This is a genomic window from Chelativorans petroleitrophicus, assembly GCF_025398195.1.
Taxonomy (GTDB): domain Bacteria; phylum Pseudomonadota; class Alphaproteobacteria; order Rhizobiales; family Rhizobiaceae; genus Chelativorans; species Chelativorans petroleitrophicus.
The window spans coordinates 1-57671 of sequence record NZ_JAODNV010000010.1; the positions used below are offsets into that span (position 1 = coordinate 1).

Here is a 57671-nt window from a genome sequence, read left to right on the forward strand (position 1 = left end):
GGTATTGCCGTTCCGTTTCGTCATGATGGCTCCTTAATCTCAAGAGGGGGAGCCTCCGGCAATCCCGGCGCGGTTCACTATCGCCTGGCATCGCATGTTCCTCCCGTGGGTGCGAGTGAGGGCAACTGTCGCGGCAGCGAAGGTGCGCCTCGCAGAGCAGGATGCCGTCGAGCCAATGGCGAGTAAGGGGGAGTGTTGGAGGACTTCGCGCTTGCGCGTAGGCCCACAACACATATCTTGCCGTCAAAGCTCACTGCGAACTTATGCGATCTTTCGCGATCGGCGCGCGAATCTACGATCAATCGCACGTCTTCGCGCATCATCGCGTTTCGTCGCGTACGTTCGCGCTTCGTCGCATTGAATCGCACATATTCGCGCAACATGGCCTGCGCGCGGTCGCGATGGGCACCAAAAGGAAAGGGGCCGTTCGGCAGATTCCAGCGGCCCCTCGATTCACAGACAAAACATGCATCTGCCACGCCGCCCAAGGGCCGGACAGTCAACGGCGACACGGGTGTTGAGCCGCCCCTCGGGGGAGGTGCTAACAGATTACACGTGCCCTTCCCGGCCCTTGTATCTTTTGGTGTCCTGAAGGAAGGCAAGGCCTCGGCCGCGCAGCGGCCAGGGGCCGCGCCTAGTGGATTATCTCTTGGATAATCTTGGAAAGCATTTCCAGATCTCTCATAAAACATTGTATTTATTGAATTTTTTTGCATCATCGGGGTGGCGTTAAAGTGGGGATTGGGTGACGTTAAAGTGGGGTTGGGTGGCGTTAAAGTGGGCCCCACGCAGGCTCACCGCCCCAGCCGGGGTTCGGTAAGCTTGGGCCTGGAGATTTCCCATTTGCCCTTGGTGTAGCTCTCCACTCTCCAGCCCAGCGCGTCCAGCTCAGCCAGGGCACGGCGGACTGTCTGACGCCGGGTCTTGACCGTGTTGGCATTCACCGCTGCGTCGGGCCAAACGTACCCGCACAGAGTGTCGATGTCCGCACGGCCCGACTTGCCTGGGTCAATCCAGGCGCACAGGCGCTGGTGGATGAGGCGCGCAGCATCGGTTCGTAGAGCCCGCACCTCGCCCATACTGATCCGCACGTGCTGACCGCCCATCACGGCACGGGCCAGAAGGGGGTTAAGCGCCACGTAGAGCTTTCCGTCGTGCTCGTCGCTGGCGTACTCCGAAAGAAGCCTGAAGCCTTGGCGCCGCTTCCCATCCTGCACGATGACCGAGACCTTCCAGAGACGCTCGATGCAGTCTCGGATCGGCTTGGCGTTATCCACATTGGCGTAGCCGACTTCACGTGCCAGTGCCCTGTAGCTTCCCCTGACAACCATCGCATCCTGCCGGATCGCATCCCATTTGGGCTCAAGGAACAGCCGGAGCTGCCGGCCCGCATCCGTTTGCGGCTTGGGTGAAAGCACCAGCCCAGCCGGCCCCGCCATGGCCACCAGGCCCTGCAAGATGCGCAGGTCGTCCGCGCCCAGCGGTTCGGGACCGCTGAACTCCACCCGCCTGCCGTCGCCGAAGTCATAGACGACATCCAGCTTGGCACGCTTGCGCTCGCCCTTCTGGAGACTCCGGAACAGGCCCGGTGCCAGGCAATGGATTGGGTCGTGGCGCGCGTGCGTCAGCTCAAGCTTGTGCACGATGCGCCCCCTTTCTGCGGCCGGTCAGCTCCGAAGCCGACAACGCTGCCGGCAGGAGCACGCCATGGCCGTCCCGCGAATACCAGCGGTCCGGCGGCGCGCTTCCGTAGTTCTGCTTGGAGACCCCAAAGCGGACGAAATGCCTGCGGCGCGCCTCGCCGATAGGTGGCACACCCTTGGGTTCTTCCCCAAGGCGTGCGGCCTCCTCCGAAGTCATGGGTGCAACGAACCCGCACCACCGGGCATTGTCGACAAGCGCCGACGCACCTCGCGCGGCTCCCTGGTGATCGGTAGCCCCCTCTCGTGCGCTGCCCTTGCTGACGTGGTGCAGGAACAAGACGGACGCTCCCGTTTCCAGTGCAAGGCGCTCCAGACAGGTCACCACCGCCGCCATGTCCCCGTTGCTGTTTTCGTCAAGACGATGCATGCGGCTCAACGTATCCAGCACAACGAGGCGCGCCCCCGAGCACCTCTCCACCAACTGGTGCAGCGTGTGCCTGTCTGTGACACTCATGGAGCTGCCTGCGACCGGCTCGACGGTCATCCGGCCCGCAATGGCCGAGCGCGCTGTGTCGCTCAGATGTCTGCCAATGGCATGGATGCGGCAATCAAGGATCGGGGCCGGATCCTCGCCGGCAAAGTAGACCACCTGCCCGGCGCGTGACGGCTCAAGCCCGAGCAGATCACTGCCGGGAGCATCCCCGCCTGCAACAGCCATTGCCGCCTCCAGCGCCCAGAAGCTCTTGCCCGCGCCACCGGGAGCCACCAGCGCCCCGACCGTACCGGCGAGAAAGCCGGGCCAGACGAAGTCGAGCGCAGGCGGATCGTTTTCGAACGCGGCCTGCACGTTGACCGTCATCGTCACTGCCCGCCTCCAGGACGGTCCGCCTGCTGGCAGGACGCTTTCCTCGCCTCGATCCAGGCTTCGACCTCAGCCAGATCCCACGCAACGTTGCGTCGGGTCAACGCGATGCGCCTGGGGAACTCCCCCCGCTGCTCCATGTTGAAGATGGTCCGCTCACTGAGTGGGATCATCGAGTGGAGCTTCTTCCGGTTGATCAACACTTTCTGCCTTGGCTCCATGCAGCAACCTCCAAGTCAATGCGAAGCATTGCGTGATGGTGCCCGGCAGTGCAAAATCGATACAGTCAAAGATTTGTCGAATTGGTTGACATGCCGCACTTTCCCGTCATCCCTGTCTGGGAGAACTGTGATCCAGGCATTGGTGCTGCAGTCCGCAAGTTGCAGGAGGAGTGGCGGCCGTACTCGATGGCGTCGCGCAGCAAGCGCATCGACCGGCTCATCCAGCAGGTCATCGATCCGGCCGTAGCAGCCTATGCAGCCACGCTGCCGCCCGATCTGCTCCACTTTCTGCCCGGTGCAGGCTCAGGCCTCTCGTTCAGCGACATTTGCCGGCTGGTTGGCCTGAACGACGCTGCACGCCTTCAGCGCCAGTTGCTTCGCCAGTTCGTTTCGAGCCACGGCGTAAAGACTGACCAGGGCCGACGGTTCGTGGCCACACTGGAAACCCTTCTCGCACTCACGCGAGCGTGCGCGCGCAAGCCACCGCTTACCTCGCGTGCGAATGGAAAGCAGGTGGACAGGGATCGCATCCAGGACTTCTGCCGCTACTGCGGCTCCCCAACGGAACTGGCGGCCTACGCCAACGGCCGCCTGGAAAGTGACCCTGACGAGACGCTGCAATTCAGCAGCCTGTACTGTTCACGGCACCGTCCAAAGTTGCCGGATGGTGGGTGGAATCCTGAGCACCAAAGGGCCAGGCGTTCGGCCGCTCAGTTCGACGCGGAGCTGGAGCGTCTCACCCGTCAGGCAGGTAACTGGCGCGAACCGTGCGCCGGGTCAGGCGACTGGCTGGTCGACTGCTACCTTCACCACTACGTGCTCAAGCATCGCCTCCGGTATGGCGATACGTCCGAACTGCGCGATCACGCCAGGCGGATGACAGACGCCCGGCTGACCGACCGAAAGAAGCAAATCGTCATGCTGCTGCGGTACGGCATGAGCCAATCCGATGCCGCCAGCGTCCTTGGCATTCAGCGGCAAGCCGTCTCCAAGGCCAGCGCCAGTATCCCCAGTGTGTTCTGGCAACTTCCCAGCCTTCCCGAATACAGCACCGAGTTCCTGCTGTCAGGCGTGGCACGAAAACCCGCAGCGCCGCGTTGAGCGCCGCCACGGTTACGGCTTTGGTGCCTTCGTCCACTGGTCGATCATGTCCGCCCAGTCCTGCAACATCTGCCGCCGCTGCTCCCGGTATTCGGCCTTGTTGTAGATGGCCCTGACGCCGCGCTGTTCGTGGGCGAGGCACTTTTCGATCCAGTCGCTGTTGTATCCGGCTTCGTGCAGCAGGGTGCTGGCCGTGCGGCGCAGGTCGTGCGGCCCGAACTTGCCCAGCGGCTTGCCGTCCTTCTGCGCCAGTTGATAGGTCAGCTTCATCACCTGGTTGAGCGTGGCGCTGCTCATGGGCGCACTGGGGTCATAGCGTGACGGCAGGACGTATTCCGAACCACCGGCAAAGGTTTTCAGCGCGACCAGCAGGTCCATCGCCTGCCGCGACAGGAACACCAGGTGCGGGTTGCGCCGCTTCATCCTTTCCTTCGGGATGGTCCACAGGGCCTCGCTGAAGTTGATCTCGCTCCACCTGGCGTTGGTCAGCTCGCTCTTGCGCACCATCGTCAGCAGGAGCAGCTTCACGGCGGCGCGGATCGACGGCGACGTGCCGACGCGCTCCAGGTACTGGTACATGAGGCCGATCTCTTCCGGCGTCAGGGCGCGGTCGCGCGGCGCGAACTTCGCGATGCTGGCCGGGCGGACCAGCTCGGCGGGATTCTCCACCTTCTGGCCGCGCTCGATGGCCCACCGGTAGACCTGGTACACGATCTCGCGCGCATGGACGGCGGTGGCCGGCGCGCCCCGCTCGACGATGGCGTCGGTCAGGGCCCGCAGGTCTTCGTGGGTGATCTCGGTCAGCTTGAGGTTGCCGAACTTGGCCTTCAGGTCGCGCTCATAGACCGAGCGCCGCATGTCGCGGGTGGACTCGGCCATCTGGTAGCTGCGAAGCCACTTTTCCGCCCAGGCACCGAACGTCTCGGCGTCGCGCACACGGGCCTTCTCCCTGGCTTTCTCCCGGGCCGGAGACTTTCCCGCCGCGATCATCTTCTTGGCTTCGGCCAAGCGTTCCCGGGCCTCGGCCAGCGTGATCCCGCCCGGCCCGTACCGGCCGAAGGTGATGGTCTCCTGGCGCCCGTTGAGGGCGTAGTTGTAGCGGAACGAAATGGTCCCGGAGGGTGTGACGGCCACATACAGGCCGTCCCTGTCCGCCACCTTGTACAGCTTGCCCGTCGGCTTGAGGTTCCGCAGCTTGGTATCGGTCAACATGGCACACACGCTCCCTTGCAACACCATGCGTCGTGCGCCCTGCTTGGACGAGAGGGAATCCCCTTATAAGTCAACAACTTACAGAGGCGAACCCATGGCACAGCCATCGTGACGCACACGCTTCACCGGCCATCAATACCATGCCTGGAAAACCCCACTCGGAACGGAAAAAATTCGTTTTACAGCAACTACTTACACGATTCCGATACCATGACCACCCGGGAACGAGGCGCATGGCATCGGCGGCGAGGCATGGCACAGGGCCGGTTTCGTGCCATCGACTATGCCATGAAAAATTCGTGCTTGGCCATACCCCAGGCTGCCAGTCCGTGCCAGGTGGAAAACACAAAAAAGCCCGCAGTGACGCGGGCTTAAGTGTGTCTGGTGCCGGATCCTGCCGGCCGCTGCCGGACGCGGAATCATTCCCACTCGATCGTCCCGGGGGGCTTGGAGGTGACGTCGTAGACCACGCGGTTGATGCCGCGCACCTCGTTGATGATGCGAGTGGCGGCGCGGCCGAGGAATTCCATGTCGAACTGGTAGAAGTCGGCCGTCATGCCGTCCACGGAGGTGACGGCCCTAAGCGCGCACACATATTCGTAGGTGCGGCCGTCGCCCATCACGCCCACGGTCTGGACCGGCAAGAGCACCGCGAAGGCTTGCCAGATCGCGTCGTAGAGGCCGGCCTTGCGGATCTCGTCGAGATAGATGGCATCCGCCGCGCGCAGGATGTCGAGCTTCTCGCGCGTGACGCTGCCAGGGCAGCGGATGGCAAGGCCCGGCCCGGGGAAGGGATGGCGGCCGATGAAATGCTCGGGCAGGCCAAGCTCGCGCCCGAGCGCGCGCACCTCGTCCTTGAAGAGCTCGCGCAGCGGTTCTACGAGCTTCATATTTATGCGCTCGGGCAGGCCGCCCACATTGTGGTGGGACTTGATGGTGACCGAGGGGCCGCCGGTGAAGGAGACGCTTTCGATCACGTCGGGATAAAGCGTGCCCTGGACGAGGAAATCGGCGCCGCCGAGCTTCTTCGCCTCCTCCTCGAAGACCTCGATGAAGAGATGGCCGATGGTCTTGCGTTTCTTTTCGGGGTCCGTCTCGCCTTCGAGCGCTTTCAGGAAGCGGTCGGACGCGTCGATCAGGATCAGCGGCACATTGTAGTGCTCGCGGAACATCTGAACGACCTCGGCCGCTTCGTTCTTCCGCATCAGGCCGTGGTCGACGAGGATGCAGGTAAGCTGTTCGCCCACCGCCTCGTGCGTCAGCAGCGCGGCGACGGAGGAATCGACGCCGCCCGAGAGCGCGCAGATGACCTTGCCGGAGCCGACCTGCTTGCGGATGGCTTCGACGGCCTGATCGCGGTAAGCGGCCATGGTCCAGTCGCCCTTGAGACCCGCGATTTCGTGCACGAAATTGGCGATGAGCTTCGCGCCGTCGGGCGTGTGCGCCACTTCCGGGTGGAACTGCACGCCGTAATATTTGCGGCCGTCGTCCGCGATCGCCGCGAAGGGCGCACCGGAGGAGGTGCCGACGACCTTGAAGCCGGGCGGCAGCGCCGTCACGCGGTCGCCATGGCTCATCCAGACTTGGTGGCGCGTGCCCGGCGCCCAGATGTCCTTGAAGAGGGCGCAGTCGTCCTCAATCTCGAGAAACGCGCGGCCGAATTCGCGGTGGTCGCTTTCCTCGACGCGCCCGCCGAGCTGCGCGCACATGGCCTGTTCGCCATAGCAGATGCCGAGGAGCGGCACGCCCGATTCGAAGATGATGTCCGGCACGCGCGGACTGCCGAGCTCGGCCGCCGAGGCCGGGCCGCCGGAGAGGATCACCGCTTTCGGCTTCAGTCGCCGGAAGGCCTCGTCGGCGGATTGGAAGGGCGCGATCTCGGAATAGACCCCGGCTTCGCGCACGCGCCGCGCGATCAGCTGGGTGACCTGGCTGCCGAAATCGACAATGAGGACGGTGTTTGGATGGCTCATGGTGCTCATGAAAGGCCTTTAAAGAAGGACGGGCACCGACGCAACGGGTTGGTGAGAAGTTGGCCCTTGTCCTCTGTGTGTTCCGAACGCCCGGAAATCCGGTACATGCTTGCCGGGCATCCGGTTCTCATTCCGCGCCGCGCTCGAAGCAGGCGAAATAGAACCCATCCGTGCCGGTCATGGCCGGGGAGAGCACGATGCCGCCATCGATGCGCACGGCACCCGCATGGGCGGGAAAACGTTTGCGCCACTGCGCATCGTGATCAGCAAGGCGGAAGGCGGGATTGCGCGCAAGGAAGGCTTCCGCCTGCGCGGCGTTTTCCTCTGGGAAGATGGAGCAGGTGACGTAGGCAAGCCGCCCACCCGGCCGCACATAGCGGCTGGCCGCGTCGAGTATGGCCGACTGCTCGGCGAGCCGCGCCTCCATCTGCTGGCGGGTCAGGCGCCATTTTGCATCCGGGCGCCTGCGCCATGTGCCGGAGCCCGTGCAAGGCGCATCCACCAGCACGAGGTCCATGCGACCGAGCAGGGGTGCCAGCCGCTCCTCGTCGGCAACCACCTGGACGTTGCGGCAGCCTGCCCGCTTCAGCCGCTCGAAAATGGGCGCGAGCCTCTGTCTGTCGGCATCATAGGCGTGGATCTGGCCGCGATTATCCATCATGGCGGACATGGCAAGTGTCTTGCCACCGGCGCCGGCGCAGAAATCGAGAACCTGTTCGCCGGGGGCGGCCCCGGCAAGCTCGGTGACGATCTGGGAGCCCTCGTCCTGCACCTCGAACCAGCCTTTGCGGAAGGCGGGTTCGGCCTGGACGTTCGGATGCCGCCCATCGCCCGCAACCGGCGCGATGCGCATTCCGGCGGAGGCGATGCGCGAGGCCGCGGCACCGCACCGGGCAAGTGCCGCCAGAACCTTTTCCCGCGAGGCCTTCAGCGTATTGGCGCGCATGTCGAGCGGTGGGCGCCCGGAAAGCGCGGCGGCCTCCGCGATCCAGTCCGCGCCGAACGCCGCTCTCATCAGCGGCTCGCACCATTCCGGCACGTTGGCGCGCGCGCCTTCGGGAAGGTCTTCGCCAAGGCGTGCGCGAAGGAGGTTCAGCTCCGTCTCGCTCAGGGGAGGGGGCGCGAAACGGTCGTTCGCAAAGGACGCGTTCAACGTCTCCGGCGCTGTCCCGCTTTCCATAAGAAGGCCGCCGAAGGCCAGAGCGCGGGGCGTGTCGGAATCGAAGAGCCAGGCCGCGGCGCGCCTGCGGCGCAGCGCGTCATAGACGATATTGCCGATGGCCGCGCGGTCCCCCGCGCCCGCGAAGCGGTGCGACAGGCCCCAATCGCGCAGGGCGTCCGCCGCTGGGCGGTGGCGCGTTTCAATGTCGTGAAGGATTTCGATGGCTGCCGAGAGCCTGCCGCCGAGACGCATGTCCGCCTTTCCGGTTGCCCGTTTGTGCCACTGGCTAACGCGGGGCGGCGCGGGAGGCAAGGCGGAACGGCGGAGGCCGGGAATTGTTCGCAAGTGTCTGAAGGAACTCTGGCTGGCTGAACGGCAGTTAAGGGGGATTGGTTCGCTAGAAATGATCAAAAATGATCATTTCTAGACCTTCTGGTGAACTGAATTGACAAGTATCCAGCTTCGCTGATAATCATCTTCCACAAAGTTGAAAGAAAGCGATCAGAATTGATCAAAACTGCCAGAGACTTGCGAATTCTTGATCTCCTCGACCAGCGGGGCGTCGTCTCCGTGCGGGAACTGGTGAGCCAGTTTCCGGAGGTTTCGGCGGTCACGATAAGGCGGGATCTGGTCCGGCTGGAACGCGAGGGCAAACTCCGGCGCACCCGCGGCGGGGCCGTCCGGATTTCGGCCGCAACCCAGGGGGAGGCCGGGAAGGACAAGCCCGGCGCGCAGGAGCACGACAGCTTCGATGTTCTCGTTCTGCCGCCGGTCAAGGGCGAGTGGGCCCATACGCTCCGGCAGCAGGCGATCCGGCGCGGCACGCTTCTGATCGCGGAATCGGCGCCCCAACTCGGCGGCGTCTATCTGGGACCGCGCAACCGCGATGCCTCGCGCGAACTGGGCAGGCTTGCGGCGCGCCAGCAGGCCGAGGCGGGCCTGGAGCGCGCGGAGGTTCTGCTGGTTGCCCTGGAGGGGCAGCAGAACACGCGCGAGCGGCTGGACGGCTTCCGCGAGGGCTTCGAGGCGGAATTTCCAGGCAAGCTGCTCTTTCATCGGGTCGACGGGCGCGGGCTTCTGAAGGAAGCCGTTCGCCAGACCGTCATCGCCTTCGAGGCGCATCCTACGATCAACATCGTGTTCGGCGTCAACGATCACACGATCCTGGGCGCCCTCGAAGTGGCCGAGCGCCTTGGCATCGATGTGGCAGGATATTCCGTCGGCGGCGAGGGCGGCGTCTTTTTCGACAAGCTGGTGCCCGGAGGTCAGCTTAAGGCGGTGCTGGCGCTTTTCCCTGAGGTGGTCGGGCGGGCGGCCGTCGATGTGGCCTGCGCCTATCTGGACGGCGGGGAGATCGCTTCCGAAGTGATCACGCCGGCCAAAATCCTGACCGCCGAGAACATCGGCAAATTCTACCACAAGCAGGACGGGCACTGGCGCATCCTGCCCTCCGCGCTCGAGGCCATGGCGGCACCCTTCGCCTATCAGGGCAGGGGGGCGAAGGGGCGATCCATCGGCTTCATCCTGCAATATCCTTCGCACGAATGGTACCGGGGCCTTGCCGCCGCCATGCGGCAGCGCGCGCTGGAAGTGGGGGCCGAGCTCGTCACGCGGAACGCCGAAGACGAGGTGGCCGAGGAGCTGCGCCTGATAAAGCGCCGCATCGGCGAGGGCGCGGCGGAGGTCGTCAATCCGGGCGACGTGCTGCTGATCGACGGCGGGGAGTCCTCGCGCTACTTCGCGGAGGCGCTGCGCCGGCGCGGCTGCCCCGTGAACGTCTACACCAACTCGCTAGACGTGCTCGAGATTCTCTCAGGCGCGCCGGGCGTCTCGGTTTTCCTGACCGGCGGCGAATATCGCCCCTCCACGCGCACGCTTGTGGGACCCAGCGTGGGAACGCTTCTGGAAACGATCCGGGTGGATGCCGCGGTGATCTCGCCGGACGGCGTGGCGCCGAATTTCGGCATCTCCTTCGAGGACGAGCGTTCGGCACTGGTGTGCAAGCGGTTCTGTTCGACCGCGCGTCAGGTCATCGTTCTGGCCGACCACGGCGCGATCGCGCTTGAATCGAGTGTTCAGGCCTGCCGTCTGGCGGCGAACCAGTTCATTTTCACCGATGCGGGGGCGCTCTCCGCCCATCGCCTCGAACTGTCGGCGGCCGGTCCGCAAGTCTTCGTCGTCGATCAGGACGACGATTTCGAAACCGGCCTGCGGCGCGACTCCAGGCAAACGGCAAGTCCAAACCAAGGGAGGTAGTAATGCCCAAACTCAAAACATTGCTGGCGACCAGCGCATTGACGATGGCGGGGGTGCTCGCGGTAGCAAGCGCCGCCAGCGCGCAAACGGTGCTGCGCTTCTGGGACAACCAGCAGACCGAATCCGGTCTGTCGAAGTTCCAGCAGGAAGCGGTGAAGCGCTTCGAGGAAGAGAATCCGGACATCAAGGTTGAGGTGACCACCATACCCTATCCGGAATATCAGCAGCGTCTGCTGACGGCAGTGCAGGCCGGAAACGGCCCAGACGTTTCGACCGTCGACCAGATCTGGAACGCCGCCTTCGCGGAGGCGGGCGCCATCGTGGCTGTCGACGATCTGGTGGCCGGTTCGAGCATTTCGCCGGAGGATTTCTTCCCCGGCGCCTGGGAGTCGGTGACCTATCAGGGCAAGACCTGGGGCGTTCCGTTCAATGTGGACGTCTGGTTCTTCGCCTTTGTGAACAAGGCCCTGTTCGAGGAGGCTGGCATCGATCCCGCTTCCATCACGACGTGGGAAGGACTAGAAGCCGCGGCACCCGCGCTCACCGATCCTGCGAACGGCAGGTTTGCGATCGGACTCACCGGCAACAAGAGCGAGTATCCGGTCGTCATGACCAACTCGATGATCTACTCGAACGGTGGCGTCGTGCTGGACGAAAATGGCAAGTGCGCCCTGACCAGCCCCGAGGCCATCGAGGCGCTCGAATACTACAAGCGCATGACGCAGTATGCTCCCTCCGGCATCCTCAACGCCGCGAACGAGCAGATGCGCGAGCTCTTCCTCAACGGCACGCTTGCCATCGAGCTCTGGCCCGCTCTGGAGCAGCCGGCGCTCGATTCCTCGAACATCGACTGGGATCTCTATGCGGGCTTCGCGCCTGAAGGGAAAACGCCCGTCGGCACCTTCGGCGGCTGGAACCTCGTGGTCTACGAAAGCTCGCCAAACAAGGAGGCGGCCTGGAAGTTCATCGAGTTCATGACGCGGGAAGACGTGAACGGCGATGTGGTCGATCTCATCCCGGCCAACGTCAAGGCGGCGTCGGCCTTCCTCGAGGAGAACCGCCGCAAGCCGGACGTGATCCTGGAGCACCTCAACAACGCCAAGCCGCGCCCGCTGTCGCCGCAGTATCTGCAGGTCTCCGAGATTCAGCAGAACATGGTGCAGCAGATGCTGTCCGGCACGCCCGTGGAGGAAGCTGCCGCGGCCGCCTGCGAGGCGATCGACAATCTCTAACGGGCTGCCGGCCCCGGCCGCGGTGAGCCGCGGCCTCGGTTTCGTGAACGAGAGCCTTGCCCGCGGGCCGATGGCCTGCGGGCGGGCGGAAGAACCGGTTTCTTTCAAGATGTCGCAACGCAAACGCCGAACCAGCGAAATGTGGATGGCCTACGGCTTCATGATGCCGGCGGCGATTCTCGTGGCCGTGCTCATGTACTGGCCCATGATCGCGACGGTTCGTGAAAGCCTGTTCACCACCTCTTTCATCAACCCGAAGCCCCAGTTCGTGGGCCTGAAGGTCTATGCCGACATCTTTTCCGATCCTGTCTTCTGGCAGGTTGTGCGCAATTCCATCGTATGGACCCTGGGTGTCGTTCTGCTGCAGAACGTACTGGGCTTCTTCATCGCGCTTCTGCTCAACCAGCATCTGCCCGGGCAGGGCATTCTCCGGTCGCTGATCCTTCTGCCCTGGGTGCTGCCGGGCGTAGTGGCGGCGATCCTGTGGCGGTTCATGTATGATCCCCAACTGGGGCTCATCAATTCTTTCGTGCTGCGGTTCGGCCTTGCCGACCGGGGCATTGCGTGGCTCGCCGATCCCTCCATCGCCATGGCGGCGGTCATCTTCGTCGCCTTCTGGAAGGGCTTTCCCTTCTCGACCGTGATCTTTCTTGCCGCTCTCCAGAACGTCGATCAGGAGCAGATCGAGGCCGCGAAGGTGGACGGGGCGGGACCCGTCCGGCGTTTGTTCGACGTCATCATCCCGGCGATCATTCCGGTGGCGGTCGTCAATTTCCTGCTGACGACGATCCTCACCTTCAACTATTTCGACATCATCTACGTGCTGACGCGCGGTGGACCGCTCAACAGCACGGCGATCTTCCCCACACAGATCTACGAGATCGGCTTCGGCCAGTTCCGCTTCGGCGAGGCGGCCGCCTACGGAACCCTATCCGTGGTCATCCTGGTGATGATCGTGGCCGTCTTCATGCTGATCCGGCGTCCGCTTCTGTCGCACAGGGAGGTTTGAGCGATGACCAAGCGCATTCGCTATCCGCTGCTTCTGTGCCTGCAGCTTGTGACGGCAACGCTGGTGCTGCTGCCGTTCTTCTGGATGTTCAGCGTCTCCCTGAAGCCGGCGACGGAGCCCTTTGCGATTCCGGCGCAGCTCTGGCCTGACAATCCGACCCTGGAAAACTACATCCTCGCGCTCAGGCCAGAGTTCCAGCGCTATTTCCTCAACAGCGTCATCGTGTGCGGCGCGACGTTGCTGATCACGATTCCGCTGGCGCTTCTTGCGGCCTACAGCCTGTCGCGTTTCCAGTTCCGGCTTCTGTCCGTCTTCCTCGGGGCGGTGGTCCTCGCGCAGTTCTTCCCGGCGGGCGCCATGATCATCCCGCTCTACAAGATCGTGCGGTCGGCCAACCTGCTCAACACCTATCTCGGGCTGATCATCGCCTACATCACCGTGACGCTTCCCGTGGCGATCTGGATGCTGCGCGGCTTCCTGCTCAAGGTGCCCAAGACGCTGGAGGAGGCGGCGGCCGTTGACGGCGCTTCGCCGCTGCGCGCCTTCTTCGACATCGTGGTGCCGCTGGCGAGGCCGGGGATCATCGCCACTTCCGTTTTCGTGCTCATCGTCACCTGGCAGGAATTCCTGTTTGCGCTCTCGTTTACCTCCAGCAAGGAGATGCGCACCCTGCCGGTGGGCATGAACGACTATATCGGCCAGTACGGCATCCGCTACGGCGAGCTGATGGCCTCGTCGGTGATGATCTCCCTGCCGGTGATCGCGATCTTCTTCTTCCTGCAACGGCAATTCGTGGCCGGCCTGACCGCCGGCGCGGTCAAGGGCTGAGGAGAATCTCCATGGCATCGCTCGTACTCCTGGACAGGCCCGAAAGCGGCATCGCGGTGATGACGCTCAACCGGCCGGACAAGCTCAACGCGCTCTCCGAGGACATGCTCGACCAGATCGGCGCGCAGCTCGATACGGTGGAGAACGATCCCTCGATCCGCGTCCTGATCCTCACCGGTGCCGGAGAGAAGGCGTTCGCGGCAGGTGCCGACATCGCCGAATACCAGGGCGGCAGGCACGATGCGTTCAGGGCGTTCCAGCTCAAGGGGCGGCGGGTGAACGATCGCCTGGAAGCCCTGCGCGTGCCAACGATCGCCGCCGTGAACGGCTATGCGCTGGGAGGCGGCTTCGAGATTGCGCTTTGCTGCGATCTGATCGTCGTCTCCACCACCGCCCGGCTCGGCTTGCCCGAGGGGCTGCTCGGTCTTTCGCCGGGCGGAGGTGGCACGCAGCGGCTCTTGCGCTCGCTCGGGCGCCATGCCACGGCCGAACTGCTTCTGACCGCTTGGCGCATGAAGGGTGAAAGGGCCTATGCGCTGGGGCTTGCCGCCGCTCTTTGCGAGCCGGATCAGCTCATGGAGACGGCGCTGGAAAAGGCGCGCGCCATGCTGAAACTCGCGCCGCAGGCGCTCACCGAAATGAAACGGCTGATCAGGGAAGGGGCCGACTGTTCCCTTCCGGCCGCCCTGTCGCTGGAGCAGGAGGCGTTGCTGCGCCTTTACGGCACGCAGGACGGGCAGGAGGGCATCAACGCCTTCCTCGAGAAACGCAGCCCTCAATTCAAGGGAGTCTGAACCGTGGAATTCAAAGACCGAGTGGCGATCGTAACCGGTGGCGCAATGGGCATCGGCCGGGCCTGTGCCGTCAAGTTTGCGCAGGCGGGCGCGCGCGTCGCGATTGCCGATTTCGACAGTGAGGCGGGCGAGAAGACGGCCGCCGAAATACGCGAAAGCGGCGGGGATGTGATCTTTCACAAGACGGACGTGCGCAGCTTCGCCGAGGTGGAGGCCTGCACGGAGGCCGTCATCCAGAAATGGGGCCGGATCGACATCCTGGTGAACAACGCGGCACGCGCGATCGGCGGCGTCGTGGATGAGATCGACGAGGATTCCTGGAACGAGGTGATCTCGAACAATCTCACCTCGGTGTGGCGGTTCATGCGCTGCGTGGTTCCGCATATGCGGCGGGCCGGAAAAGGCAGCATCGTCAACATGAGTTCGGTGCAGTCTCTGAAAGGCTTCCACGGCTGGGCGGCTTATGCCGCGGCCAAGGGAGGCATCAACGCTCTGACGCAACAGACGGCGCTGGAGCTTGCCCCGGCGGGTATCCGCGTGAACGCGGTCGCGCCCGGCACGATCATGACGCCCCTGAACGAGAAGGTTTTCCGTGAGGCGGCCGATCCGGACGATCTGATCCGCCGCTGGAACGAAGCCCATCCCCTTGGCCGGTTCGGCGAGGCGGACGAAGTGGCCGAGGCGGTGCTTTTCCTGGCCAGCGACAGGGCGTCCTTCATCACAGGCGACATTGTTCGGGTCGATGGCGGACTGGTGGTGAAAGGTGACTGAACGTTCGAGACTCGCCGTCGAAGGCATCGCGCTCGACGTCGAGCACCGATGCGGAATTCTGAGCGGCCTCAAGATCCAATACGGCGGAAAGACAATCACGCCGCTGCACCGGGCGCCGTGGGTGGACGCCGATGACGAGACTCCGCCGGATGCCCCGCCGCATCTGAGGCGGCTCGCCGGAGATTTCTTCTGCGCGCCCTTCGGCGCCTCGGACCCAGCGGTTCCGCCGCATGGCTGGGCGGCCAACGGGCTGTGGACGGAGCGCGAGCGGCAGACGCCGAAGGGCGGCGGCCTCAGCGTGACGTTCGAGCTGGACGAGACGATCTCGGGCGCCCGTCTTGAAAAGACCATCGCTCTCCTGCCTGGCCACCCGGTCGTCTATCAGACGCACGTCTTTCGGGGCGGCAGCGGGCAGGTTTCCGTCTCGCATCACGCCATGATCCACGTTCCCGGGGGAGCGCGGCTGTCATTCTCACGAAAGGCGATGGGCGCGACGCCGCCTGAGCCGCTTGACGACGGGGAGGGGGTGGCCAGATCGCTGCTCGCCTATCCGCAGCGTTTCGAAAGCCTCGCTTCGGTCGGCCTTTCCAATGGCGGGAGCGCCGATATCCACACCTATCCCTTCGCTGAGGGGCATGAGGATTTCCTCACCCTCTACGAGGAGGCGGGAGAGGGGCCGGGATGGTCGGCGGCGGTTGCGGCGGCGGACGGCTTCATCTTCTTCGCACTCAAGGACCGCGCCGCGCTGCCGCAGACAGCGTTGTGGATGAGCAATGGTGGGCGGCAGTCCGCGCCCTGGAACGGGCGGCACCGGCACGTGCTGGGCATCGAGGAGGGCTGTTCGGATTTCGCGCTCGACGCCGAGGCGCTCGGCAAGGCCGGGCAGCGCGCCGCCCTTGCTCTCGATCCGGCGAGGCCCACGGTGGTCCGCTACGCTCTCGGGGCCATTCCCATAGTCGAGGGCTTCCGCGAGGTGGCGGCCGTTGAGATGGCCGACGACCGGCTTGAACTTGTGGATGTCGGAGGGCGGCGCGAGGCCGTGCCTTTCGACGGGCGTTTCTTTTTCCGGGAAATGTAAGCCATGGCTCCCGTGACACTGAATTCGATCACCAAGCGCTGGGGCACCTTCGTCGCCGTGGACAGCATTTCGCTGGACATCGCGGATGGCGAATTCCTCGTCCTGCTTGGACCTTCCGGATGCGGCAAGTCGACCACCATGCGCATGGTGGCCGGTCTGGATGAGCCGACGAGCGGCGAAGTGCTGATCGGCGGAAAGGTCGTCAACGACCTGCCGCCCGGCGCGCGCGATCTGGCCATGGTGTTCCAGAACTACGGGCTCTACCCGCACATGACGATCGCGCAGAACATCGGTTATCCGCTCAAGGTGGCGCGCGTGCCGAAGGCGGAGCGGGAACGCCGCGTGCGGGAGGCTGCCGAGCGGGTGGAGCTTGCCGGGCTGCTCGACCGCAAACCGAGCGCGCTTTCGGGCGGGCAGCGCCAGCGCGTGGCCCTTGCACGGGCCATCGTGCGCACGCCGCAGCTCTTTCTCATGGACGAGCCGCTTTCCAATCTGGACGCCAAGCTGAGGGTGTCGATGCGCGCCCAGCTCAAGCACCTGCAGCGAGAGCTCGGGACGACGACGATCTACGTCACCCACGACCAGGTGGAGGCGATGACCATGGCCGACCGGGTGGCGGTGATGCGCGACGGCCGGCTGCAGCAGGTGGGCGCGCCGCTAGAGATCTACAACCGGCCGGCCAATGCGTTCGTCGCCGGATTCCTCGGAAACCCCTCGATGAACCTCATCGAAGTGGACGTGTCGGATGGCCGCGTCCGCCATCCGCGCTTCTCGATCGAGGCGCGGGACGTTCGGCTGTCCGGGCCGGCAATCCTGGGGCAAAGGCCGGAGGACATGTCGGTCGTCAATAGCGGCGAGGGGGATTTCGACGGCGAGGTCTATACGGCCGAGCTTCTCGGCGACAGCGTACTCGTCACGACCAGACTGGGCGACGAGCTCATCGCCGTGAAGGCCGACAAGTCGATTTCCGTGAGCATGGGAGAGAAGGTCGGATTCCGCTTCGGCAGGAGTGCGCTGCATTTCTTCTCCCGCGAGACGGGCGAACGCATCGGCGAATGATTGAGGAAGGCGTCACATGACGAGATCACCCTTTACACATGAGGACCCGGCTGTGCTGCCGCTCGACCGTGTGTCGGTGTTCTTCGACGGCCAGTACTCCGATCCCCGCCTGCATCATCCCGAGGGGGTGGCCGTGGCGGCGGACGGCTCCGTCTGGTGCGGCAATGCGGAAGGGGACATCGTGCGCATCGACCCGCGCACGGGAGCCATAGAGCGCCTGGCGACGACGGGCGGCTTCACGCTCGGGCTGGCCTTCGAGGGCGACGCGAATCTTTACGTCTGTGACCAGAAGAGCGCCGCCGTCTGGCGTCTTCATCTCTCCGACCGCTCGCTGACGCGCTTTACCGCGCCCGGAATACGCATACCGAACTATCCGGTGGTCGATCCGCACCGCAACTGCCTCTACGTTTCCGACAGCTTCGGCGCAGGGGCGGCCGGTCCGGGCGTGTGGCGCTACGACCTTTCGAGCGGGGAGGGCGAGCTCTGGTGGCGCGAGCCGATGCAGTTTGCGAACGGCATGGCGCTCTCGGAGGACGGCAGGACGCTGTATGTGGTCGAAACCTTCGGGCGGAAGGTGAGCCGCATCGAAATCGGGCCGGACGGCCTGCCCGCGGGGATCGGCGTGGCGGCGGAAAACCTACCGGGCCTTCCCGACGGCATCGCGCTCGACGAGCGGGGCGATCTGTTCGTCTCTTGCTACGAGCCGTCCCGCATCCTCCGGATCGATAGGTCGGGCAGGCTGGACGTCTATGTCGAGGACCCGGAGGCACATCTGCTGTGCCATCCGACCAACATCGCCTTCGACGGAAAAACGCTTTACGCGGCCAATCTCGGCCGCTGGCACATCGCCAGCATCGAAACCGATACCAGCGCGCCGCCTCTGGCGGCGATGGTCGGCATCCACATGAAAAAGGGAGCATCGTCTTGACCGTCCGTCTGCGCGGCATCACCTGGGATCACTCGCGCGGCTTCGACCCGCTTGCGCGGAACGTTGCCCGCTTCACCGCCCGTCATCCGCACATCGAGGTCGAATGGAGCCGGCGGAGCCTGCGCGATTTTGGCGTTCAGCCGGTGGAGGAACTGGCGGAGCAGTTCGACCTTCTGGTGATCGATCATCCCTTCACCGGGCGGGCGCATGCGCTCGGTTGCCTGCGCGATCTGAAACCGCTCTTTCCCGCCGCGTTCCATGCCATGCTCAATCGGGAAAGCGTCGGCCCGTCCACGCGCTCCTATGACTACGCGGGCAGCATCTATGCCCTGCCGACGGACGCGGCGGCGCAGGTGGCAAGCTACCGTCCCGACCTGCTCGACCGGCTCGGACGGGAGGCGCCGCCCCGCACCTTCGCGGAGGTTCTGGAGCTCGGACACGCGGCGCGGGCGGCCGGGCTTTGGTTGGCCATGCCCTCCTGCCAAAGCGATGCGGCCTGCCTCGTCGCCACCCTTTCGGCCAATCTCGGACATCCGATCCAGCCTTGGTCGGACCGGCTGCTGGCGCCCCATGTCTTTGACGCGGTGCTCGATTACCTGCGCCAACTCGCGGAGCTCTCGCATCCGCTCTCGCGCGACTGGAACCCGATCGCGACCTATGACGCGATGTCGAGCGGAGACGAGATCGTCTACGTTCCCTTCGCCTTCGGCTATACCAACTACTCGCGGCAGGGCGTGGCAAAGCCTCTGATTTATACGAATATAGCCGGGCCGGGTCCCGACCCCGCGGCCGGCACTATCCTGGGCGGGGCGGGATGCGCGATTTCGGCCCGCTGCCGCGAGGTCGAAGCCGCGGTGGAATATCTGAGCTGGGTGCACCAACCGGAGCACCAGGCGGGGGACTACTATCGCGAAGGCGGTCAGCCCGGACTGCGCAGCGCCTGGCTCGATCCGGAGGCGAACGCCGACTGCCGCAACTTCTTCACCGGCACTCTGGAAAGCATGGACAAGGCCTATCTGCGCCCGCGCTTCGACGGGTTCATCCCGGCTTTCGAGCATATGGGCGAGCTTGTCCATGAATGGCTCAAGAACGGCGGCGACAAGGCGTCGCTTATCCGGGAAGCAAACGACACCTATGCGCGGGCGAGCGAGAAGGCCGCCCGCAGGCTACTTATGGAAAAGGACTGACATGCCCAAGGCACTCGAAGACGTAACCGTTCTGGACTTCAGCCATCTGCTGCAGGGGCCGTTCGCGACCCAGCTTCTTGGCGATATGGGCGCGCGCATCATCAAGGTGGAGCGGCCCGGGCAGGGCGACCTGTTCCGCACCATGACGTTCAAGAACCGCTGGGTGGGCGGGACGGAAAGCCCCAATTTCCTGGCCTGGAACCGCAACAAGCAATCCATAGCCATCGACCTGAAGGCGCCCGAGGCTAAGGAGGTGCTTTTCAAGATCGCGGAGAAGGTGGATGTCGTCATCCAGAATTTCCGCCCCGGCGTGATGGAGCGGCTGGGCTATGGCTATGAGGCTTTCAAGAAGGTCAATCCCCGCATCATTTACTGCTCGGGCTCCGGCTATGGCGAAAGCGGCCCATATGTGACCCGGCCGGGCCAGGACATGCTGCTGCAGGGCCTGACGGGACTGGCCGCCGCGACCGGCAGGCGGGACGGTCCGCCGGTGCCGGTGGGCGCGGGGTTCGCCGATCAGATAGGCGCCATGAACATGGTCTACGGCATTCTGAGCGCGCTCTACTGGCGCGAGCGCTCCGGCAAGGGGCAGGAGATCAAGGTGGATCTTCTCTCCGCCCTGTTGCAGCACCAGAACCAGGAGATGGTCTGGGTCATGAACTTCGGGGAGAATCTGGAGCGCCCCAATTCCTCGATCGGCCATCCCGGCATGGACGCGCCCTTCGGGCTCTATCCCGTCAAGGACGGATGGGTCTCGATCGCGATGAGCCCGTACCGCAAGCTGGTGGATGTGCTGGGAGCGCCCGATCTGCTCGTCTATGACGATCCGGAGACGCTTTATGTGAAGCGCGACGAGATTTGGGAGAAGCTTGCGGAAGAGACGCGCAAGTGGACCAAGGCCGATCTTCTGGAGGCGCTGCTGGCCGCCGACATCTGGTGCGGCGAGATCAAGACACACCTCGACGTCATGGACGATCCGCAGGTGCGCCATATGGGTCTCGTCACGAGCTACGAGCATCCGCGCGCGGGCACGGTCAAGGTGATCGGGCCCGCCGTGAAGATGAGCGAGACGCCGCCCGAGATCGCGCGCCCGGCGCCGATCGTCGGCCAGCACACGGAGGAAATCCTGCGCGACTTCGGCTTCTCCGAGGAAATGATCGCCAGCCTTCGCGAGCGCGGCATCATCGAGCAGGGCGAAGCCTGAATGCCGGGGCCGGTGGCGGCGGGCGGCGCGCACAGGGGCGGGCGCATCTTCTTCTGCGGCTCGGCCACGTGGGACACGATCTACCGCGTCGAGCGGATGCCGGCCGGACCGGGCAAGGTCCTGCCGACGGCCATGGTGGAGATTGCCCACGGCATGGCGGCAAGCGCAGCCGCCACCGCGGCCAGGCTGGGTGGCAGTGCGTCCCTCATCTCGCGCATCGGATCGGATGCGGTGGGCGCCCGGATCATTGCCGATCTGGAACAAGCAGGCGTCGATTGCCGCCACGTGCGGACCTTCGAGGGTGTCGGCTCGCCGCTTTCCACCGTGATCGTAGACGCGGAAGGCGAGCGGCTGGTCGTGCCGTTCTATCCGCCCGGACTGGGCAGGGAGACCGGCTGGCTGCCGCTCGAGGAGATCCGCACGGCGAGTGCCGTGCTCGTGGACATCCGCTGGCCGGAAGGGGCGGCGGCCGTGCTCGATGCCGCGCGGGAGGCGGACATACCGCGCGTTCTCGATGCAGATGTGGGCGAGCCCTCCGTGATCGCTGCGCTTACCGAAAGGGCAAGCCACGCCGTCTTCTCCGAGCCTGCTGCGCTGGCGGTCAGTGGAGCCTCCAACGTGCCCGAGGCGGTTCGGTCACTGGCTTCGCGGTTCTCATGCTTCGTCGCCGTCACGGCGGGCGGCGAAGGGTGTTTCTGGATGGACGAGGCGGGCGAAATCTGCCAGGAGCGGCCGCCTCGGATCAAGGCCGTCGATACGCTTGCGGCGGGTGACGTGTTCCATGGCGCATTCGTCCTCGGTCTTACCGAGGGCATGCCGGTGCGGCAGCTCATCCGTTTCGCCAACGCGGCGGCCGCCCTGAAATGCACGGTATTCGGCGGCCGTGCGGGAACCCCGTCGCGCGATCAGGTGGAGGCGGCACTGGCGGCGGTTTAACACTCGCCGCCTTCAACCGCGCGCCGCAAATCAATCGCGTATCGCCGTTAGTTTCCGCCGTAGATGACGCGATAATCAATCGCGGAACAAATCGGTCCGGCGTCGCTGTTTCCGCTGTGCAAAGCCCGTAAATGCAACGGTTTGCCCGGCGCGATCCTGCGCCAAGTTTACCGGCAGGTTGCTTTCCCTATTCATTTGTAGAACTGTTCCGCCCGCAACAGCACATGCGAGGTGATTCGCGCCATGAAAACTTATCTTGCAGAAGTATTCGGCACGTTCTGTCTTGTGTTTATCGGCTGTGCCACTGTGGTGACCGGTGGTTTCGGCGGTCTCATTCCCACGGGCGGTGCGCTTGCCATAGGCTTCGCTTTCGGGATCACGGTGATCGCCATGGCCTATGCGATCGGCCCCATCTCGGGCGCCCATCTCAATCCGGCCGTCACGCTCGGTGTGTATCTGGCCGGCCGGCTGCCGGCCAAGGACGTGGCCCCCTATATGGCGGCGCAGGTGGTCGGCGGCGTGATCGCTGCCCTTCTTCTCTGGATCATCGCCTCCGGTTCGGCGGACGGCGCACCGGCCAATCTGGCGGCCAACGGGTGGAGCAATTATTCCACTGCCGCGGCCTTTATCGTGGAACTGGTGGCGACCTTCCTGTTCGTGATGGTCATTCTCGGCGTGACGTCGGAGAAGCACAGCACCGCAATGGCAGGTCTCGTCATCGGCCTGACGCTGACGGCCATTCATCTGTTCTCGATCACGATTACCGGTACATCCCTCAATCCGGCGCGTTCGATCGGGCCGGCTCTGTTCTCGGGCGGGGCTGCGATTGCCCAGCTCTGGCTGTTCATCGTCGCGCCGCTTCTGGGCGGTGCCGCCGCCGGCCTTGTCTACAAGGCGCGCATGTTCGAGGCTGCCGAGACCGGGCCCATGAAAAAGGCGCGGGCCTGAAAAAGACCATAGGCGAAAGTCCCGGTCTGTCTTTGCCGGGGCTTTCGCCGCACAATATCAATCGATGGCGTTGAGGGCCTTTCTTACCTGATCGACGATTTCATCGATCTGATCCTTGGTGATGATGAGCGGCGGGGAAAGGGCGATGATGTCGCCCGTCGTGCGCATGAGAAGCCCGTTCTCGAAGGCCTTCAGGAAGGCAGAGAAAGCGCGCTTCGTCGGCTGGCCGGGGATGGGCTCCAGCTCGATGGCGCCAACCAGGCCGATGTTGCGGATATCGATCACGTGCGGCGCATCCTTCAGGGAGTGCAGCGCATTCTCCCAATAGGCCCCGAGTTCCTCACCGCGGTTGAGCAGGCCTTCCTCCTTGTAGGTTTCCAGCGTTGCCAGGCCCGCCGCGCAGGCGATCGGATTTCCCGAATAGGTGTAGCCGTGGAAGAACTCGATCATGTGCTCGGGTCCGGTCATGAAGGCATCGTGTATCTCCTTCCTCACGAACACCGCACCCATGGGGATCACGCCGTTGGTGACGCCCTTGGCGGTGGTCATGATGTCCGGCACGACGCCGAAGTAATCGGCGGCAAAGGGCGTACCCAGCCGGCCAAAACCGGTGATGACCTCGTCAAAGATGAGCAGAATGCCGTGCTTGTCGCAGATTTCGCGCAGGCGCTTGAGATACCCCTTGGGCGGGATGAGCACGCCCGCGGAACCCGCCACCGGCTCAACGATGACGGCGGCAATGGTCGAGGCGTCGTGCAGGGCGACGATGCGCTCCAACTCGTCCGCCAGCTCCACTCCGTGCTCCGGCTCGCCGCGGGAGAAGGCGTTTTTAGTGAGCAGATGGGTGTGCGGCAGGTGGTCCACGCCTGTGAGCAGCGTGCCGAACATCTTCCGGTTGTTGACGATGCCGCCGACGGACGTGCCGCCGAAATTGACCCCGTGGTAGCCGCGCTCGCGGCCGATCAGGCGGGTGCGCGAGCCTTCCCCCTTCACCCGGTGATAGGCAAGCGCGATTTTGAGCGCCGTTTCGACGGATTCGGAGCCGGAATTGGTGAAGAACACATGGTCGAGCCCTTCCGGCGCAACATCGACAAGACGGTTTGCGAACTCGAATGCGATCGGATGGCCCATCTGGAATGCGGGGGCATAGTCGAGCTTACCCGCCTGCTCGCGGATCGCTTCGGTGATCTTCGGCCGGCAGTGGCCGGCGTTTACGCACCACAGGCCCGACGTGCCGTCAAGCACCTTACGCCCGTCATCGGTGGTATAGTGCATGTCCTGAGCGGCAACCAGCATGCGCGGCGCCTGCTTGAACTGCCGGTTCGCCGTGAACGGCATCCAGAATGCGCTAAGGTCGTTCGGCCGTTTGTCGAGCCGTTCCAGCATAGCCAAGCCTCCGTTTTTCTGTCGTAGCGGCCGAGGTTCGCCCGGAAGGCGGTCCCGCATTTCGGCCGACGTTAGCATTGCCGCCGGGGCGGCGGTCAAGAATGTTGCCCGCCATTCTAGGCCGTTGCGCGCCGCCATGCCCGCGCCAGCATCGGGTGTGCAACTGGGCCAGACCGGCGGCATGAAGCCGCAGAGCCGGGGCGGCCCTAGCGGCAGTTAGTCTTCATCGAGCCCCAGCTCGCGGAGAATCTCCCGTGTGTGCTCGCCCAGGCGGGGGCTTGGACGCTGGTAGGAGAGCGGCGTTTGCGACATCACCATCGGCGCGCGGACGGACGGGATGTGGTTTCCGCTGGCGTCCTCCAGATCGAGTCTCATGCCCCGGGCGACGGTCTGGGGATCGGCGAACATCTGGGCGATCGTGTTGATGGGGCTTGCCGGGACGCCTGCTTCCTCGAGCTTTGCGAGCAGGTCGTCGCGCGCGAAGGCTTTCAGCCTCGGCGCGATCTCCGCGCGCAGCTTTTCGCGGTTGGCGACACGCGCGGCGTTGGTCGAAAAGCCGGGATCGGCCGCGAGTTCCTCCCGCTCGATCACGCGGCAGAAGCGTGCGAACTGCCCGTCATTGCCGACCGCCAGGATGAAGTGGCCGTCCTTGACCTCGAACACCTCATAGGGCGCGATATTGGGGTGGGCATTGCCCATGCGCGTCGGGGCCGTGCCCGACACAAGGAAATTCAGGTTCTGGTTGGCAAGCACCGCGATCTGCGTGTCATAGAGCGCCACGTCGATGAACTGGCCTTCGCCGGTCCTTTCCGCATGGCGGAGGGCCGCCTGGATGGCAATAACGGAGTAGAGTCCGGTGAAGATGTCGGTGACGGCCACGCCCACCTTCTGCGGCTCGCCGTCGGCAGAGCCGGTGATCGACATGAGCCCCGACATGCCCTGGATGATGAAATCGTAGCCTGCGCGCGGCGCGTAGGGGCCATTCTGGCCGAAGCCGGTGATGGAGCAGTAGACGAGGCGCGGATTGACCGTCTTCAGGCTCTCGTAATCGAGGCCATATTTCTTCAGGCCGCCGACCTTGAAATTCTCGATGAGGACGTCGGCTGTGGCGATCAGCTTCAAAAGGATTTCGCGATCCCGTTCCTTGCCGAAGTCGAGGGCGATGGAACGCTTGCCGCGATTGCATGCGTGGAAATATGCGGCCGAAAGATTTTCGCCATCGGCGCCGACAACGAAGGGCGGGCCCCAGCGGCGCGTGTCATCGCCGCCCTGCGGATTTTCGACCTTGATCACGTCGGCGCCAAGATCGGCGAGCATCTGGCCGGCCCAGGGGCCGGCGAGGATGCGCGCAAGCTCGATGACGCGAAGTCCCTTCAGCGGAGGCTCAGCCATGGCGGCAGCAGGTTCCTTGGGTGCTGACACGGGAAGCGATTTCCGGGGCAGTGTAGTGAAACATCATGGCCCTAGCCTTGTTTCGTCCGGAAAACAACCGCTCGAAGCAGGAGAACGGGCCATGCAGATACAGGAGATCATGACAAGGTCGGTCGATCTGATCGATCCGGACGCCACCATATGCGAGGCGGCCCGCAAGATGCGTGCGGACAATATCGGCGCGCTGCCGGTGGGCGAGAACGATCGGCTGATCGGGATGGTGACGGACCGCGACATCGCCATGGGCGCCGTGGCCGAGGAGCGCACCGCCGGCAACACGACCGTGCGCGAGGTCATGTCGGAGCGGGTCGCCTACTGCTACGAGGACGACGATGCGAGCCACGTAGCCGAGCTGATGGCGAAGCATCAGGTGCGGCGGCTGCCTGTCATCAACCGGGACAAGCGGCTGGTCGGCATCGTGTCCCTCGGCGATCTCGCGCGCCGCGACGGACATTCCGCAGGATTTGCGCTGGAGGGCGTTTCCGAGCCGAGCGACGAGCAGCGGCGGATGTGAGCTGAGGCGCGCAAGTCGTCAGCGCGGCGGAGGGCTCAGTCCGTTCGCCGCGCGCTCACCCTTTCGGCCCAGGTGGCGAACTCCCCCATGATGAGATTCCGATTCAACTCGTTCAGAGATTCGTGCCGGTTTTCCGCGTAGAGGCTTGTTTCCAGATTCAAAAAGCCCTTTCGGCGCAGGTGCGATTCAAGGCGCAGGACCGCGCGGCCATAGCTGGTGACGGGATCGGCTCCGCCGCCCACGAGCCGGATCGGCAGGTCCTTCCGCAGGGCAGCGAAAGCGCCAGGAGCCGCGATCGCGAGGCTGAAATCGAAAACGGCTTCCCATACCCCAACCGCCGGTGCGAGGCCGCATGAGGGATCGGCCATGAAGGCTCCGACGCTTTCGCGGTCCCGCGAGAGCCAGTCGAACGGCGTGCAGGCATCGGGCACGGCGTCTGCCCAGGCCTGGAAGGTGAAGCGCGGCAGAAGGCGCGAGGGCACATCCGAGCCGAGGCGGAAGCGTTCCCAGGCGAGCACGGCTTTGGCGGCGCGGGCCGCAAACCGGGACGGAAAGGGCATGTTATAGGCGGCAACGCCCGCCACCGACAGGCTCCGGCGGGCGAGAATGGCCAGCACGACCATCGCGCCCATGGACTGTCCGAACAGGAAGACTGGCAAGTCCGGATGGCTCTCCGAAACATGCCTGTGCACGTCCAGGACATCCGCAAGGACATTGCGCGCCGCGGGCCGTGGCCCGAAAGAGCCTCGGGGCGTAGCCGGCGCCGCGGTTGCGCCGTGCCCGCGATGATCATGTGCGTAGACATGGAAGCCGCGGCCGGCGAGAAAGCGGGCGAAGGGGCTGTAGCGGCCCGCATGCTCGCAAAGCCCGTGACTGATCTGTACGACGCCCCTCGGCCTTCCCGCGGCGGGCTCGACATAAAGGCGAAGGGCGGCCCCCGTGGACGTCTCGAGCGTGGTCGCGGTGTGGAATGCCACGTTGCTCCCCGAAGGTGTTTGGCCTACATACGCGGCAATTTGTGAATAGTGAATGGTCAATGGTGAATGGTTTGGCTGGTGCCGAGCGTCGGCGGTTATTCCCATTCACCATTCACCCGACACCATGGAGCAGTTTCGCCCAAATGGCACGACAGTTCATCTACCACATGGCCGGCCTCAGCAAGGCCTACGGAGCCAAGAAGGTTCTCGACAACATCCATCTCTCCTTCTACCCGGACGCCAAGATCGGCATTCTGGGCCCGAACGGCGCCGGCAAGTCCACCGTACTCAGGATCATGGCCGGGATCGACAAGGAGTTCACCGGCGAGGCCTGGCTCGCCGAGGGCGCGACCGTCGGATACTTGCCGCAGGAGCCGCAGCTTGATCCCGCGCTCGACGTGATGGGCAACGTCATGGAAGGCGTGGCGGCGAAGAAGGCCATCCTCGACCGCTACAACGAGCTGATGATGAATTACTCCGACGAGACGGCGGAGGAGGCGGCGAAGCTCCAGGATCAGATCGACAGCCAGAACCTGTGGGACCTCGAATCTCAGGTGGAGATGGCGATGGAGGCGTTGCGCTGCCCGCCGGGTGATGCGGACGTGACGAAGCTTTCGGGTGGTGAGAAGCGCCGCGTCGCGCTCTGCCAGCTTCTCCTGCGCCAGCCGGACCTGCTTCTTCTCGACGAGCCGACCAACCATCTGGACGCCGAGACCACGGCGTGGCTTGAAAAGCATCTGCGCGAATATCCGGGCGCGGTGCTGATCGTCACCCACGACCGCTATTTCCTCGACAACGTCACAGGCTGGATTCTGGAGCTCGACCGGGGGCGCGGCATTCCCTACGAGGGCAACTACTCGGCCTATCTGGAAAAGAAGGCCAAGCGCATGGAACAGGAGGGCCGCGAGGAGGCCGCCCGCCAGAAGGCGCTGGCACGCGAGCGCGAGTGGATTGCCGCAAGCCCGAAGGCGCGGCAGGCCAAGTCCAAGGCCCGTATCCGCGCCTATGAGGAGCTGGTGCAGGCGGCGAACGAGCGGCGGCCGGGCGATGCCCAGATCATCATTCCGGCGGGCGAGCGGCTGGGCAATGTGGTGATCGAGGTCGAGAACCTTTCGAAGGGATATGGCGACCGGCTTCTGATCGACAACCTCTCCTTCAAGCTTCCTCCGGGCGGCATCGTCGGCGTCATCGGCCCGAACGGCGCCGGCAAGACCACGCTCTTCCGCATGATCACCGGGCAGGAGCAGCCCGACAGCGGCACGATCCGCATCGGCGAGACGGTGAAGCTCGGTTATGTGGACCAGAGCCGCGATGCGCTCGATCCGAACAAGACCGTGTGGGAGGAGATTTCGGGCGGCAACGACATCATCAAGCTCGGCAAGCACGAGGTTAACTCCAGAGCCTATTGCTCCGCCTTCAACTTCAAGGGCGGCGACCAGCAGCAGAAGGTAGGCACGCTTTCGGGCGGCCAGCGCAACCGTGTGCACATGGCCAAGCTCTTGAAGGAGGGCGGCAATGTCATCCTGCTCGACGAGCCGACCAACGACCTCGATACGGAGACGCTGGCCGCGCTCGAGGATGCGTTGGAGAACTTCGCCGGCTGTGCCGTCATCATCTCGCACGACCGCATGTTCCTCGACCGGCTGGCGACCCACATCCTCGCCTTCGAGGGCGACAGCCATGTCGAGTGGTTCGAGGGCAACTTTGCGGAGTACGAGGCCGACAAGATCAGGCGGCTTGGGCCGGAGAGCGTCAACCCGAAGCGGGTGACATACAAGCGACTGACGCGGTAAGCGGCCGCGGCGGGTGCGGAAACCGGCGCAACCCCTTGTGAACCAAAGCCGGTTTCGCGCGTTGAGCTTATCCGGGCGCGGCTCTCCGCGCTCGGCTGCCATCGTCTCCGGCCGCGACCGAGGTTCCCATGACCGTTTTTTCCGGCAAGTTGAGTGGCATTCGCGTTCTCGTCGTCGAGGATGAGGCGCTCGTGGCCATGGATCTTGAAATGATCCTGGAGGACCTCGGCTGTGCCGTGGTGGGACCAGTCATGCGCCTGGACCGCGCCGAGGCGCTGGTGAAGGCGGATGTGGAGGCGGATGCGGCCATCCTCGATGTCAATGTGGGCGGGCTGCAGGTCTTTCCGCTGGCCGCGCTGCTGGCGGAGCGGGGCGTGCCGATCGTCTTTGCGACGGGATATGACAGCTCCGGCATGCCCGCGGAATGGAACGGGCGGCCGACGCTCCAGAAACCCTATACGGTTGAGGATGTGGCCAGGCGCCTTCTGCAGGCTATCGCAGGCGCTTAGAGCGGCGTGAGAACAGACGCGGCGGCGGTGCCACTCGTCATTCATCTACGGTCGCGCTTTCCTGCCGCCATCCCGGCCATGTCCCTGTCATCCCGGCGGTGCGAAGCGAGAGCCGGGATCAGGAAGAAGGTGGGGATGGCACTGCTGGGTCCCGGCTAGCCGCTGCGCGGCTTCCGAGATGACCGCAGGCAAGTGCGGTGGCCTCCGAGATGATACTGCGTTGCGTTGCGGCTTCCGGGATCAAAACATCGAAATGCGTCTTCTTCCCTTCGCGTGCGCTCAGCCGTGCCGATTTTCCAGAAGGGAGATGGAGACGCTTGTTTCGTCCTCGTCCGGATCGAGCAAGCGCGTCGCGCGCCATCGCGTCAGCACCGCATTGATTTCATCGACAACGAAGAAGCGAGCGGAATCGCGGTCGTAACCTTCTTCAAGAAGGGTGTCATAGTCGGTGTGCACGTGGCGCACATGGGCGACCGTCGCCAACCAGACGGCCACGGAAGGCGGCAGTGCGCGCAGCTTGCGGTCGTTGGCGAGTGCGCGGATGCGCTCGATATCCGCGTAGGGTGCCTGCGGGAGAAGCACCGTCAGCGCCTTGTTCACGGCACGTTGCCGGAAGGTGGAGGCTGTCATCGCTTTTTTGCCTGCGCTTAGGTGGTTGCAGCCCGTGCCCGGTTTGGGTCCAGGAGAGGAAGAGTGCCATTTCCAGCGCACGATGAAATCATCGGGCATATAAATCAAGCCGTGCTTGCCAAGGAAGCGGGCTTCATATAAAGATATCTTTATATCTTTCTGGAGCATGGCATGCTGAAACGGCCGCGGACGCAAATCCGGCTCGACATGATGGTCGACATTCTCAAGGCAGCGGCCGAGCCCAGCCGCTTGCGTATCCTCCTTCTCCTGTCTCATGCGGATCTGACGGTCTCCGATCTCACGGAAGTTCTCAACCAGTCGCAGCCGCGCGTTTCCCGCCATCTGAAGCTCCTGCTCGATGCGGGCCTCATCGTCCGCTATCAGGAAGGCTCCTGGGCTTTCTTCCGCCTTGCGGAGGAGGTTGCCCAGCGCGAGGTGGTGGACTGGATCGTCGCACGGGTGGACCGGGCGGACCCGCTGGCGGACCGCGACCTGGAGCGGCTGGAGGCCATCAAGCGGCGGCGGCAGGAGAGGGCGGCCGAATATTTTGCCAAGAATGCGGCGAGCTGGGATCAGATCCGCTCACTGCATGTGCCCGACGCGGCTGTGGAGGCGGAGCTGAAGCGGCTCGTTGGCGACAGGCCCTTCGAGTCCATGGTCGATCTCGGCACGGGCACGGGCCGCCTGCTGGAGCTGTTCGCCCCGCTTTACCGGCGCGGCGTGGGGATCGATCTTTCGCGCGAAATGCTGGCCGTGGCGCGCGCCAATCTGGAGCGCGCAGGCGTGATGAACGCGCTGGTGCGTCTTGGCGATATCTATGCGCCGCCCGTGGAGCGGGACGCGCACGATCTCGTGACCATCCATCAGGTGCTGCACTATCTCGAGGACCCGGGAGCCGCGATCCGCGAGGCGGCGCGCCTTTTACGCCCCGGCGGGAAGCTGGTGATCGTGGATTTCGCGCCGCACGCGCACGAGTTCCTGCGCGAGGAGCATGCGCATCTGCGGCTGGGCTTCTCCGACCGGCAGATCGGCGAATGGCTTGCCGAGGCGGAACTGGACCTCGAGGAAACCCTCGCCTTCGCCCCGGAAGGCGAGGCGGCGGAAGGGCTTACGGTCAAGCTGTGGCTTGCGCGGGACACGCGGGTTGCGGTCGCGGCGGACAATGCTTCCGAGCGCAGGGAGACGGTGTAATGCCTTACCGGTTTGCGCGGCGCCAGCAGGCGGGCGAAAAGATCCGCGTCTCGTTCGAATTCTTTCCCCCCAAGAGCGACGATATGGCGCTGAAGCTGTGGGAGACGGTCGAGCGTCTCGCACCGCTCAGGCCAAGCTTCGTCTCCGTCACCTACGGGGCGGGCGGCTCCACGCGCGAGCGCACCGCACACACGGTGCTGCGGATTCTGAACGCAACCGATCTGACGCCCGCCGCGCATCTGACCTGCGTGGACGCCACCCGGGAGGAGGTGGATGCGGTCATCCGCGACTTTGCGGCAATGGGCGTGAAGCGCTTCGTTGCGCTGCGCGGGGACCCGAGCGAAGGGGTGGGCGCCGCATATCGGCCGCATCCCCATGGCTACTCGAACGGGGCCGAGCTGGTGGCGGCGCTTTCCCGTCACGGCGATTTCGACATTTCCGTTTCGGCCTATCCGGAGAAGCACCCCGAAAGTCCCGATTTCGCGACCGACATCGAGATGCTGAAGCGCAAGGTGGACAACGGCGCCACCCGGGCCATCACGCAGTTCTTCTTCGATAATGATGTCTACGAGCGGTACGTCGAGCGCGTGCGCCGGGCGGGCATCTATGTGCCCATCGTGCCCGGCATCCTGCCCGTCCACAATTTCACGCAGGTGGTGCGGTTTGCCGGCCGCTGCGGCGCCCATGTGCCTTCCTGGCTGGCAGAGCGCTTCTACGGCCTGGAGAACGATCCGGTCACGCATCAGCTGGTGTCGGCGGCCGTGGCGGCGGAGCAGGTGCTCGACCTCATCGAACGCGGTGTGGAGGACTTCCACTTCTACACGATGAACAGGGCGGATCTTGCGTTCGCGATCTGCCACATGATCGGCATTCGCCCGGCAGCGGAGCCGGAAACAGCCGCAAAGGCCGCCTGAGACTGAAAAAGGCCGGGTTCTGCCCGGCCTTAAATGTCTCTGACTTGTCTGATTCAATGGCTGCTTACGGTAAGACACCCATGATGAGGGCGCCTATGAACGCGAATGCTGCACAGAGCACGAGCGCGTTAAGTGGCCGTGTCAGTCCCATAAGCAAAAGTCTCCTCTGCAGACTGAAGCCCGGATTCTACGATTTGATGACAGATTGCCAAGGTTTTTGTCTGTTGCACCGCGGCGGTCCTGTGAAACCCGATGCTCCGCAGAGCCGTTTTGTCGTTGAAATTTCACCACAAATGCGGGGGATTCACATTGTGTTAAAAGAAGGCAATCGGCTGGGAGCAGGCCTGCCCTAGCGCCGGAGATGAATGTGCGGGCGCCCGTTTCCGCATCCCCTCCGCCGGATTATCATCATCTCAACGGAGCGCAAAAGATGCAGCGATTCGAAACGGCCAGGGATGCGGCGCTGACGTTGCGTCCCGACGAGTCGGTCTATTGCTTCCGGCCGGAGGTGCTGAAGGCGGACGCCCGGCGGTTCATGGAATTGTTCCCCGGCAAGACGGCCTATGCCGTTAAGACGAACGGGGAAAAGATCGTGCTGAAAACGCTGGCCGAAGCAGGGGTGAACGCGTTCGACGTCGCCTCGCCGGCCGAGTTTTCCGCCGTGCGCGCCGTCGCGCCGGACGCCGAGATGCTCTACATGCACCCGGTCAAGGCGCAGTCGGATATCCGGCTGGCGCTGGAGGGCTACGGGATCCGGTCCATCGCAGCGGATCACGAGGACGAGGTGACGAAGCTGGTGCGCGTCGTACGCGCGCTCGACATCGATCCCGGCACGATCACCGTCTTCGTGCGTATCCAGACCAAGGGGCATGCGGCCTACGAGCTTTCGAAGAAGTTCGGAGCCGGGCCGGCCAATGCGGTGGAACTCCTGCAGCGGCTTCACCGGAACGGCTACCGCGTCGGCATCTGCTTCCATGTGGGCAGCCAGATCGAGGACCCCATCGTCTATGAGCGCGCCCTTGCTTCGGCCGACTGGGTGCGCGGCAGGGCCGGCGTGCCTCTTGCCGCGCTCGACATCGGCGGCGGCTTTCCGGCCGACTACGGTCATGACCCCAGGCGCAAGCCGCGCGAGATGCCATCACTCGAGCAGATCATGGCGCGGCTGCGCGCCGACATAACCGAATGGGGCTTCGAGGCCACGCCCCTTGTGGCCGAGCCCGGCCGGGTGATCGTGGCGCGTGCCTTTTCCCTCATCGTGCGGGTCCTCCTGCGCAAGGGAAGGCGCCTCTACATCAATGACGGCATCTGGGCTTCGCTGTCGGATTCCTGGACCGGCAAGATCACGCTGCCTGCCCGCTTCATACCCGATCCGGCCATCCGCCACCGCAACGGCAACCCGCAGAACATCGTGCCTTTCCGCGTTTGCGGCGCCACATGCGATTCCGTCGACATCCTCTCGCGGCCTTTCTGGTTGCCGGAGACGGTGGACACCGGCGACTGGATCGAGATCGGCCATATCGGCGCCTATTCCATGGCGCTCAGGACGCGCTTCAACGGCTTTTATCCGGATACGTTCGTGGAGGTGGCGACACCCTTCGATGCGGGTGCGGCGCCGGAGGGGCTGGCGAGCTTGGAAACCATGGCGGATTAGGAGGGCAGCGGACCGGGGAACTTGCGAAACCGCAGCACAGCGCAAATTTCAACCGGACTGACAATCCGAACCACGACCGGGCCGCCAGGATGAACGTATGAAGAAGCGATTTGAACCGTTCCGGTAAAAGGGGCTGGGCGACGCGCGATGCGGCTACGGTCCGATGATCTGGTCGTGGGCGTAGCCGCCGGACAGATCGGCTTCGGCGATCTGGTCTGCTGGTTCAAAGCCAGGCTTCAAAGACAATAGCCGTTGGGGTTTACAACCCCGTCAGCAGCGCCGGCGTCGGCCAGCCATCCGCGGGAAGCCCGAGGCGAAGCTGTTCCTTGCGCACAGCTTCGCGCGTGTTGAAGCCAAGGATGCCGTCTATTCCGCCCACGTCGTGACCGCGGTCGGCAAGCTTCTGCTGCAGAAGCTTGATGGTTTCTGCCTCAAGCCCGGGCTCGGGAGAGCGCGGATCGAACGGCGGTGCGCCGTCGAGGCGGGCTGCCAGATGCGCGGCGGTCAGCGTGTAGACCAGCGACTGGTTCCAATCCAGATAGATGTCGAAATTGGGATAGGCGAGGAAGGCCGGCCCCTTGTGGCCCATCGGCAGCACGAGGCCCGCGGGAAGATCGTCCGCGGGCAGGGGGCTGCCGTCACGGCGGGTCACGCCGAGGCTGGCCCATTCGGCCCTCGAAAGCTTGTTGACGCGGCCGGTTTTGTCCCATGGCAGGCTGTCGGGGATACGCACTTCTTCGAGCCACGGCTCGCCCCTGCGCCAGCCGAGGGAGCTGATCTTGTTCGCGGCGGTGAGAATCGCGTCCGGTGCGCTGGCCTTGAGATCGACGCGGCCGTCCCCGTCGCCGTCCACGCCCAGATTGAGATAGTCGGAGGGCAGCATCTGCAGCTGTCCGATCTCGCCCGCCCAGGCGCCGGTGACATTGGCCGGAACGGCGCCCTGGTCGATGAGTTTCAGAAGAGCGATCAGTTCAGGGCGGAACAACTCGGGCCGGCGGCAATCATAAGCGAGTGTGGCCAATGCGTTGAGCGTGGAGAAATCGCCCTGAACGGCACCGAAATCCGTCTCCAGCGCCCAAAAGGCCGTGATCACCGGCCCGGGCACGCCAAATTCACGTTCGGCGCGGGCGAAGGTATCGGCGTAGCGTTCGAGGTTCCGCCGTCCGTTAGAAAGCCGGTAGTCGTTGATCATCCGGTTCGCGAACTCGCGGAAGGTCTGGGTGAAGACGCCCTGGGCGCGGTCGCGGTTGACGATGCGCTGGTCGAAGGAAGCGTTACGAAGCGCGGCAAGGCCGTTTGCCCCTACGCCCTGAGCGGCCGCCTCGGCTTCCACGCCCGCCCGCCAGGCGGAGAAATCGCCGCCGCATTCCTGGGCAAGTGCCGCGCAAGGAATGGACAATGCAAGCAATGCTCCAAACAGGGTCTTTGGCAGGTGCATTCGATCTCTCCTGAACTGTCGGTGCGCCCCGTGGCGGTCAGCCGCTGTTGGCCTCGAGCCATTCCAGCCATTGTCCGGCGTCACCCCGAAAGACGTTGATATCGGCGTTTCCGGCGATACCGGGCAGGATGCCGGTTCCGGTGTACTGCCAGAATACCCAAGGATGATCACCATATTTTTCATCCGGATGACCAGCCACCGAGCGCAGCCAGAACGGGTAGTCCTTGAACTCTCCCAGGCCATTACGGTCGAAGAAATCGATAGTTGTGTAAATAATAGGGCGCTTGCCGTAATGACGTTCGACAGCGTCGAGAAAAATCCGCATTTCCGCGCGCACGGCCTGCGGCTCGGGCCTGATGCGGCAAGTGGGCGAGCGGTGGTTCCACTCCATGTCGAGCACCGGAGGAAGGGCTGCGCGTTCACGCGGCACATGGCGGATGAACCATCGCGCCTGCTCTATGGCCGGGCGGCAGAAGTAGAAGAAATGGTAGGCCCCGCGCGGGATTCCGGCCGCCCTTGCGGCGTACCAGTTCCGGTGAAAGTACTCGTCCAGACGGTCGCCTCCCTCCGTGGCCTTGATGAAGGCGAAGGCGATGCCCGCTTCCGCAAGCGCCTCCCAGTTCACCACACCCTGATATTTCGACACATCCGTACCGTGGATGGGGTAGGTCCAGGGTGCGCGGCTTTCCCACTCATGCGGATTGCTGTCCTGAAAGCGGGGGCCCTGAGAGGTTGTGCCCGGCGAAGGGACGAGGTCCGCCAGATCGAGCGCGCCTCCCGCGCACGCGGCCAGCGGCAGCATCAGCACGAGAATCGTCAGGATATGCATGTTTGGGCGAGCCCCCGCTGATACGAATCAGTATCGTGCATTGACTGTCCGGGGATAAGCCATGCGGATTGCCGTTTCTATCGCCAAAAGCCTTGCCGGCCTGTTTGCGCTGGCGATGCTCGCCGGCCTGGCGTGGCTGTGGATTTCGCCGCCCGATCTGATCCGCCTCGGCTCCAGCTATGCGGCCAAGATCATATGCTCGAATGCCCTCCTGGCCGGCCGCGACCCTGACGAGGTGCTTACGCTCGATGTGCAGGCGCCGGGGCATCCCCTGTTCAAGCTCATGCAGGCCGAGGTGGAAGAGGACGAGGCACGGGTGCGGGCGGCCCTGCTCGGCGTTTTTGGTAGCGGCTATGCCGTGTTTCGGGAGGGCATGGGCTGCGCCAGCATTCCCGAGGAGGACTTCGAGCTTGCAGGCCAACGGGCGGTGAACCGGCCGCCGGGCATCGCCAACCCAAGCCTCTGGCCGGTGGGCGACCGGGTGGAGCCCGCGCCGGGCGCGGCGGTCGCTTCCGTGGTCAATGATCCCTTGCTCACGGGACCTGGAATGCGGGCCGTGGTGATCGTCAGGAACGGCCGCATCATCGCCGAAAGTTACGGCCCCGGATTTACCCATGACATGCCGCTTCTCGGATGGTCCATGACCAAGGCCGTGAACGCGGCGATCGCCGGCACCGTCGCGGCAGACGGCCGGCTTTCGGTTGACGATGGAAACCTCTTTCCCGCCTGGTCGGAGGACGGGCGCGCCGACATCACGCTCGGTCACCTTCTCGGGATGGAGAGCGGGCTCGCCTTCAACGAGTATTATGGCGGCGTCACCGACGTGACACGCATGCTCTATCTTGAGCCAGACATGGCCGCCTTTGCGGCCGACAAGCCGCTGCTTCACCCGCCGGGAATGCACTTTGCCTACTCCAGCGGGTCAAGCATTCTTGCCGCGCGGGTCTGGCAGAACGCGATAGGTGACGCGGAAGCGGCGCTCGAATGGCCGTACAGGATGCTGTTTGCGCCCTTGGGAATGGATACCGCGGTGCTGGAGACGGACGCGCACGGCACTTTCGCAGGCTCCTCCTACCTCTATGCCTCCGCGCGGGACTGGGCACGGTTCGGCCTGCTTCTCTTGCGCGAAGGCGTCTGGCAGGGAAGGCGGATTCTGCCCGAGGGCTGGGTCGAATGGATGCGCACGCCCACGGAGGCTTCCGGCGGAGAATATGGCCGCGGCATCTGGCTGCACGGACCGCGCATCAACGAGCCGCCCGACTCCGATCCTGACGCGGGGTTCGAGCTGCCGGAGGATGCCTACTGGCTCATCGGGCATGACGGGCAGACGATGACAATCGTTCCGTCACTCCGGCTGATCGTGCTGCGCATGGGGCTTACGCCCACGAGGCTTGGCTACAAGCCGCAGGCGCTGGTGGAGGCTGTGGTGAAGGCGCTCGACGTGAGTGAAGGCGGCGGAACCGTCACCGGTCCGTGAGAAGCATGGCGGAAACGCGAGTCGAATGAATGATTTCGGCCGCCATGCTCATACGCCGATTCAGAAACTTCAAGCGTTGATTCAACGCGGGAGGCGAGCGGCCGGTTTTACAGCCGCCCGAATCCGCCCGCGGTCGGCGTGGTGACGATCACCGCTTCTCCGGCTTCAAGAACGGTCTGGTCGCAGGCTTTCAGCACCTCGATGCGTCCGTCCTTGCGCCGCACCTCCGTCCGCCCGACCTGGCCATCACCTCCGCCATCGACGCCACGCGGAGGAACCGTGCGGTGGGAGGAGAGGATGGCGCATTGCATCGTCTCCAGGAAGCGGATGGTGCGCCGCGTGCCGTCGCCGGCGTTCCACTTTCCGCGTCCGCCAGAGCCCTCGCGGATGTGGAAGTCCTCCAGGAGTACGGGGAAGCGGAGCTCCAGGATTTCCGGGTCCGTCAGGCGCGAGTTGGTCATGTGGGTGTGGACGCCGCTGGTGCCGTGGAAGCCGCGTCCGTCATTCATGCGCCCTGCTGGGGAGCCGGAGCAGATGGTCTCGTAATACTGATACTTATCATTGCCGAAGGTGAGGTTGTTCATCGTGCCCTGCGCGTTGGCAAGCGCGCCCATGGCGGCAAACAGGGCGTTCGTCACATGTTGCGACGTCTCCACATTCCCCGCGACCACGGCGGCGGGGTAGGACGGCCTCAGCATGCAGCCCTCGGGGATGATGATGTTGATGGGCCTGAGGCAGCCCGCATTCATGGGGATCGAGCCTTCGACCATGACGCGGAAGGCGTAGAGCACGGCCGCGCGAGTCACCGGCTCGGGCGCGTTGAAGTTGTTCTTCATCACGGGCGAGGTGCCGGTGAAATCCACCGTCGCCTCGCGCTTCTTGCGGTCCACCGTGATCTTCACCTTGATCACCTGGCCCGTGTCGGTGGGATACTCCCAAGAGGATTCGTCAGGGAGGCGGTCGAGGACCCGGCGCACGGCTTCCGCCGCATTGTCCTGCACGTGGCCCATATAGGCTTCCACCACGTCGAGCCCGAAATCAGCCACCATCTTTCTGAGTTCCGCCACGCCCTTCTCGTTGGCTGCGATCTGCGCCTTCAGGTCGGCGATGTTCTGGTGCGGATTGCGGGCGGGGTAGGGGTGGTTGGTCAGAAGCTCGTAGAGCTCCTTTTCCCGGAAGCGCCCGCGTTCGACCAGGCGGAAGTTGTCGAACAGCACGCCTTCCTCGTCCACCGTGGTGGCGAGCGGCGTCATGGAGCCGGGCGCTGTGCCGCCCACGTCGGCGTGGTGGCCGCGCGAAGCGGTGTAGAACAGGATGTTCTTCCCTTCCTCGTCAAAGACCGGCGTCACCACCGTGATGTCCGGCAGGTGCGTGCCGCCGTTGTAGGGCGCGTTCAAGGCAAAGACGTCGCCTGGATGGATGTCACCCTCGTTGAGGCGGATGATGGTCTCGACCGAGCGGTCCATGGAGCCCAGATGCACCGGCATGTGCGGGGCGTTGGCCACCAGCGCGCCGTTGCGATCGAAGACGGCGCAGGAGAAGTCGAGCCGCTCCTTGATGTTCACCGAATAGGCGGTGTTCTGCAGCGTCACGCCCATCTGCTCGGCGATGGACATGAAGAGGTTGTTGAAGACCTCCAGCATCACCGGATCAGCCTCTGTGCCGATGGCGGCCTGGCGAGGCTTCTTCTCGACGCGCCGCATGAGCACGTGATTGCGCGCGGTGATCTCGGCCTGCCAGCCGGGCTCGACCACGATGGTCTGGTTGTCCTCGATGATGAGGGCAGGGCCCGAAATGCGGTTGCCGGGCGCAAGCTCTTTCCTGAGGAAGATGCCGGCCTCGCGCCATGCGCCATCGCAGAAGATCTTCCGGGTGACGTGCGGCTCCGGAACATTGTCGTCCAGGGGCAGGACCGGCTCCTCGGGGGCGGTTCCCCGCGCGTCAACCCCCTCGACATTGACCGCCTCCACCACGAAAGGCTTGTTGTCGTAGACGAAGCCGAACTGCGCCTTGTGCGCGGCTTCGAAGCGCTTCTTCGCCTCATCCACCGAACGATCGTCGAAGGGAATGGAGAGGGTCGTGTCCGTTCCCTCGTAGCGTATTTCGAGCCTGAGGGCCCATTCGATCGATCCCGCCGCGATGCCCTGGTCACCAAGCTCCTTCGAGACCTCTTCCTGCAATTCCGCGATCATCCGCTCGATCTCGGGCAGGGCCGCCTGCGAAAGCGGCTTGACCAGGGCCTTCTGGCGCGAGGCGGAAACGGTCGCAAGCCCGATGCCGTAAGCGGAAAGCAGACCGGAAAGCGGGTGAATGAGCACGGATTCCATGCCGAGCGCATCCGCCACCAGGCAGGCGTGCTGGCCACCCGCGCCGCCGAAGCAGTTGAGCAGATAGCGCGTGACGTCGTAGCCGCGCTGGACGGAGATCTTCTTGATGGCATTCGCCATGTTTTCGACGGCGATGGTGACGAAGCCCTCGGCCACGGCTTCCGGGCTGCGGCCGTCGCCGATCTGCTCTGCCAGTTCGGTGAAGCGCTCCCGCACAATGTCCGCATCGAGCGGCAGGTTCTGCTCCGGACCAAAGATCGCCGGGAAGAAGTCAGGCTGCAGCTTGCCGAGCATCAGGTTGGCGTCGGTGACGGCGAGCGGCCCGCCGCGGCGGTAGCAGGCGGGGCCGGGATTGGCGCCTGCCGAATCCGGGCCGACCTTGAGCCGCCCATCCTCGTAATGAAGGATCGAGCCGCCGCCCGCCGCCACCGTGTGGATGCGCATCATGGGCGCGCGGATGCGCACGCCCGCCACTTCGGTATCGAAGGCGCGCTCATATTCGCCGTCGTAATGGGCGACGTCGGTGGACGTCCCGCCCATGTCGAAGCCGATGACCTTCTCGAACCCGGCGATCCGCGCCGTCTCCACCATGCCCACGACGCCGCCCGCGGGGCCGGAAAGGATCGCGTCCTTGCCCTGGAACATGTCGGCGGCCGTAAGACCGCCTGAAGACATCATGAATTTCAGGCGGGGGTATGCGGAATGGTCTGCGCGGCCGCTTTCCGCCACGCCAAGCTCTCCGGCCACGAGCCGGACATAGCGGGCGAGGATGGGGGAGAGATAGGCGTCGACCACGGTGGTGTCGCCGCGGCCTACGAGTTTGATGAGCGGCGAGGTCTCGTGGCTTGCCGAAACCTGCGTGAAACCGAGCGAACGGGCAAGCTCGGCCGCCTGCTTTTCATGCTCGGGATATTTCCAGGCGTGCATGAAGACGATGGCGACAGCCGCAATACCGTCGCGCCGCGCCGCCTCCATTTCCGACCTGACGCCGTCGAGGTCGAGCGGCATCTCCACGGTTCCGTCCACGCGCACGCGCTCCGGAACCTCGATCACGCGCTCATAGAGCTGCTCGGGAAGGATGATCTCCTTGGCGAAAATGTCCGGGCGCGCCTGATAGGCGATCCGGAGCGCATCGCGGAACCCTTTGGTGATGAGAAGGAGCACCCGGTCACCCTTGCGTTCCAGAAGCGCGTTGGTGGCGACCGTGGTGCCCATCTTCACCTCGCCGACGCGATCGGAGGGGATCGGATCGCCGGGCGCGATGCCGAGGAGGTCGCGGATGCCCTGGATACCTGCGTCGCGATAGGCTTCCGGGTTCTCCGACAGGAGCTTGCGCTGATGCAACCTGCCGTCAGGATCGCGACCGATGACATCGGTAAAGGTGCCGCCGCGGTCGATCCAGAAATCCCATCTGCCGGAAGCCATCCATACCTCCTTTAAGGCCGAAACGCCGGTCACGCATATACGATAAGCGGCCCGCGCGCACAGGGATAAATGTGACGAAACGTCATCCAATGTTACGAAACCCATGAAAGCTAAACGCATTTTCCATCGCGGCTGCCCGGCAACGGCCGTGGCCAACAAAGGAGAATGTGAGATGAGAAAGATCCTTATCGGCCTTGTGTCCGCCATCGCCCTGCTTGGGCTCGCTGCATGCGAAGGCGGAGACGGCTCGACGACCCAAGGTATCGACCAGAACCCGACACCCCCGCCGGCTGACGGCGGCGCTGGTGGTGCCGGCGGCGCGGGCGGAGTCCAGTAACGCAATTCGCCAGGCTTCAATGACCCGCCGGCGTGGCGCCGGCGGGCGAAGACCTTTCACCTTTTGCCGGTTTCGAGGCCGTAAGGGCAGGAATTCCATCCCCGCCGCACACTGGTGAAAAAAGCGGCCTCGAATTCGTCACTAAATCGGATTAAAGATGCGGTCGTTATGGTGACACTCGTCCGCATCTCCGAATTCGTGGCGCAGGCCCCCGGCAGCATTCTCTCCCGGCTGGTGGAGGCCGTGCGCACGGCCTTTGCAGGCGACCCGAAGCTGAGGCGGCGGGTCGCCTTCTCGATCGCGCTGATTGCCCTTTCGGCCAAGATGGCCAAGGCCGATGGAATCGTCACGCAGGACGAGGTCAGTGCCTTCCACGATATTTTTTCCGTGCCGCGCGAGGAGATGCGCAACGTCTCACGGCTCTACAATCTCGCGAAGCAGGATGTGGCGGGCTTCGAAGCCTATGCCAGGCAGATGTCCGGCCTGTGCGGCTCGGGCAAGGCCGACTGCCCGATGCTGGAGGATATTCTCGACGGGCTCTTCCACATCGCGAAGGCCGATGGCGTACTGCACGAGCGGGAAGCGGCATTCCTGGCGCGCGTGGCGGAGATATTCTCCATCAGCGAGGTGCGTTTCGCGCAAATCCGCGCCCGCCATGTGGCGGACGCATCCAATCCGTATGTGGTCCTGGGCGTCGGCCCCGACACTTCCTTTGACGAGATCAAGCGCCGCTACCGGCAGCTCGTGGCCGAGAGCCACCCGGACCGGCTGATCGCCCGCGGCGTGCCTGAGGAGTTCCTCGCCATAGCCAATACGCGGGTGGCGGCGCTGAACGCGGCCTACGAGCAGATCGAGAAGAGCCGCAGCCTACATGAGCGGGTTTGAGCCCGACTATCCGGGTGCCGAGGTAAGGGCTTCGCCCAATTTCGGCGAGCGACGGGGCGGCGCGAAGCCGGATGCTCTGGTGCTGCACTACACGGGCATGGAGACCGAGCAGGCCGCCGAAGCCAGGCTCTGCGACCCCGCAAGCGAGGTTTCGGCCCACTATCTGGTGTGTGAGGACGGGCGGGTGGTGCAGCTCGTGCCCGAGGAGAAGCGCGCCTGGCATGCCGGGAAGGGCTCGTGGGGCGGCGCGGATGATGTAAACTCCTTCTCCATAGGCATCGAAATCGTCAACCCGGGACATGATCTCGGCTATCCTGATTTTCCGGACCGGCAGATCGAGGCCGTTATCGCGCTTTGCCGCGATCTGATCCGGAGACATGGGATCCTGCCGCAAAGGGTGCTTGCGCACTCCGATGTCGCGCCCGGCCGCAAGATCGACCCGGGCGAGAAATTCCCCTGGGGGCTGCTTGCCCGCGCGGGTGTCGGGCACCATGTCGAACCCGCTCCGCTTCATCCTGGCAGAGAGCTGGCAAAGGGTGACCAGGGCGCCCAGGTTGAGGCATTCCAGAAGATGCTGGCGCGCTACGGCTACGGGATTCAGGCTACGGGCTTCTTCGATGCCGGAACGGAGGTGGTGACGGCCGCCTTTCAGCGCCATTTCCGGCCTGCGCGGGTGGACGGCGTTGCCGATCCGTCCACGCGCGACACGCTTGCCCGGCTTATCGCCGCGCTGCCTTCCGATGGCGGTTGACGCTTAAGGGTCATTGCCTTTTGGCGCAGAAATCCCTTTATACGGATTACCAGCTGGCCGGGCAGCCGCGCGCGCAGGTGTCGAAAGGCAGCGCGTGAGGAAAGTCCGGGCTCCACGGAAATACGGTGCCGGGTAACGCCCGGCGGGGGAAACCCCAGGGAAAGTGCCACAGAAAGCAGACCGCCCCGCCCGTATTTCGGCTCGCCGCGGCGGAAACGTCTCGGGCGAAGAGGCGAAATACGGGCGGGGTAAGGGTGAAAGGGTGGGGTAAGAGCCCACCGCGCTCCTGGCAACAGGGGCGGCACGGTAAACCCCACCGGGAGCAAGACCGAATAGGAACGGCGCGAAGGGTGACCTTCGAGGGCGATTTCCGGCCCGCCGTTCGGGTAGGTTGCTAGAGGCCGGTGGCGACATCGGTCCCAGAGGAATGGCTGCCTCACCGCGCTTCGGCGCGGTGAACAGAACCCGGCTTACAGGCCGGCTGGTTTCACTTCCAACCTCACGCATCCTCCACTGCCGCTCCGGTGTCAGGGGCGGGATGGGGGATTCACATTTTCTTACAGCTATTTGGGCAGGGTACGGACATCGCTTCCCGTCGGGCGTGGAAGCTATTCCCATTGACGCCCATATTGCCCCATGTTATCCCATTCTAACCAGGACGAGATTGTTTCCTGCAAGTGCGTTCAGAAGTGACCTCGGGTTCTAGCCTTGAGGTCGCTGCTTCCGTGGGGCGGGGACCACTTTCGAGGAGCCGTTTCGGCGGATCGGGAACTGATGCTGAGGGACAAGACGTCGAGAGCGGCCTTTGGATGCTATGGACCGGTTTCTATCCAGTGCGATCAACCGGATCGATGCGAAGGGGCGGGTTTCCGTACCGGCGCATTTCCGCTCGGTCGTGCAGAGGCGGGGCTATACCGATCTCTACGCACTGAGGGCTCTGGACGTTCCGGCCATGGATGTGGGCGGGCCGGATCTGCTCGACCGCTACGAGCAGCGCATAGCGTTGGAGGATCCTTTTCTGCAGACGGCCGACGACATGTCCTTCTTCGTCCATGGGGACGGGGCCTTTCTGAAGCTCGATCAGGATGGGCGGATCACCGTGACGGACTTCATCCGCGAGCATACGGGGATCGTCTCGGAGGTGGCTTTCGTGGGGCGGGGGCTATTCTTCCAGATGTGGGAGCCGGAGCGGCTGCGCGCGCACAGTGCGGAGGTCCGCGCAAGGCTTCTGAAGTTGCGGCAGCAGGCTTCACAGGCCCGCGCCGCCGCGAGCTCGGAATGATGGCGGGCCCCGGTGGAGATCAATCCGCCGGTGGCGGACCGGCCCGCCACATTCCGGTCCTTCTTGATGACGTGCTTGAAGCCCTCGAACCGGGACCAGGCAAACGCATTCTGGACGGTACCTTCGGGGCAGGCGGTTATGCGCGCGCCCTCTTGGACCGCGGGGCCGAGGTCGTAGCCATCGACCGCGATCCCGATGCCGTCGTTGCCGGTCAGGCGCTGGTTGCACGCTATGGCGGGCGGCTCAGCCTGGAACTCGGCCGCTTTTCCGAAATGGAGCGGATCGCCGGCGAGCCGGTGGACGGTGTCGTGCTCGACATCGGCGTTTCTTCCATGCAGCTCGATGAGGCCGAGCGCGGCTTCTCATTCCTGAGGGACGGACCGCTCGACATGCGCATGGGCAGGCAGGGGCTCAGCGCTGCCGATGTCGTCAACCGCTTCAAGGCGGGCGATCTCGCCCGCATTTTCGGTCTTCTGGGGGAAGAGCGCCATGCGGGCCGCATCGCGCGCGCCATCGAGAAGCGGCGGGCGCAGAAGCCTTTTGCGACCACCGGCGATCTGGCTGCCCTGGTGGAGCAGGTGGTGGGGCGCAAGCCTGCCGACCGGATTCATCCGGCAACCCGCATCTTCCAGGCCCTTCGCATCTTCGTCAATGACGAGCTTGCCGAGCTGGCGCATGCGCTGTTTGCCGCCGAGCGCCTCCTGGAGCCGGGCGGCATTCTTGCCGTCGTTACCTTCCATTCGCTGGAGGATCGCATCGTCAAGCGCTTCCTTGCGGCGCGCTCGGCTCCGCCTGCCCGTTCCCGCCATCTGCCGGAAGCGAACGCGCCCGCGCCTGCATTTGAAAAACCCGGCAAGCCGGTTTCCGCCTCTCAGGCAGAGATTGCCAGCAATCCTCGAGCCCGTTCGGCCCGCCTGAGGGCGGCAAGGCGGACCGGGGCGCCCGCGGGGGAGGAGGATCTGAACATTCTGGGTGTTCCCGCGCTCTTTGTCACCCAGCAGCTTGGCGAGAGGTAAGCCGATGTTCCGCACCAGCGACGTCATCCTGATCGCGGTCATGCTTTCGGCAGCCGCGTTCACCTACAAGACCAAGCACGACGCCCAGGCGATGATGAACCGCATCGAGGCGCTCGAGACGCGAATCCAGCTCGAAAAGGATGCGATCGACGTGCTCAAGGCCGACTGGAGCCTGCTCACACAGCCCGCCCGGCTAGAGAAGCTGGCACAGGTCTACAAGGACGAGCTGGGGCTGGACGTGATCAAGCCCGAGCAGATCGAGGAGCCGATGGCGCTTGGCGGTATTCCCTTCCGGAAGGTGACCGTCGAGGAGCTGATCGCGGGCACCTACGCGCTTTCCGGCGAGGAGCTTCAGGATCCGACCGTGACGGGGGGAGTGCGGCCATGAGAATGAGCAACCTGCTGCGTTTCAGGAATGGCGGGAAAGCGGACGAGCAAGCCCCGCCGGCCATCGTCGTGGAGGGGAGGCGCAAGGCCACAGGCGGTAGGGCGCCCGGCCGTGTGCTCATGACGATGGCCGCGCTTTTCTGCGTCTATGCGGCCATTGGCGGACGTCTCGTGCAGCTTGGCCTGACGGAGGAGCCGCAGGTCAACCTGCCGGAGAGCCGGCCCATGGCCTCGCGCCCCGATCTGGTGGACCGCAACGGCGCGGTGCTGGCGACGGACATCAAGACGGCCTCGCTCTTTGCCGAGCCACGTCGCATCGTCGATGTGGATGAGGCGATCGAGAAGCTGCGGCGGGTGCTGCCTGATCTCGATTACGAGCAAACCTATCACAGGCTGAGCTCCGATGCCGGCTTCGTCTGGCTGCGCCGCCAGCTTTCGCCGCGCCAGCAAAGCCAGATCCTGGCGCTCGGCATACCCGGTCTCGGCTTCCGCACAGAGAAGCGCCGCTTCTATCCCGGCGGCGAGACCGCCTCGCATATCCTCGGCCTCGTCAACATCGATAACAAGGGCATCGCGGGCATCGAGAAATATGTGGACGATCAGGGACTCGCGGACCTGCAGGCGCTGGGCCTAGCCGGACCTGACACGCTGGAGCCGGTGCGTCTTTCCATCGATTTCCGGGTCCAGCACGTGCTGCATGACGAGCTTGTGCAGGCGATGGACCGTTACCGCGCGATTGCCGCCGGCGGCGTGATCCTGAACGCGCGCACCGGCGAGGTCATGGCGATGGCGTCGTTGCCGGACTACGATCCGAACAATCCCTATAACGCGCTGGAGAAGGACCGCCTGAACCGAATGTCGGCGGGCGTGTTCGAGATGGGCTCCACGTTCAAGCTGTTCACGACAGCGATGGCGCTGGATTCAGGGCTCGTCGATCTCGATGACAGCTTCGACGCCAGCAAACCGCTGCGCATCGGCGGCTTCACCATCAACGACTTTCACGGCAAGCGCAGGGTTCTGACCGTCCCGGAGGTCTTCATCTACTCCTCGAACATCGGAACCGCGAAGATGGCCGATGTGGTGGGGATCCAGGGTCACCGGGAATTTCTGAAGCGCGTCGGGCTTCTCGACCGCATGAAGACGGAGCTTCCCGAGGTGGCGCATCCCACCGAGCCCAGGGAATGGAAGAAGCTTCACTCCATCACCATCTCCTTCGGCCACGGCGTGGCGACGACGCCGCTGCAGACGGCCGTGGCGGCCGCGGCGATGGTGAATGGCGGCAAGCTTTTCCCGCCCACCTTTCTTCCACGCACGGAGGAGGAAGCGAACGCGGTGGCCACGCAGGTGATCTCGCCTGAGACCAGCGCCAAGATCCGCTATCTGATGCGCCTCAACGTGGAGAAGGGGTCCGGCAGCCGCGCCGAGGTGCCCGGCTACTATGTGGGCGGAAAGACGGGCACGGCCGAGAAGGTCGTGAATGGCCGTTACTCCAACGACAAGCGTTTCAACGCCTTTGTCGCCCAGTTCCCGGCCAACGATCCCGATTACGTGGTGCTGGTCGTGCTGGACGAGCCGAAGCCGGAAAGGGAAGGGATTGGGGCGACGTCCGGCCTCAACACGGCACCCACCGTGGGCAATATTATCCGCCGCGCGGCGCCGCTACTTGGCGTCGAGCCGGATTTCGGCCATGAAGGTGAGGCTTTGCTGGTCTCCTATCAGTGATTCCCCGCCGGTTGATGCAGGGGACGGGCCGGACGAGAACTGGGACACAATGAAGCTGGGCGATCTTGCCGACATCTTGCCACATGGCGGGCCGATATCGGACGCTATGGTCTCCGGTCTTTCATCCGATTCCCGGCGCGTCTCTGCCGGTGACATTTTCTTCGCACTGCCAGGCACGCGGGCGGACGGCGCGGCTTTCGCCGACGAGGCGGTTCGCCGAGGGGCGGCTGCCGTCGTGGCGCGGCCGGGTGCCGTCGGCGATCTTGGCGTTCCGGTCATCGCGGTGGACGATCCGCGCCGCGCGCTGGCGCTTGCTGCCGCGCGCTTCTATGGCGCCCAGCCGGCCACCATGGTTGCGGTGACGGGGACGAGCGGCAAAACCTCCGTCGCCTCCTTCACGCGGCAGGTCTGGGAGCAGGCGGGGTTTGCCGCGGCCTCCATCGGGACAACTGGCGTCGTCGCGCCGGGGCGCGAGGACTATGGAGAGCTCACCACGCCCGATCCGGTATCGCTGCACCGGCTGCTCAAGGAACTTGCCGAGGCGGGGGTGACCCACGCAGCGATGGAGGCCTCCAGCCACGGGCTCGACCAGCGGCGGCTCGACGGTGTCCGGCTTGCGGCGGGCGCCTTCACCAATCTGGGCCGCGACCACATGGACTATCATCCCACGGTCGAGCAGTATCACCAGGCCAAGATGCGGCTGTTTTCCGAACTTCTGCCGCAGGGCGCGCCGGCCGTCGTATTTGCCGACGATCCATGGTCTGAGGCGACGGAGAGAGCGGCGGGCGAGGCCGGGCTTACGGTGCTTACCGTCGGGCGTAAGGGTGCCTTTCTCACGCTCAAGCGCGTGGAACACGAACGCCACCGGCAGCGCGCCGAAGTCGAACACGAAGGCACGATCCATGAGATCGACCTGCCGCTTGCGGGCGATTTCCAGGTGGCCAATGCTCTTGTCGCCGCCGGGCTTGCCGTAGCCACGGGCATCGGCGCGGATAAGGCGCTCGCCGCGCTCGAACATCTCAAGGGTGCGTCGGGGCGGCTGGAATTGGTCGGGACCGCGCCGAGCGGCGCGCAATGCTATGTCGATTACGCGCACAAGCCGGATGCGCTGCGGAACGTGCTGGAGGCCGTTCGGCCTTTCACCACCGGGCGCGTGATTCTGGTCTTCGGCTGCGGCGGCGATCGTGACGCGGGCAAGCGGCCCATCATGGGCGGGCTCGCGAGAAAGCTGGCGGATGTCGTCATCGTGACGGACGACAATCCGCGCTCGGAGGACCCGGCCGCGATCCGCCGGGCGATCCTGGAGGCGGTACCAGAGGCGAAGGAAATCGGCGACCGGCGGGAGGCGATCCGGGCCGCCGTCGCCATGCTGCGGGCGGGAGATACGCTGATCGTCGCCGGCAAGGGGCACGAGATAGGGCAGGAGATCGCGGGACAGAAATATCCGTTTTCGGATCACCAGGAGGTGCGACAGGCCTTGAGGGAGATGGGTGCGTGACGCTTCTGTGGGAGATGGGGGCGCTGGTTGAAGCGACTGGCGGCCGCCCCTTCGGAACCATGCCGCAAGGCGTGACCGGAATTTCCATCGACAGCCGGACCCTGAAGCCGGGAGAAGCCTTCTTCGCCATCAAGGGGGAGCGCTTCGACGGGCATGATTTCGCCACGGCGGCCATGGCGGCGGGGGCCAGTATTCTTGTGGTTTCGGAGGGGAAACTGCCCGCCCTCGGGCGGCTCGCCATCCCTAAGCTGGTGGTGCCCGACGTGCTGGGGGCGCTGCGCGGGCTGGCGGCAGGCGCGCGCAGGCGCACCCGCGCCAAAGTGATCGCGGTGACGGGTTCGGCGGGCAAGACCACGACGAAGGAGATGCTGCGTCACGCCCTTTCGAGCGTCGGCACGGTCCATGCGGCCGAGCAATCCTTCAACAATCACTGGGGCGTGCCGCTGACGCTTGCCCGCCTGCCGGCCGACTGCGACTTTGCCGTGTTCGAGATCGGCATGAACCGTGCCGGTGAGATCGAGCCGCTTGCAAGGCTGGTGGAGCCCCATGTGGCGGCCATCACCCTGGTGGCTGGCGCCCATCTCGGCCATTTCAACAGCCTTGACGAGATCGCCCAGGCGAAGGGCGAAATCTTCGCCGGAGTCGTGCGCGGCGGCCATGCCCTCATCAACCGCGATGACCAGCGCGCGCGGCTTCTTTCGAGGATGGCCGCGGAGGCAGGCATCAAGAACATCTGGGGCTTCGGGGAGCATGCCCGCGCCCAGTTCCGTCTCGTCCAGTACGACCCTCAGGGAGACTGGTCGGCCCTTAACCTAAAAATTGCCGGCCAGGACCTCGTTGGCCGGGTCACGGTCCCGGGCCGCCACATGGCGCAGAACGCGCTGGTGGCCGTCGCTGCCGGCTATCTCGCCGGCGCCGATCCGGAAAAGCTGCTGACGGCGCTCGGCGATTTCTCCGCCGGGCCGGGGCGGGGACGCCGCCACAGGCTGCGGCACGGAGAGGGGGTCTTCACGCTCATCGACGAAAGCTACAACGCCAATCCGGCTTCCATGAAGGCTGCCCTGCAGCTTCTGGACGCCGCGCCGGTCACCGGAGAGGGGCGGCGCATTGCGGTTCTGGGCGACATGCTGGAGCTCGGCGAGCATTCGGCCCGGCTGCACACGGCTCTTGCCGACATCATTGCCGGAACGAAGACGGACGTACTCCTTCTGGCCGGAGCGGAGATGAAGGCGCTGGCGGACAGACCGCCTCCCAATCTCCGCGTCGAGCACCGCGCGAGCGCCGAAGAGCTGGAGCCGCTGCTTCTGGAAACGGTGCAGCCCGGAGACGCCGTCGTTGTCAAATCATCCAAAGCCACCGGCTTTTCCAGGCTGGTCGAAGCTCTTCTGAGGCATTTTCCGGCGGTCGACGAACCGGCTCGGTCTTGAAGGGGTCCATTCCGGGCCCGCGCGGGGACGCTACATGTTGATGCTGCTTGTGGAACTTTCCGAAACGATCTCGGTCTTCAATGTCTTCCGCTATATAACCTTCAGGACCGGCGGCGCGCTGATCACCGCAGCCTTCATCGTCTTCCTGTTCGGGCCGACCATCATCGATTCGCTGCGCGTGCGGCAGGGGCGCGGGCAGCCGATCCGCGCCGACGGCCCGCAAACCCACTTCAAGAAGGCGGGCACGCCCACGATGGGCGGGCTGATGATCCTGTGCGGGATTCTGGGCTCCGCGCTTCTGTGGGCGAACCTTTCCAGCATCTATGTCTGGGTCGTTCTGATGGTCACGGTCGGCTTCGGCGCCATCGGATTTTATGACGACTACCTGAAGGTGACCAAGCAGTCGCATCTGGGCTTTTCGGGCAAGGTCCGCCTGGCTCTCGAATTCGTGATCGCCGGACTTGCCGCCTGGATCATCATGCGCGCCGGGCAGGTGCCGTTCTCTTCGTCGCTCACCTTTCCCTTCTTCAAGGACCTGATCCTCAATCTCGGGCTTTTCTTTATCCCCTTCGCCGCCTTCGTCATCGTCGGCTCGGGCAATGCGGTCAATCTGACGGACGGGCTCGACGGGCTGGCGACGGTGCCAGTGATGGTGGCAGCGGCCTCCTTCGGCGTGATCGCCTATCTGTCGGGCAACGCCATCTTCGCTGATTACCTGCAGATCCATTTCGTGCCGGGCACCGGGGAGCTTGCCGTAGTGCTGGGCGCCGTGATCGGCGCGGGCCTCGGCTTCCTCTGGTTCAATGCGCCGCCCGCGGCCATCTTCATGGGCGATACCGGGGCGCTCGCGCTCGGCGGTCTGCTCGGCACGGTCGCCGTGGCGACCAAGCACGAGATCGTGCTCGCCATTATCGGCGGCCTCTTCGTCATCGAGATTTTCTCGGTCATCATCCAGGTGGCCGTGTTCAAGATGACCGGCAAGCGGGTCTTTCTCATGGCCCCCATCCATCATCATTTCGAAAAGCTGGGCTGGACGGAAAGCCAGGTGGTCATCCGCTTCTGGATCATCGCCGTGCTTCTGGCGCTGATCGGGCTTTCGACGCTGAAGCTCAGGTGATGGCACGGGAATGATCTCCGCCACCTCCTTCAGCGGAAAGACGGTCGCCGTCTTCGGCCTCGGCGGCTCCGGCCTTGCCACGTCCAAGGCGCTGCAGGTCGGCGGCGCGCGCGTGATCGCCTGGGACGACAACCCCGAAAGCGTGGCGCGCGCGGGCGCGGAGGGCATTGAAACGCTCGACCTGCATCAGGTGGATTGGACGGGGATCGACGCGCTGCTGCTGGCGCCCGGCGTACCGCTAACCCATCCCCGTCCGCACTGGAGCGTGGAGCTGGCGAAGAACGCCGGGGCGGAGATCATCGGCGATGTCGAGCTGTTCGCCCGCGAGCGAAGGGCCAGGGCACCCCAGGCGCCCTTTATTGCCATTACCGGTACCAACGGAAAATCGACCACGACGGCGCTGACCGCGCACGTGCTGGCCGCGGCCGGCCGCGACGTCCAGATGGGTGGGAACATCGGGCGCGCCGTCATGACGCTGGAGCCGCCGGCGCCGGGCCGCCATTATGTGGTGGAATGCTCCTCCTACCAGATCGATCTTGCCCCCACGCTCGACCCAACGGCCGGCGTGCTGCTCAATCTCACGCCCGACCATCTCGACCGGCATGGAACAATGGAGAACTATGCCGCGATCAAGGAGCGCCTTGTGGCCGGGAGCGGAAAGGCGATCGTCGGCGTGGACGATGAGGTATGTCGCGCGATCGCGGCGAGGCTGGAAGCGGCCGGGCGAGACGTGGTGCGGATTTCCGTGACGTGTCGCCTGGAGGACGGGTTCTTCGCGGAGGGACGCGCGCTCTTTCATGCCCGGCAGGGCAGGACCGAAAGGCTTGCCAGTCTCGAGGGAATCGGCTCCCTGCGCGGCAGGCACAACGCCCAGAACGCCCTCGCAGCCGTGGCCGCCTGCCTTACCTGCGGCCTGAGCCGGGAAGAGATTCAGAACGGATTGCGCAGCTTTCCCGGGCTTGCCCACCGGATGGAAGAGGTGGGCCGGATGGGGAATGTCCTTTTCGTCAACGACTCGAAGGCGACGAATGCCGACGCAGCCGCGCCCGCGCTTTCGAGCTTCGAGCGCATCTACTGGATCGTGGGAGGCCTGCCGAAGCACGGCGGCATCGAGAGCCTGAGGCAGTTCTTCCCGCGCATCGCAAAGGCCTATCTCGTGGGCGAGGCAGCGCCCGCCTTTGCCGCCACGATCGGGGAGGGGACGGATTACGAAATTTCGGGTACCATCGAATCGGCCGTCGAACATGCGGCGCGGGATGCGGCGGCGGATTCCGCGCGTGAAGTGGTGGTGCTGTTGTCGCCGGCCTGTGCGAGTTTCGATCAGTTCAGGAATTTCGAGGTGAGGGGTGAGGCGTTCCGCCAGGCGGTGCTTTCGCTCGCCGGTGTGACGCCTATCGGAAAATACGGGGACAAGCGATGATCAGCCGTACCGACCGCAGCCTGGTGGCCAACTGGTGGTGGACCGTTGACCGCTGGTTTCTTGCCGCCTTCTTGATGCTCATGGGGATCGGCATCGTTCTGTCTTTTGCCGCGAGCCCGGCCGTCGCCGACCGGATCGGCCTCGACAGCTTCCATTTCGTCACCCGGCAGATCGTCTACATGATCCCCGCGCTGGTGGCACTGATCGGGGTCTCCTTCATGGAGCCGCGGCAGATCCGCAGGCTGGCCCTCGTGATGCTGATCGTGTCGCTTCTGCTGATGGTCGCCACGCTGTTCGTGGGCATGGAGGTGAAGGGCGGGCGGCGCTGGATTCATCTCTTCGGCGTGTCCGTTCAGCCTTCCGAATTCCTGAAGCCCGCCTTCGTGGTGGTCTGCGCCTGGCTGTTCGCCGAACATGCGCGGCAGCCTGAGATTCCCGGCAATCTTTTTGCGATCCTCCTGCTCGGCCTTGTGGTGGCGCTTCTGGTCGCGCAGCCCGATCTCGGCCAGACCATGCTGGTCATGGGAACCTGGGGCGCGATGTTCTTCATCGCCGGCCTGTCATGGCTGTGGGTCATTCTGCTGGGCGTTGCCGGTATAGCCGGTGCGGTGGGCGCCTACTGGGCCTTTCCGCACGCTGCCGACCGCATAAACCGCTTCATCACCGGCGAGGGTGACACCTATCAGGTGGACATGAGTCTGGAGGCGATCATGCGCGGCGGCTGGCTGGGGCAGGGGCCGGGCGAGGGCTCGGTGAAGCGCATCCTGCCGGACAGCCACACCGACTTCGTCTTCGCCGTGGCCGGCGAGGAGTTCGGCATTGTCATGTGCTTCATCATCCTTTCGCTCTTTGCCTTCGTCGTGCTGCGCGGGCTGGCCATCGCCCGCCGCGAGGAGGACGATTTCACGCGCTATGCGCTGTCGGGGCTCGTCATCCTGTTCGGCTTCCAGTCCATCATCAATATGGGCGTGAACCTGCGCATGATGCCGGCCAAGGGCATGACGCTGCCTTTCATCTCCTATGGCGGCTCATCGCTCACGGCCATTGCGATCTGCATGGGCATCGTGCTGGCGTTGTCGCGGCGGCGGCCTGAAAAACGCCGGCCAGCGACCTTCACCAGCCTGTCGGGGCGGGCGACGGCGGCGGGCTGAATGGCGCAGCGCAGGATTCTTCTTTCGGCTGGTGGCACCGGAGGCCATCTGTTTCCCGCCGAGGCGCTGGCGCATGCGCTTTCGGCCCGGGGCTGGGATGTGCACCTGGTGACGGACAGACGCGCTGCCCGCTATGCGGGCGCGTTCCCGCCGGATCATGTCCACGCCGTGGATTCGGCCACCTTCGGTTCGCGCAACCCGTTTGCGGTCGCAAAGAGCGCGCTCGCCATCTGGCGCGGCGTGCGCCAGTCCTCGGCCCTGATCGGGAAGCTCGAGCCTCAGGCTGTGGTGGGGTTCGGAGGTTATCCAACGTTGCCGCCGCTTTTTGCCGCGATACGGCGCGGCGTGCCCACCATCATCCATGAGCAGAATGCCGTGATGGGCCGCACGAACAGGCTGCTCGCCCCGCGCGTGACGGCCATCGCCGGCGGTTTCCTCAAGGCCGAGGGGCCGCATGCGAACAAGATCGTGGAAACCGGCAATCCGGTGCGGCAGGCGGTGCTGGAGCAGGCAGCAAAACCGTACAAGGCGCCCGGGAAGACGGGGAGCCTGCGTCTTGTCGTCTTCGGAGGCAGCCAGGGGGCGCGCTTTTTCTCCGACAGCATTCCCGAGGTCGTGGCGAAGCTTCCCGAGGCGTTGCGAGCGCGGCTGAAGCTCGTCCAGCAGGCCCGCCCGGAAGACGAGGAGCGAGTGCGCCGCCGCTATGAAGAGCTGGGCGTGGATGCGGAAGTGTCGTCCTTCTTCTCCGATCTGCCCGCGCGCCTTGCCGACTGTCATCTGGTCATCTCCCGCTCCGGCGCTTCTACGGTTCTCGAGCTTTCCGTGCTTGGCCGGCCGGCGGTGCTCGTGCCTTTGCCGCATGCCGTGGACGACGATCAGACGCACAATGCCAGGCTTCTGGTCGAAGCGGGCGGAGCCGTGCTAAAGCCGCAGAAAATGATCGAAATCGACTCGTTTGCGGCTGAAATCGGCTCGTTGCTTCAGGATGGCGAACGTCTTGCGGCCATGGCGGCGGGCGCAAAGAGCATCGCGCGTACCGATGCGACTGTGGTGCTGGCGGATTTGACCGAGGCGATTGCCGCTGGCCGTTCGGCCGAAGATTGGAAGAGAAGGGTCACCTCATGAAAATGCCGCATACGATCGGGGTCGTGCATTTCATCGGCATCGGCGGCATCGGCATGAGCGGCATTGCCGAAGCGCTGCATACGCTCGGCTACCGCGTGCAGGGCTCGGACCAGGCGGAGAACGCGAACGTGGTGCGCCTGCGCGAAAAGGGGATTCGCACCTTTGTCGGCCATGCGCCGGAAAACCTCGGCGAGGCTGAGGTCGTGGTCATCTCCAGTGCCATCCGGCCTGACAATCCCGAGTATGTCGCCGCGCGCGAGAGACTGCTTCCGATTGTGAGGCGGGCCGAGATGCTGGCTGAACTCATGCGGTTCCGCCAAGCCGTCGCCATCGGCGGCACCCACGGCAAGACAACCACCACCTCGATGGTGGCCGCCCTTCTGGACGCGGGCGGGCTCGATCCGACCGTGATCAATGGCGGCATCATCAATGCCTACGGGACGAATGCGCGCATGGGCAAGGGCGACTGGATGGTCGTCGAGGCCGACGAGAGCGACGGCACGTTCCTGAAGCTGCCGGCCGACATCGCCGTCGTCACCAATATCGATCCCGAGCATCTCGACCATTACGGCTCGTTCGAGAAGGTGCGCGCGGCTTTCCGCCAGTTCGTGGAAAACGTTCCTTTCTACGGCTTCGGCGTGATGTGTATCGATCATCCGGAAGTGCAGTCGCTGGCGGCCCGCATCGTGGACCGCAGGCTGGTGACGTATGGCGAGAACCTTCAGGCGGATGTGCGTTTCGCCAATCTGCGCATGGAGGGATCGGTCTCGGTCTTCGACGTCATCCTGCGCGAGCGCAAGAGCGCGAGGACGCGGACGATCGAGGGCCTTCGCCTGCCCATGCCGGGGCGGCACAACGTTTCCAATGCGACGGCGGCAATCGCGGTTGCAAGCGAACTCGGTATCGGGGAAGAGGCGATCCGCAGCGGCCTTTCCTCCTTCGGTGGCGTGAAACGGCGCTTCACGCTCACCGGCACCTGGAATGGCGTCCACATCTTCGATGATTACGGCCACCATCCGGTGGAAATCCGTGCCGTGCTCAAGGCGGCGCGCGAGGCCTCGCGCGGACGCATAATCGCCATCGCACAGCCGCACCGCTACACTCGCCTGCGCGATCTCTTCGACGAATTCGCCTCCTGTTTCAACGACGCCGACATGGTGATGGTGGCGCCGGTCTATGCGGCCGGCGAGGCGCCCATCGAGGGCATTTCCTCGGAGGCACTGGTGGCGAGCCTGAAAGCCGCTGGTCATCGGGATGCGCGCTTCATCGAAGGGCCGGAAGCCATCGCCCCGATCGTGCGGGCCGAGGCGCAGGAGGGCGATTTCGTCGTCTTTCTGGGCGCCGGCAACATCACGCAGTGGGCCCATGCGCTGCCCGGAGAGCTTGCGGCATGACAAGGGGCGCCGACCTCGTCGCCAAGCTGGGGGACCGGCTCGCCGGACTGCGCGGGAAGCTGACGCTTGACGCGGGCATGGACAAGATCACCTGGTTCCGTGCGGGCGGGGAGGCCGATGCGCTCTACCAGCCTCAGGATGAGGAGGATTTGGCCGCATTTCTTCGCGCGATACCCGAGGAAATCCCGGTTACCGTGGTCGGCATCGGCTCCAACCTTCTCGTGCGCGACGGCGGCATACGCGGCTTCGTGGTGCGGCTTTCGGCCAAGGGGTTTGGACAGGCGGAGGTCGTCTCGCCCACGCAGATTCGGGCAGGAGCGGCCATATCCGACAAGCGGCTGGCAGCGGCCGCGCTGGAGGCGGGAATTGGCGGCTTCCATTTTTACCACGGCATTCCGGGAGGGCTGGGCGGCGCCTTGCGCATGAATGCCGGCGCCAATGGCGTTGAGACGCGGGAGCGTGTCGTGGAGGTGCGCGCGCTCGACCGGCAGGGCAATCTGCACGTGCTTTCCAACGAGGATATGGGCTATTCCTATCGCAGCTCGACGGCGCCCGCCGGCCTTATATTCACCTCAGCGCTTCTTGAAGGCTACCCGGAGGAACGCGAGGCGATCCGTGCCGCGATGGATGCCGTGCAGCATCACCGGGAGACCGTTCAGCCGATCCGCGAGAAGACTGGCGGCTCCACCTTCAAGAACCCGCCGGGCACGTCAGCCTGGAAGGAAATCGACAAGGCCGGCTGCCGCGGCCTGATGATTGGCGGGGCGCAGATGTCGCCCATGCACTGCAACTTCATGATCAATATGGGCACGGCCACGGGCTACGATCTCGAATTCCTTGGCGAGACGGTACGGGCCCGCGTGCTGGAGTCTTCCGGGATCCGGCTCCACTGGGAGATCAGAAGGATCGGCGAGTTCCGGCCGGGCCACACGGTGGACCCGTTCCTGGGGCAGCTTCTGTAAAACCTCATAAGCTGACGACCGGTTTGCCGCGTCCGCGGGCAGAAACGATTCCCGGCCTGCAGCAGAAACGATCCGGAGCAGCGGAGGATTTGGCCGCGAGGCCGCTGAAGACGGCGTTACCCCCCTGTTCGATGGTGGTTCATGACAGCCTGCGCCAGCGGGAGACGCGGGCTTATCCGATCACTTTTCGCGAATTTTATGAAAAAATGAATTCCACAGAATCTCAAGGTCTTGCCAGTGAATCCACTCTCTGATTCTTTAGCTGAAAGCGTTTCCTGATTTGAGTCGGCGCCGCTGTGGC

49 protein-coding genes and 1 other RNA gene are annotated in these 57671 nt (G+C 64.6%); 37 read left to right on the forward strand and 13 right to left on the reverse strand.

All coding sequences use genetic code 11. The annotated features are described in order from the left end of the window. Positions 1-794 precede the first annotated feature (794 nt). Genes repC through NYR54_RS09670 form a run of 3 tightly spaced genes read right to left on the reverse strand, consistent with a single transcriptional unit; the run spans position 795 to position 2726 of the window. Positions 795-1643 (reverse strand): replication protein C, IncQ-type, encoded by an 849-nt coding sequence (gene repC / locus NYR54_RS09660; RefSeq protein ID WP_261515437.1) that lies wholly within the window; start codon positions 1641-1643, stop codon positions 795-797. Continuing rightward, entirely contained in the window at positions 1630-2502 is an 873-nt protein-coding gene (locus NYR54_RS09665) for a helicase RepA family protein (protein ID WP_261515627.1), read from the reverse strand. Before NYR54_RS09665 ends, repC begins: the two co-directional genes overlap by 14 nt. A gap of 2 nt (positions 2503-2504) precedes the next feature. Further along, on the reverse strand, positions 2505-2726 hold the full coding sequence (locus NYR54_RS09670) for a helix-turn-helix transcriptional regulator (RefSeq protein WP_059939464.1): 222 nt from the start codon (positions 2724-2726) through the stop codon (positions 2505-2507). A 186-nt stretch (positions 2727-2912) separates the two neighbouring features. Between NYR54_RS09670 and NYR54_RS09675 the strand changes: the two genes are divergently transcribed. After that, positions 2913-3827, forward strand: a complete 915-nt coding sequence (locus NYR54_RS09675) for a LuxR family transcriptional regulator (protein WP_261515438.1) — start codon at positions 2913-2915, stop codon at positions 3825-3827. A gap of 12 nt (positions 3828-3839) precedes the next feature. Here the strand turns inward: NYR54_RS09675 and NYR54_RS09680 are convergent, their stop codons facing one another. The 3 genes from NYR54_RS09680 to NYR54_RS09690 form a co-directional block, all read right to left on the reverse strand. After that, positions 3840-5039 (reverse strand): tyrosine-type recombinase/integrase, encoded by a 1200-nt coding sequence (locus NYR54_RS09680; protein WP_261515439.1) that lies wholly within the window; start codon positions 5037-5039, stop codon positions 3840-3842. 419 nt (positions 5040-5458) lie between these two features. Next, entirely contained in the window at positions 5459-7021 is a 1563-nt protein-coding gene (gene guaA, locus NYR54_RS09685) for a glutamine-hydrolyzing GMP synthase (protein ID WP_261515440.1), read from the reverse strand. A 118-nt stretch (positions 7022-7139) separates the two neighbouring features. Further along, the gene (locus NYR54_RS09690) at positions 7140-8426 is read right to left on the reverse strand and encodes an RsmB/NOP family class I SAM-dependent RNA methyltransferase (protein ID WP_261515441.1); all 1287 of its coding nucleotides are present in this window, start codon (positions 8424-8426) and stop codon (positions 7140-7142) included. Positions 8427-8702: 276 nt separating this feature from the next. Here NYR54_RS09690 and NYR54_RS09695 point away from each other — a divergent pair, with 276 nt between their 5' ends. The 13 genes from NYR54_RS09695 to NYR54_RS09755 all read left to right on the forward strand — a co-directional run bounded on the left by NYR54_RS09695 (position 8703) and on the right by NYR54_RS09755 (position 22404). Further along, positions 8703-10430 carry a substrate-binding domain-containing protein gene (locus tag NYR54_RS09695; RefSeq protein ID WP_261515442.1) on the forward strand — a complete coding sequence of 576 codons (1728 nt, stop codon included), beginning with the start codon at positions 8703-8705 and terminating at the stop codon, positions 10428-10430. Positions 10431-10432: 2 nt separating this feature from the next. After that, complete coding sequence (locus NYR54_RS09700) at positions 10433-11662, forward strand: ABC transporter substrate-binding protein (protein ID WP_261515443.1); 1230 nt, start codon at positions 10433-10435, stop codon at positions 11660-11662. Positions 11663-11807: 145 nt separating this feature from the next. Continuing rightward, complete coding sequence (locus NYR54_RS09705) at positions 11808-12671, forward strand: carbohydrate ABC transporter permease (RefSeq protein WP_261515444.1); 864 nt, start codon at positions 11808-11810, stop codon at positions 12669-12671. A 3-nt stretch (positions 12672-12674) separates the two neighbouring features. Further along, complete coding sequence (locus tag NYR54_RS09710; RefSeq protein ID WP_261515445.1) at positions 12675-13499, forward strand: carbohydrate ABC transporter permease; 825 nt, start codon at positions 12675-12677, stop codon at positions 13497-13499. Between the two features lie 11 nt (positions 13500-13510). Beyond that, positions 13511-14293: an enoyl-CoA hydratase/isomerase family protein gene (locus NYR54_RS09715; RefSeq protein WP_261515446.1), complete on the forward strand. Its 783-nt coding sequence runs from the start codon at positions 13511-13513 to the stop codon at positions 14291-14293. A gap of 3 nt (positions 14294-14296) precedes the next feature. Then, complete coding sequence (locus NYR54_RS09720) at positions 14297-15064, forward strand: SDR family NAD(P)-dependent oxidoreductase (protein ID WP_261515447.1); 768 nt, start codon at positions 14297-14299, stop codon at positions 15062-15064. Beyond that, positions 15057-16142, forward strand: coding sequence for a hypothetical protein (locus NYR54_RS09725; protein ID WP_261515448.1), 1086 nt, complete (start codon positions 15057-15059; stop codon positions 16140-16142). Before NYR54_RS09720 ends, NYR54_RS09725 begins: the two co-directional genes overlap by 8 nt. A gap of 3 nt (positions 16143-16145) precedes the next feature. Then, positions 16146-17201 (forward strand): ABC transporter ATP-binding protein, encoded by a 1056-nt coding sequence (locus NYR54_RS09730; protein WP_261515449.1) that lies wholly within the window; start codon positions 16146-16148, stop codon positions 17199-17201. 16 nt (positions 17202-17217) lie between these two features. Then, positions 17218-18129: an SMP-30/gluconolactonase/LRE family protein gene (locus tag NYR54_RS09735; RefSeq protein WP_261515450.1), complete on the forward strand. Its 912-nt coding sequence runs from the start codon at positions 17218-17220 to the stop codon at positions 18127-18129. Next, a complete protein-coding gene (locus tag NYR54_RS09740; protein ID WP_261515451.1) occupies positions 18126-19316 on the forward strand; it encodes an ABC transporter substrate-binding protein in 1191 nt (396 codons plus the stop codon). Before NYR54_RS09735 ends, NYR54_RS09740 begins: the two co-directional genes overlap by 4 nt. Position 19317: 1 nt before the next feature. Further along, a complete protein-coding gene (locus tag NYR54_RS09745) occupies positions 19318-20520 on the forward strand; it encodes a CaiB/BaiF CoA transferase family protein (RefSeq protein ID WP_261515452.1) in 1203 nt (400 codons plus the stop codon). Then, a complete protein-coding gene (locus NYR54_RS09750) occupies positions 20521-21456 on the forward strand; it encodes a PfkB family carbohydrate kinase (protein WP_261515453.1) in 936 nt (311 codons plus the stop codon). 243 nt (positions 21457-21699) lie between these two features. Further along, complete coding sequence (locus NYR54_RS09755; protein ID WP_261515454.1) at positions 21700-22404, forward strand: MIP family channel protein; 705 nt, start codon at positions 21700-21702, stop codon at positions 22402-22404. A 57-nt stretch (positions 22405-22461) separates the two neighbouring features. On the opposite strand, the gene aptA is transcribed toward NYR54_RS09755, so the two are convergent. After that, positions 22462-23790 (reverse strand): omega-aminotransferase AptA, encoded by a 1329-nt coding sequence (aptA, locus tag NYR54_RS09760; RefSeq protein WP_261515455.1) that lies wholly within the window; start codon positions 23788-23790, stop codon positions 22462-22464. A gap of 216 nt (positions 23791-24006) precedes the next feature. Then, complete coding sequence (locus NYR54_RS09765; protein WP_261515456.1) at positions 24007-25182, reverse strand: CaiB/BaiF CoA transferase family protein; 1176 nt, start codon at positions 25180-25182, stop codon at positions 24007-24009. Positions 25183-25303: 121 nt separating this feature from the next. Here NYR54_RS09765 and NYR54_RS09770 point away from each other — a divergent pair, with 121 nt between their 5' ends. Further along, a complete protein-coding gene (locus NYR54_RS09770; RefSeq protein WP_261515457.1) occupies positions 25304-25735 on the forward strand; it encodes a CBS domain-containing protein in 432 nt (143 codons plus the stop codon). Positions 25736-25770: 35 nt separating this feature from the next. Here NYR54_RS09770 and NYR54_RS09775 read toward each other — a convergent pair whose 3' ends face one another. Further along, positions 25771-26712, reverse strand: a complete 942-nt coding sequence (locus NYR54_RS09775; RefSeq protein WP_261515458.1) for an alpha/beta fold hydrolase — start codon at positions 26710-26712, stop codon at positions 25771-25773. Positions 26713-26855: 143 nt separating this feature from the next. Between NYR54_RS09775 and ettA the strand changes: the two genes are divergently transcribed. Together ettA and NYR54_RS09785 are read left to right on the forward strand one after the other, a co-directional pair. Further along, the gene (ettA, locus tag NYR54_RS09780) at positions 26856-28505 is read left to right on the forward strand and encodes an energy-dependent translational throttle protein EttA (protein WP_261515459.1); all 1650 of its coding nucleotides are present in this window, start codon (positions 26856-26858) and stop codon (positions 28503-28505) included. 128 nt (positions 28506-28633) lie between these two features. Further along, entirely contained in the window at positions 28634-29014 is a 381-nt protein-coding gene (locus tag NYR54_RS09785; protein WP_261515460.1) for a response regulator, read from the forward strand. Positions 29015-29293: 279 nt separating this feature from the next. On the opposite strand, the gene NYR54_RS09790 is transcribed toward NYR54_RS09785, so the two are convergent. Continuing rightward, positions 29294-29644, reverse strand: coding sequence for a DUF2293 domain-containing protein (locus NYR54_RS09790; RefSeq protein WP_261515461.1), 351 nt, complete (start codon positions 29642-29644; stop codon positions 29294-29296). Between the two features lie 171 nt (positions 29645-29815). On the opposite strand from NYR54_RS09790, the gene NYR54_RS09795 reads away from it, so the two are divergent. The 3 genes from NYR54_RS09795 (at position 29816) to NYR54_RS09805 (ending at position 33400) form a co-directional block, all read left to right on the forward strand. Further along, a complete protein-coding gene (locus tag NYR54_RS09795) occupies positions 29816-30835 on the forward strand; it encodes an ArsR/SmtB family transcription factor (RefSeq protein WP_261515462.1) in 1020 nt (339 codons plus the stop codon). After that, positions 30835-31749, forward strand: coding sequence for a methylenetetrahydrofolate reductase [NAD(P)H] (gene metF, locus NYR54_RS09800; RefSeq protein WP_261515463.1), 915 nt, complete (start codon positions 30835-30837; stop codon positions 31747-31749). The genes NYR54_RS09795 and metF overlap by 1 nt, the downstream gene beginning before the upstream one ends. Before the next feature lie 430 nt (positions 31750-32179). After that, positions 32180-33400 carry an alanine racemase gene (locus NYR54_RS09805; protein ID WP_261515464.1) on the forward strand — a complete coding sequence of 407 codons (1221 nt, stop codon included), beginning with the start codon at positions 32180-32182 and terminating at the stop codon, positions 33398-33400. A 259-nt stretch (positions 33401-33659) separates the two neighbouring features. On the opposite strand, the gene NYR54_RS09810 is transcribed toward NYR54_RS09805, so the two are convergent. Further along, positions 33660-34838, reverse strand: coding sequence for a lytic murein transglycosylase (locus NYR54_RS09810; RefSeq protein WP_261515465.1), 1179 nt, complete (start codon positions 34836-34838; stop codon positions 33660-33662). 37 nt (positions 34839-34875) lie between these two features. Further along, positions 34876-35667, reverse strand: a complete 792-nt coding sequence (locus NYR54_RS09815; protein ID WP_261515466.1) for a glycoside hydrolase family 25 protein — start codon at positions 35665-35667, stop codon at positions 34876-34878. Between the two features lie 61 nt (positions 35668-35728). On the opposite strand from NYR54_RS09815, the gene NYR54_RS09820 reads away from it, so the two are divergent. Then, positions 35729-37144: a serine hydrolase domain-containing protein gene (locus tag NYR54_RS09820; protein WP_261515467.1), complete on the forward strand. Its 1416-nt coding sequence runs from the start codon at positions 35729-35731 to the stop codon at positions 37142-37144. A gap of 107 nt (positions 37145-37251) precedes the next feature. Here the strand turns inward: NYR54_RS09820 and NYR54_RS09825 are convergent, their stop codons facing one another. Then, positions 37252-40896 (reverse strand): hydantoinase B/oxoprolinase family protein, encoded by a 3645-nt coding sequence (locus NYR54_RS09825; RefSeq protein ID WP_261515468.1) that lies wholly within the window; start codon positions 40894-40896, stop codon positions 37252-37254. A 172-nt stretch (positions 40897-41068) separates the two neighbouring features. Between NYR54_RS09825 and NYR54_RS09830 the strand changes: the two genes are divergently transcribed. The 16 genes from NYR54_RS09830 (at position 41069) to murB (ending at position 57370) form a co-directional block, all read left to right on the forward strand. Beyond that, positions 41069-41233, forward strand: a complete 165-nt coding sequence (locus NYR54_RS09830; RefSeq protein WP_261515469.1) for a hypothetical protein — start codon at positions 41069-41071, stop codon at positions 41231-41233. Between the two features lie 168 nt (positions 41234-41401). Beyond that, complete coding sequence (locus NYR54_RS09835; protein WP_261515470.1) at positions 41402-42118, forward strand: J domain-containing protein; 717 nt, start codon at positions 41402-41404, stop codon at positions 42116-42118. Next, positions 42105-42869 carry an N-acetylmuramoyl-L-alanine amidase gene (locus NYR54_RS09840; RefSeq protein WP_261515471.1) on the forward strand — a complete coding sequence of 255 codons (765 nt, stop codon included), beginning with the start codon at positions 42105-42107 and terminating at the stop codon, positions 42867-42869. Before NYR54_RS09835 ends, NYR54_RS09840 begins: the two co-directional genes overlap by 14 nt. Before the next feature lie 49 nt (positions 42870-42918). After that, positions 42919-43358: RNase P RNA component class A (gene rnpB, locus NYR54_RS09845), an RNA gene on the forward strand. 325 nt (positions 43359-43683) lie between these two features. Beyond that, entirely contained in the window at positions 43684-44151 is a 468-nt protein-coding gene (gene mraZ, locus NYR54_RS09850; protein ID WP_261515472.1) for a division/cell wall cluster transcriptional repressor MraZ, read from the forward strand. After that, positions 44151-45167 carry a 16S rRNA (cytosine(1402)-N(4))-methyltransferase RsmH gene (gene rsmH, locus NYR54_RS09855; protein WP_261515628.1) on the forward strand — a complete coding sequence of 339 codons (1017 nt, stop codon included), beginning with the start codon at positions 44151-44153 and terminating at the stop codon, positions 45165-45167. The genes mraZ and rsmH overlap by 1 nt, the downstream gene beginning before the upstream one ends. Positions 45168-45171: 4 nt before the next feature. After that, positions 45172-45555 (forward strand): cell division protein FtsL, encoded by a 384-nt coding sequence (gene ftsL, locus NYR54_RS09860; protein WP_261515473.1) that lies wholly within the window; start codon positions 45172-45174, stop codon positions 45553-45555. A gap of 2 nt (positions 45556-45557) precedes the next feature. Then, positions 45558-47276 (forward strand): peptidoglycan D,D-transpeptidase FtsI family protein, encoded by a 1719-nt coding sequence (locus NYR54_RS09865; RefSeq protein WP_261515629.1) that lies wholly within the window; start codon positions 45558-45560, stop codon positions 47274-47276. A gap of 49 nt (positions 47277-47325) precedes the next feature. After that, a complete protein-coding gene (locus NYR54_RS09870; RefSeq protein ID WP_261515630.1) occupies positions 47326-48774 on the forward strand; it encodes a UDP-N-acetylmuramoyl-L-alanyl-D-glutamate--2,6-diaminopimelate ligase in 1449 nt (482 codons plus the stop codon). Next, complete coding sequence (locus NYR54_RS09875) at positions 48771-50201, forward strand: UDP-N-acetylmuramoyl-tripeptide--D-alanyl-D-alanine ligase (protein WP_261515474.1); 1431 nt, start codon at positions 48771-48773, stop codon at positions 50199-50201. The genes NYR54_RS09870 and NYR54_RS09875 overlap by 4 nt, the downstream gene beginning before the upstream one ends. Positions 50202-50235: 34 nt before the next feature. Continuing rightward, complete coding sequence (gene mraY, locus NYR54_RS09880; protein ID WP_261515475.1) at positions 50236-51318, forward strand: phospho-N-acetylmuramoyl-pentapeptide-transferase; 1083 nt, start codon at positions 50236-50238, stop codon at positions 51316-51318. A gap of 10 nt (positions 51319-51328) precedes the next feature. After that, a complete protein-coding gene (murD, locus tag NYR54_RS09885) occupies positions 51329-52738 on the forward strand; it encodes a UDP-N-acetylmuramoyl-L-alanine--D-glutamate ligase (protein WP_261515476.1) in 1410 nt (469 codons plus the stop codon). Beyond that, the gene (gene ftsW, locus NYR54_RS09890; RefSeq protein WP_261515477.1) at positions 52735-53889 is read left to right on the forward strand and encodes a putative lipid II flippase FtsW; all 1155 of its coding nucleotides are present in this window, start codon (positions 52735-52737) and stop codon (positions 53887-53889) included. The genes murD and ftsW overlap by 4 nt, the downstream gene beginning before the upstream one ends. Then, on the forward strand, positions 53890-55014 hold the full coding sequence (gene murG, locus NYR54_RS09895) for an undecaprenyldiphospho-muramoylpentapeptide beta-N-acetylglucosaminyltransferase (RefSeq protein ID WP_261515478.1): 1125 nt from the start codon (positions 53890-53892) through the stop codon (positions 55012-55014). After that, the gene (gene murC, locus NYR54_RS09900) at positions 55011-56408 is read left to right on the forward strand and encodes a UDP-N-acetylmuramate--L-alanine ligase (protein ID WP_261515479.1); all 1398 of its coding nucleotides are present in this window, start codon (positions 55011-55013) and stop codon (positions 56406-56408) included. Before murG ends, murC begins: the two co-directional genes overlap by 4 nt. Further along, positions 56405-57370 (forward strand): UDP-N-acetylmuramate dehydrogenase, encoded by a 966-nt coding sequence (gene murB, locus NYR54_RS09905; protein ID WP_261515480.1) that lies wholly within the window; start codon positions 56405-56407, stop codon positions 57368-57370. The genes murC and murB overlap by 4 nt, the downstream gene beginning before the upstream one ends. Positions 57371-57671 lie beyond the last annotated feature (301 nt).

Coding starts and splice junctions, on each gene's coding strand:
- murB (WP_261515480.1), top strand. CDS start 56,405: ATGACAAGGGGCGCCGACCTCGTCGCCAAGCTGGGGGACCGGCTCGCC.
- NYR54_RS09735 (WP_261515450.1), top strand. CDS start 17,218: ATGACGAGATCACCCTTTACACATGAGGACCCGGCTGTGCTGCCGCTC.
- NYR54_RS09795 (WP_261515462.1), top strand. CDS start 29,816: ATGCTGAAACGGCCGCGGACGCAAATCCGGCTCGACATGATGGTCGAC.
- NYR54_RS09870 (WP_261515630.1), top strand. CDS start 47,326: ATGAAGCTGGGCGATCTTGCCGACATCTTGCCACATGGCGGGCCGATA.
- guaA (WP_261515440.1), bottom strand. CDS start 7,021: ATGAGCACCATGAGCCATCCAAACACCGTCCTCATTGTCGATTTCGGC.
- NYR54_RS09690 (WP_261515441.1), bottom strand. CDS start 8,426: ATGCGTCTCGGCGGCAGGCTCTCGGCAGCCATCGAAATCCTTCACGAC.
- NYR54_RS09765 (WP_261515456.1), bottom strand. CDS start 25,182: ATGGCTGAGCCTCCGCTGAAGGGACTTCGCGTCATCGAGCTTGCGCGC.
- rsmH (WP_261515628.1), top strand. CDS start 44,151: ATGGCGGGCCCCGGTGGAGATCAATCCGCCGGTGGCGGACCGGCCCGC.
- NYR54_RS09825 (WP_261515468.1), bottom strand. CDS start 40,896: ATGGCTTCCGGCAGATGGGATTTCTGGATCGACCGCGGCGGCACCTTT.
- NYR54_RS09670 (WP_059939464.1), bottom strand. CDS start 2,726: ATGGAGCCAAGGCAGAAAGTGTTGATCAACCGGAAGAAGCTCCACTCG.
- NYR54_RS09810 (WP_261515465.1), bottom strand. CDS start 34,838: ATGCACCTGCCAAAGACCCTGTTTGGAGCATTGCTTGCATTGTCCATT.
- NYR54_RS09710 (WP_261515445.1), top strand. CDS start 12,675: ATGACCAAGCGCATTCGCTATCCGCTGCTTCTGTGCCTGCAGCTTGTG.
- NYR54_RS09675 (WP_261515438.1), top strand. CDS start 2,913: ATGGCGTCGCGCAGCAAGCGCATCGACCGGCTCATCCAGCAGGTCATC.
- NYR54_RS09770 (WP_261515457.1), top strand. CDS start 25,304: ATGCAGATACAGGAGATCATGACAAGGTCGGTCGATCTGATCGATCCG.
- NYR54_RS09705 (WP_261515444.1), top strand. CDS start 11,808: ATGGCCTACGGCTTCATGATGCCGGCGGCGATTCTCGTGGCCGTGCTC.
- NYR54_RS09730 (WP_261515449.1), top strand. CDS start 16,146: ATGGCTCCCGTGACACTGAATTCGATCACCAAGCGCTGGGGCACCTTC.
- NYR54_RS09805 (WP_261515464.1), top strand. CDS start 32,180: ATGCAGCGATTCGAAACGGCCAGGGATGCGGCGCTGACGTTGCGTCCC.
- NYR54_RS09745 (WP_261515452.1), top strand. CDS start 19,318: ATGCCCAAGGCACTCGAAGACGTAACCGTTCTGGACTTCAGCCATCTG.
- NYR54_RS09665 (WP_261515627.1), bottom strand. CDS start 2,502: ATGACGGTCAACGTGCAGGCCGCGTTCGAAAACGATCCGCCTGCGCTC.
- aptA (WP_261515455.1), bottom strand. CDS start 23,790: ATGCTGGAACGGCTCGACAAACGGCCGAACGACCTTAGCGCATTCTGG.
- NYR54_RS09790 (WP_261515461.1), bottom strand. CDS start 29,644: ATGACAGCCTCCACCTTCCGGCAACGTGCCGTGAACAAGGCGCTGACG.
- murC (WP_261515479.1), top strand. CDS start 55,011: ATGAAAATGCCGCATACGATCGGGGTCGTGCATTTCATCGGCATCGGC.
- ettA (WP_261515459.1), top strand. CDS start 26,856: ATGGCACGACAGTTCATCTACCACATGGCCGGCCTCAGCAAGGCCTAC.
- murG (WP_261515478.1), top strand. CDS start 53,890: ATGGCGCAGCGCAGGATTCTTCTTTCGGCTGGTGGCACCGGAGGCCAT.
- mraZ (WP_261515472.1), top strand. CDS start 43,684: ATGGACCGGTTTCTATCCAGTGCGATCAACCGGATCGATGCGAAGGGG.
- mraY (WP_261515475.1), top strand. CDS start 50,236: ATGTTGATGCTGCTTGTGGAACTTTCCGAAACGATCTCGGTCTTCAAT.
- NYR54_RS09700 (WP_261515443.1), top strand. CDS start 10,433: ATGCCCAAACTCAAAACATTGCTGGCGACCAGCGCATTGACGATGGCG.
- NYR54_RS09785 (WP_261515460.1), top strand. CDS start 28,634: ATGACCGTTTTTTCCGGCAAGTTGAGTGGCATTCGCGTTCTCGTCGTC.
- metF (WP_261515463.1), top strand. CDS start 30,835: ATGCCTTACCGGTTTGCGCGGCGCCAGCAGGCGGGCGAAAAGATCCGC.
- NYR54_RS09680 (WP_261515439.1), bottom strand. CDS start 5,039: ATGTTGACCGATACCAAGCTGCGGAACCTCAAGCCGACGGGCAAGCTG.
- NYR54_RS09865 (WP_261515629.1), top strand. CDS start 45,558: ATGAGCAACCTGCTGCGTTTCAGGAATGGCGGGAAAGCGGACGAGCAA.
- NYR54_RS09815 (WP_261515466.1), bottom strand. CDS start 35,667: ATGCATATCCTGACGATTCTCGTGCTGATGCTGCCGCTGGCCGCGTGC.
- ftsL (WP_261515473.1), top strand. CDS start 45,172: ATGTTCCGCACCAGCGACGTCATCCTGATCGCGGTCATGCTTTCGGCA.
- NYR54_RS09750 (WP_261515453.1), top strand. CDS start 20,521: ATGCCGGGGCCGGTGGCGGCGGGCGGCGCGCACAGGGGCGGGCGCATC.
- NYR54_RS09755 (WP_261515454.1), top strand. CDS start 21,700: ATGAAAACTTATCTTGCAGAAGTATTCGGCACGTTCTGTCTTGTGTTT.
- murD (WP_261515476.1), top strand. CDS start 51,329: ATGATCTCCGCCACCTCCTTCAGCGGAAAGACGGTCGCCGTCTTCGGC.
- NYR54_RS09835 (WP_261515470.1), top strand. CDS start 41,402: ATGGTGACACTCGTCCGCATCTCCGAATTCGTGGCGCAGGCCCCCGGC.
- NYR54_RS09840 (WP_261515471.1), top strand. CDS start 42,105: ATGAGCGGGTTTGAGCCCGACTATCCGGGTGCCGAGGTAAGGGCTTCG.
- NYR54_RS09820 (WP_261515467.1), top strand. CDS start 35,729: ATGCGGATTGCCGTTTCTATCGCCAAAAGCCTTGCCGGCCTGTTTGCG.
- NYR54_RS09830 (WP_261515469.1), top strand. CDS start 41,069: ATGAGAAAGATCCTTATCGGCCTTGTGTCCGCCATCGCCCTGCTTGGG.
- ftsW (WP_261515477.1), top strand. CDS start 52,735: ATGATCAGCCGTACCGACCGCAGCCTGGTGGCCAACTGGTGGTGGACC.
- NYR54_RS09715 (WP_261515446.1), top strand. CDS start 13,511: ATGGCATCGCTCGTACTCCTGGACAGGCCCGAAAGCGGCATCGCGGTG.